Here is a 57,671-nt window from a genome sequence, read left to right on the forward strand (position 1 = left end):
TTCTGCGGTTATACTTCCGGTCGTAAGTTGCTCTGCTCCTACGCTCCCAACTGAAAGCTGCTCCGTTCCTACACTTCCAAGGGCAAGCTTCTCTCGCGTTACGCTGCCAACAGCGAGCTGCTCCGTTCCTACACTTTCCTTCACAAGCTTCTCACGCGTGACACTTTCAGACGTGAGTTGCTCCGCTCCTACACTCCCAACTGAAAGCTGCTCTATCCCTATACTTCCAAAGGCGAGCTTCTCTTTCGTTACACTGCCTGCTGAGAGCTGCTCTGTTCCTACACTTTCAAGTGCCAGCTTTTCTGAGGTTACACTGCCTGCTGTGAGTTGCTCCGTTCCTACACTTCCAAGGGCGAGCTTCTCTTTCGTTACACTGCTTGCTGAGAGCTGCTCTGTTCCTACACTTTCAAGTGCCAGCTTTTCTGAGGTTACACTTCCGGTCGTGAGTTGATACGCTCCTACACTCCCAACTGAAAGCTGCTCCGTTCCTACGCTTCCAAGTGCAAGCTTCTCTCTCGTTACACTGCTTGCTGAAAGCTGATCTGTTCCTACACTTTCCTTCGCAAGCTTCACTCGCGTTACACTTTCAGCTGTGAGTTGCTCCGCTCCTACACTCCCAACTGAAAGTTGCTCCGTTCCTACACTTCCAAGTGCAAGCTTCTCTCTCGTTACACTGCCTGCTGATAGCTGCTCTGTTCCTACACTTTCGAGCACAAGCTTCTCTGTCGTTACGCTGCCGGCTGAGAGTTCTTCGGTTCCCACACTTCCCTGCGCAAGCTTTTCCGAAGTTACACTTCCAGCCGTAAGCTGCTCTGTTCCTACACTTCCTACCGCAAGCTTTTCTAAAGTTACACTGCTTGCTGCGAGTTGCTCTGTTCCTACGCTTTCCTGCGCAAGCTTCTCTCTTGTTACGCTGCCAGCAGAGAGTTCCTCTGCTCCCACACTTCCCAGAGCAAGCTTATCTGAGGTTACACTTCCAGCAGTGAGCTGATTCGTTCCTACACTTCCCACAGCTAGCTTCTCTATCGTTACACTCCCATCAGAGAGTTGCTCCGCTCCAATACTTCCTAGTGCCAGCTTCTCTGACGTTACACTGCTGTCCAACAGATGCTCCGCTCCAACGCTTCCTGGCGCCAGCTTCTCTGATGTTACACTTCCAGCAGCGAGCTGCTCTGTCCCTACACTTTCTAGCGCAAGCTTATCAGTCGTTACACTTCCTAATGAGAGCTGCTCCGTACTAATGGCTCCAGCTTGAATTTGTTCTCCGCCAACTGCTCCCGGAGACAGCTTATCTCGCGTAACAGCGCCATCACACAATTGCTCACTGCCAACACTGTCACTTGAAAGCTGTTTAATGCCAATCGTTCCTTGCTTTAGCTTGCTGCCTGGAATACTATCCTCTGCTAGCTTATTGAATGCAAGCACATCATCGGCAAGGTGAGCCAACGTAATTGTACTCTTTCGTATATGATAGCCTTGAATGGAATCCGATTTCAGATGCTTGCCGGCAAGCGACTCAAGCTGTACATGTTCACTAGACACCGAATCTTGCGCAAGCTTCGCTCGTGTAACAGCTCCATCCTGCAAGGCTTGCTCACCGATACATTCATCCATTAAATGCTCCGCAAAAATCGAATTCGGTTGCAGCTGCTTCGTGCTAATTGCCAGATCGGCTATTTTATCAGACGTAATAGCTCCCTCGGCTACATGAGCTGTTTTAACTGCCGATATTTGAATCGTGTCTGAATGAACAGAACCGGCTTGCAGCTGCTTCGCCCCAATAACTCCAGCAGTCAGCTTTTCCTCAGTAATAGAGTCATTCACCAAATGAATACCATGAATGCTCCCTTCGCTCAAATGGATGCCGAGCACTGATTCATTAGCCAAATGACGACTCTGCACCGCTTCATGTGCGATGTGTTTAGATTGCACTGAGCCGGCTGACAGCTTAATCGCAGTAATAGCGTTGTCTTGAATAATGTCTGGTCCTATAATTTGAACACCTAAATGATTAATGCCAATGGCTCCAGCTCCAATATGGTCAGAACGGATAGAATCATTCTGAATATGACTGGCATTTATCGCTTGCTTCGCGATGTTACCAGAAATTATTGCATGCGGTGCTATCTTTGAGCTTGTGACGCTTGAGTCCGCAAGCTTCACGCTTGTTATACTTAAATCAGTCAGCTTATCCGTCGTAACGGACTCAGGCGAGAGCTTAAGTGAATTTACAACATGATCCGCTAAGTGATGAGAGAAAACAGCTCCTGGCCCGATGTATCGCTCTGTCACAGCTCCGAACGCCAGTTTATCGCTTGTGACCGCTCCGCTTTGAAGCTTCTCCGTATTCACCGCGTCAAGAGATAAATGTCGGCTTTCGATGATGTCTGACTTCAAATGCTCTCCATTCACAGCACCCGAAGAAATCGACGCTTCCGTCACAGACCCAGCTGAGAAATGATACGCTCGGATAGCTTCCGACGCTAGTTTTTGGAAAGTAATGCTCTCATCCTGCAAATGAATGGTTCCTACGGACTCACCTGCCAAAACCGAGCTGTCCACCGCGCCTTCAGTGAGCTTGCACCTCGAAATGGATTCATCAGCAATTTGTGCCATCCCTACTGCTTGTAAGCCGATATGTTCCTCACGAACAGCCTGGGGAGCCAGCTTTTCTTCGTTAATGATACCGTCCTGTAAGTGATCGCTGATAATAACTTTTCTCGAAATATGCTTTGTTGTAACAGAAGCTGCTGTAAGATGTCTTCCAGTGATTTGCGCCTCAGCGATATGATCAGAACCTACGCTATCCCTTCCGAGATGGCGGCTATGCACAGAATTATTGGTCAGCTTCTGAGCATTTACGCTTTGGTCTGAAAGCTTGGATAACGTTACGGAATGGTCAACGATTTTGATTGTGGATACAGATTGATCAGCCAGCTTGGTGGAGTTTACTGATTGGTCTGTAAGATGTCCGCTGTTAATTTGCTCTGTTCCGATGTGTACGCTCTGAATCGCTGCTCTTTGCAAATGAGACGAAGACACCGAGCTGTCCGCCAATTGTTCGGATGCGATTACCTTTTTTTGCAGCTCTCTTGCTCCGACCGCCCCTTCCGCTAGATGCTCGGATGCGATTTCTCCGGTGGCCAAATGCTTTCCCCCGATAATTCCCACAGCCACATGTTCAGCTAGTAAAATGCCCGGCTTTAGATGACTTGATTGAATAGCCTCGGGAGCTATTTTTTCACTGATAATGGCCTCGTCGCGAAGCTTGGATGAGGTTATCGCTCCGTCAGACAGCTTGGAGTTGTCGATGATTTGGTTAGCCAAATTTTCAGACTGTATCGCACCGCTTTTGATTTTTTCAGATGAGATAGCTTGCTCCGCTATGAGCTCCTCCGTAATAAGAAATGATTTCAAATGCCTTGAATCAATTGAGCCATCCGCAATTTTGTAAGCATCAATTACCCGATCAGCAAATTTATCTGAAGTAATGCTTCCGCTTTGCAGTTTGCTCCCTGAAATGGAATGATCTAATATCTTATCTCCGTTTATTGCATTATTCGTTAAATGAATAGAGGATATGGAATCCACTGCGATTTTAGATGAATTAATGGCCCCATCCGCAATGTGGATGTTTGATACAGCATAATCAGCAATGGCATCCCCATGGATGCTGCCGCTGGCAATTTTGCTGCTATCAATCGCAGCTGGAGCAATTTTTGCAGCCGTTATCGATTTATCGACTACATCATCCGTATAGATAAAGGGGATAGGAGCATTCGGATTTTGTTTTTCCTCAACCAATTCCCTTTTCTCTTCAAAACTAAAACTTCTTATTTGCTCTGTAAGCTGTTCAATGTCGTCAATGTCTTCCAAGTCTTCAATATCCTCAATGTCGTCAATGTCCTCAATGTCTTTAAACTCTTCCTGCTGCTGAACTGGCTCTATTCCTGTCATTTCAATTCCTGCTTGCTCAATTGGTATCTCATTGAGCGACAAAACTGCATTTACATTAACCTTTTTTTCCGCTTCATCCGCTGCTTGTTTGGACGTTTTGTCTGCTGCAGCCTTCGCAGCTGCTTTTTTCTTATTCAATTCATCCAGCCACTTTAACTCGGAAGTATTCGGATTATCGACATAAAAAAGCGGCTTCCGCCCCTTCGGGCTTTTTCCTTTTCTGCTTTTTGCCATTGTCCTCTCCTTCTCCCACCTGAAATGTCATAGGCAATATATGCATTGACCCATAGGCTGGATACTGGAAGCGAAGACAAAAATCTTTTCTTAAGGAGGAACATACGAAAAAAACCGCACCAGCAAAGGCTGTGCGCGGCTTCTATTAACAACAATTTACTTTGAACGGGATAATAAGAATAGAAAATAAGGGGCTCCGATAACAGCAACTACGATTCCAACAGGAATTTCGGATGGTTGAAAAGCCCACCGTGCAAGGGTGTCTGATACGATAACTAACAAAGCACCCACTAGTGCCGACGTTGGTAATAACGCTCCATGCTTTGGTCCAACAAGCCGTCTTGCCAGGTGAGGTGAAATCAGTCCTACAAAACCAATCCCGCCACCGACAGCAACGCATGAGCCTGCTAAGCCAACCGATGCTGCAAGCAGCCAAGCCCTCTCCTTATTCACTTGCGCTCCTAATCCTGTCGCCAATTGGTCGCCAAGATTCAACGCATTAAGCACCTTGGATTTATAGAGTACGAATGGAAAAATAATAATAAGCCACGGCAGTAACGCAAGCACATACTTCCAATTCGTTCCCCAGATACTGCCTGCCATCCATACAGCATAAAAATTATATTGATTGGGATCAAGCCGCAGGGTTAGTATTTGTGTGGCTGCGGCTATCCCAGCTGCTACAGCGATACCAACTAAAATCATTCGTGTGGGCAATAAGCCTTTATGCTTCTTGTAAGAAAGAACATAAATGAGCAGCGCAGTAGAGGCTGCCCCGATCAAAGCGAGTATCGGCATCAAAAAAATGGAACCGCGCTCTGAAGTTGGGTAGTATGTAATAAATAAAATAACGGCTAGTCCTGCACCTGCGTTTATACCAAGAAGCCCAGGGTCCGCAAGCGGATTACGTGATAAACCTTGAATAATGCATCCTGATACCGCAAAACCTGCACCGATCAAAATGGAAATAACGATCCTCGGCAAGCGAAAATCAAATAATATAAGCTCTTGGTTAACCGTACCAGCACCAAATAATGTTTTGACAACCTCTAATGGCGTTAATCGAATAAGACCCGTATTCATACTAATAATAAATGCAGCAATAATCATTACACCAAGCGTGATCATGACTATCGTTGAACGTCTTCTTCTACGCTGTTCGGTTTCCGTAATAAATAATGAATTCATCGCTATTCCCCCTTCATTTTAGAGATGAGATACAAGAAGAAGGGAACACCGATTACAGCGATAATAACACCGACCGGCGTTTCATGCAGCGGATTAACCATACGAGAGCCTATATCTGCGAGCAGCATCAATAGACTTCCAAGCACAGCCGAACAAGGAATAATCCAGCGATAGTCTACACCAACTAGAGCTCTCGCAATGTGTGGGATTATAAGACCAACAAGGCCAATGGAACCTACTGATGATACAGATATGCCGGCCAAAAGTAATACGACAAGCACACCCGCTGCTTTGACCAAGCCTGTCCGCTGTCCGAGTCCCTTAGAAACTTCCTCACCTAAGCTTAGAAGTGTAATGGAACGTGAAAGAGCAACAGCAGCTAGCAATCCACCTAATAACCATGGAGCAGCAACTTGAATTTGAGTCCATTTTGTTCCGGCAAGTCCTCCAGCATACCAAAAGGCCAAATCCTGACCGATGCGGAAATAGATTGCTATTCCTTCTGTCAAAGCAAGCAAAAGTGCGCCTACCGCTGCTCCAGCCAAAGTTAAACGAACCGGTGTTAATCCTCCTTTAGCCATAGAACTAATCCCATAGACGAGCCCAAGTCCTACAGCCGCTCCTGCAAAACAGATGACCATAAGTCCTGTATACGACACAGACGGAAAAAAGGCAAAACAAACAGCCAGCATAAAAGCAGCACCGGCATTTACCCCAAGCAAACTGGAATCGGCAAGGGGGTTCCGTGTCATTCCTTGCATGACTGCGCCGGAAACAGCAAATGCAGCACCTACTAATGCACCCGCCAGCGCACGCGGCATACGCAGCTCTTTAATAATTTGATGATGTGTCAGGTTCGGATTAAAATGGAAAACAGATTCCCAAACCGTAGATAAACTAATGTTCGCAGCCCCTACAGAAATAGATAGGGCTAAGGAAAATAGTAATGCAGCACATCCGCCAATCAAAATAATAGTAGCCGTAATCGGCCGCGTGCGCAGTTTTGCGCCCTTCAATTCTTTCGCACTAGAACTAGAAGCCATCCTCTAACTACCTTTCCTTATGTAAACTTGGGTTTATAAGTATAATCCTATAAACATATTTTCCGTAGTAATTAAATTGCTATTCCGTACTTATGTAAAAAAATAAATCCACTTCATTGATAACGATTATCGTTTTCAATATAGCAGATTTTTTTATTTTTTTCAATGCTATTATGAATACATTCATCCACCAGCCGAAAAACGATTAGGTGCAAATGCAGAAATTTTATTCTGATTCGCTTTCCCTTCCAACAAATCAGCAACAATAGAAGCCGTAATTGGACTTAATAAAATGCCATTGCGATAATGCCCAGCCGCCATTATAACCGACGGATTAGCGTTCAGCATGCCTAGAAGCGGAAGGCCATCTCTCGTAGCAGGACGTAAGCCCGCCCAGCGATGCACTGTCTCTTTCTTTTCTAAATAGGGAAACAAACGGTTACTGCTTCGAATTAAACGTCCTATGCCGCGGTCAGTTACCCTTGTATCAAAGCCGGCTACATCCTCAGATGCTCCGCAAACAAGCCTGTTATTTCCCTTGCCCACCCAATAGGCTTGGCTTGAGAAGATCATATGATGTACTTCATTCTTTTCACGCTGAAAAGCGCATATCTGTCCTCTAATAGGATGAATCGGAATAGAGAGACCAAACCAATTCTCATAGGAGCTGGTCCAAGCACCTGCGCTCACAACGAGCCTATCCGCATGGACGATATTCTCCACAGCACGGGCACGGACAGATACACCGCCGCTGGAATGAACAACTGCCTCCTCGATTTCCCCTGCCTGATCCAGTAATTTCACGCCCAGCCTTCGACATGCTGCTTCCAGCGCCTCAACGAGCTTAGGTGCATATACATGACTTTCATGCGGCATAAATACACCGGAAAAAGCAGATTTCGCAAGCATTGGCTCCAGCTTGCGGAGTTGATTCCCATCAATCAACTCCCCGTCCGCTCCCCATTCATTTTGCCATTGCAAACGCGATAGAATAGGCAACTCATCCGCCTCATGCATGAATACATTGATGCTGCCGCTTTTCATCCACTCTGTAGATACTCCGGATAGCTCTTCTACTCTCTCTATCCATCCCGGGTAGCTTCTTAGGCTGCTGAGACAAAGTTGGAAAAAATCATCCGGCTGCTCTGTATTTTCGGAGAAAGGAGCAAGCATACCTGCTGCTGCTCCAGATGCTTGCCCGCCTAGCTTGCCAGGCTCGATTAGCGTAACTTCCATACCTCTACACGCTGCTTCAAAGGCACTCGATAGTCCAATAATGCCTCCGCCCAGCACGATAACCGATTGCGGCATTACGATTCCTCTCCTTTAAAGCTGACTGATGCTGTTTCATAGAGGGAGCCTGCCCAATCACTGCTTGCCGAAGCGTAGCGCTTCTTAGGAATACGACCTGCAAGTCTCGCTAAACGTCCCGCTTCAATCGCTAAACGGAACGCGCGCGCCATTCGCACGGGGTCCTGTGCTTTCGCGATCGGCGTATTTGCTAGAATACCAGCCGCTCCAAGCTCCATCGCCTCCGCTGCATCCTTTGGTGAGCCAATGCCGGCATCAATGATCACAGGCACCTTTGATTGCTCTGCAATAAGTCCCAAATTATACGGATTTAACAAGCCTAATCCAGTTCCGATGGGCGATCCGCCCGGCATTACGGCTGCTGCTCCCGCTTCCTCCAGCTTACGGCATAGCATCGGATCGTCTGAGGTATATGGCAATACAATAAATCCTTCTTTGGCAAGCTGTTCCGTTGCGCGCAGCGTCTCAATGGGATCAGGAAGCAGCGTACGCGGATCACCGCTAATTTCAACCTTGATCCACTCGCCTAGACCAGCCGCACGAGCGAGTCTCGCAATTCGAACGGCTTCCTCTGCCGTTCTTGCGCCTGATGTATTGGGTAAATATATAATCGATTTTCCTTCAATATGCTGCAGCACGGAATCATCCTCAACACTCTCCAGATTAACACGCCGTACCGCGAACGTAATGACCTCGGAGCCAGATGCCTCGAGAGCTTGCTGCAGGACAGCCGGACTAGGAAATCGTCCCGTTCCAAATAAGAAGCGAGATGAAAGTGTATGACCTCCTATTACGAAAGGATCCTCGTTCCAACTTGTAACCATCCTCTTCAGCCCCCTCCTACAAAATGTATAAGCTCTACAACAGAGCCGCTATGAAGCTTTGTATCCGCCCATAATGCGCGTTGCACAATTACGCCGTCCAGCTCGATAATGAGCTTTTTATTATGTTGTCCTAGAGCTATAACCAGCTCCTCGACGGTCTTCGCAGCCGTTTGCTCTTCGATTCCGTTCACCATCAATCGCCTCTGCTCTCGTCCATGCACGGCCCCAGCGAAGTGGATGCTTTCCAGTAATGAACGACAGACGCCTGCTGGATCTGAGCTGCCCACAATTGCAGATACAGCGCATATTCGCGTCGCTCCAGCAGCAAGTACCTCATTCACATTCTCTTCCGTAATGCCGCCTATCGCCACAAACGGTATGGATACTGCCCTTGCTGCCTCTGTAACATAGCTTGTGGTAACAGCAGCTCGCCCCGGCTTCGTATCCGTTGGAAAAACAGGTCCTACACCGATATAATCAGCACCGTTTTGTTCTGCATCCAAAGCTTGCTTCACATGATGTGTTGAGATGCCAATAATTCGATCAGGTCCTAACATCCGCCTTGCCTCTGCAATGGACATATCATCTTGCCCTAAATGAACGCCATCTGCACCCGACTCCAGAACGATATCCGGATAATCGTTAATGATGAAGGGTACGTTGTATTTTCTAGTTAAAACCCGCAATGCTTTAGCTTGTTCCAGCACCTCTGCTCTTGTACCTGTTTTATTTCGAAGCTGTAAAATTTGCGCCCCTCCGACCAGCGCCTGCTCCATTACTTCAATCATGGGTCTCCCCGGATGATTGGCCTCAGCGGTTATGACGTACAATTGAAAGTCCAGCCAATTTTTTTTGCTCATTCGTTCTCATCCCCTCTTTCTAAAATCGATTTCAGTCTTATTACTCCAACAAACCAAGTAAGTAATGTCTACAAATCGCAACCGCCTCATCTGAATCAGTCGTACCTTGTACGAGCACTCGTCCATCCCCAAAAATAACAAGCCGCAAATCATTGGGAAGCATGGCACGCACGAGATAACGATTTACGGTTAATGAAATATTCATCTCTTTTAGATACGCTTCAACACTCACTAGGCTAAGTTTTCCGCCAAGACTCACCTGTACGGTATCCCTGCCGCAAAGCACCGCTGAACTTATTTCTTCGTCTTGTGAATCAAAATAAGGGCCGGTCTCTGTTCCTGTCTCTACCCATCCGTCATTGGCCCCTTCATCGTTCAGCTTGCCGCAGACGGGACAATCCTCCCTACCCGGCGGCAGCTTTGATTCCCTCAGCTTGAATGACCATAGATCAACACTTAGCCAAGTTTGACGCATTGCTGCTTCATTTCCGGTAAGCAGCTTGATCGCTTCTGCCGCTTGCAAGGAAGCTATAAAGGAAACTGCTGGAGCAAGTACACCAACCGTATCGCATGTATCAACTTCGCCCTCTGACTCCTTCACACCGATCAAGCAACGCAAACAAGCCGTTTGACCAGGTATGAGTGTTGCATTCATACCTTGAGCACCTGCAACACCGCCATAAATAAATGGAATTCTATGCTCAAAGCAACTGTCACTCATGACAAATCTTGTCGCTGCGTTATCAGTCCCATCAAGGACAACATGTACGCCAGCGGAAAGATCTTCCGCATTTCCTTTATTCACATCCACTACATATGGAGTAATATGAACTTCCCTATTTATTTTTTGAAGCTTATTAGCTGCTGCTACAGCCTTTGGAAGGATGGCTAACGCATCGGCTTCATCGAACAATGTTTGCCTTTGCAAATTACTAGGCTCCACGTAATCACGATCTACCAGCCTAACCTCTCCTACACCAGCTCGAACCATATGCTCCGCAAGAGCTGTGCCAAGCGCACCAACGCCGACAATAAGCACGCAAGAGTCAGCAAGCTTTAGTTGTCCCCTCTGGCCTATCTTAGAGAATCTAACTTGTCTCGAATAACGATCCGACCATATCGAATCTCCCTCATCATGCATGAATCATACTCCTTGCTGCTCTCAAGCAAAAGCTACACCTTTGTGAAAGCCGATTATTTCTGATTCCCAAAACAAAAAAACCTCCCAAACGGAATAATAAGAATTCCTCCTAGAGGTCTATACAAGCACTAAGAAAGTTTGAAGCACCGCTGTCATGCATACCTGTAACAGACTGCATGAACGGTTATCGCCGGGCGAAGATCGGTTTCACCAATCATCTCTGACAAGATGAAATGTGTCCTATCCAACAAAAAAAAACCGCTCCGGCGAAGGAGCGGTTGAAATGTGTCGTCAGTTACGAGTTCCCTTCCGAAAGTAGAAATACCGGAGGAAGGGCTGCTCTGTCATTCGTCCTATTCAAGCTGATACTTCAGCTCTCAGACAGAGTCGCACTCGCGCTTTGCATGAACGCACAATCCCACTTTCCTACGCTGGCATAACCCAGATCAGGTTCAAAGGGACCAAAGCATTCGCTTTATCTCAGCCGTAACGGCGCCCCTAGTGGATATCCTTGTTTGACTATACAGTCAAAGAAAGATTGCTGTCAACCCTGTATTTCCCATAACCACTACAAATCATGTTTACTTTATTCCGCTTTCCTTCATCAGTTTTTTCCAACGATTTGCCGTATGACGCCATGTAAATGTCTGATTCACTCGCTCACGGCTGCGGCGGCCTTGCTTCTGCCGCAGCTTCTTATCACTCAATAGCAGCTGTAATTTCTCCTTCAACCCCGCTTCAACAGCAGTCGGACTAACCAGATAACCCGTTACGCCATTTCGTATAATTTCTTTCATGCCTCCTGCACGAGTAGCAACAACAGGGACTCCACATGACATTGCCTCTACATTGACAAGACCAAATGCTTCTCGTTGACCTGACGGGACGACGGCGATATCGGCAACGAGCATCCAGCTGGGCACCTCAGAATGGGGTACGTAAGGAACAAAACGAACATGACCCGCGCTCTTTTTTCCTAACCGCTCCAACTTGCGCGCATATGCAGTTTTGCGATGCGACCCATAGAATGGACTCCCTACAATGACGACTAAAAGATCGGGATGTTTTCTTGCTAGCTCTGGAACGATGTTAAGCAAATGGTGCACGCCTTTGAGCGGAATAAGTCTTCCCATGAACAGCACAACTTTTTTGCCGGTCATTCCTCTTTTCTTTCGGAGTCTATTCCTTTCAGCTGCACCCTTAGGTGAGTATTGTGAAGGAAAGCGCACCGTATCGACACCAGGATAAATGACATGCAGCTTTGCAGCGATCTTAGGCACTTTGGATATGACGAGTTGCTTCAAAAATTGGCTGTTTACGATGATTTTATCAGCCGCGCTCAAACAAGCACGCAGTTTAGCAGGAGAAATATGCGCCGGGCTAATAAACGTAGAGGAATGCAAATAAAGCCAGACAGGTTTGCCTGGGTTTATTCCTTTGATAATGGGAACAAATTGCGGACGATTCTCGACATCTATGACATTTGGTACAAAACGTCGGACTGCATGTGAGACCGCATGAATATACTTCTGCTTGTTGGCCGCAGAGAACCTTTCACAAACAATACCTTTAAACTTACCTCTACGAGGCAGCCGATTGCTTAATCTTCCGAAAATTCGAGGTTCCGCATATGGCTTTAACAGTGGAGCGAATTTCTCTACAACCCTCTCAACAGAGCTGCTTCCTGGTGATGGAATAGGAAAGGAACCCGGGGTAACAATCGCAACTTTAATAGATGCCATTTATACGAAAGCCTCCTATATGATCTGCTATTTGCAGTATCATACGCTCCGTCCAAATGGTTTGACACGGCAATACGTTCGTTCTTAAAGCTTGATTTTCAATTGGAATAATCCTGCCTTGCGAGCAGCCATATAGATAATCACAACTAACGGTCCGATAAAAACACCAACCACTCCGACAAGCTTGAAGCCAACATACAAGCTTATGAGCGCTGACAATGAACCGATGCCTACGGCATCTCCAAGAATTTTTGGTTCCACGATACGCCGAAATACTGTAATGATAAGAAATAGCACGATTAGTCCTAAACCGGTGAAGACATCCCCGGTAAGCATGAGATAGGTGCCCCAAGGCACAAGCACAGACCCCGTTCCAAGGATCGGCATAATATCGACGATAATAATGAGTAAAGCGATGGCAAGTGGGTATTTTACATCCAAAATAAGCAAACCGACTAATGAAAGAATATATGTAAGGGCACTTAATATGAATTGTGATCGCAAGAAACCGAATATTGATTTTCTCAAGTTGACCAGCACTTCGCTAACCTGCGGCTGCGATTTCTCGTCAAACAGGGATAATACCGTCGTCTTCATCGTATTCAGGCTGTAACTCATCATATATACTGCAACTAAAAAAACGATAAAAAAAATAAACATGCCAGGGATGCTGGACGCGAATGCAAGCACCGAGTTGGATAAATTCCCTACTAAATTAGTAATGGCCCTCGTCAGCTCCATCAGCCAGGTTTCTATTGTTTCTGCGGTATCGGGAGGGAAATTTTGATAGAGGGATTGTGCTTGATTAATAAGATCATCAATCATGCTATTCGCATTCTCAAAATAGTTGGGCACTCTTTTGAAAAAAGCGATAAGCTCCGCAATGACCTTGACACCAAGCAAAGCAATCAAGCCAATTAATATGATCGAAAAAAGTGTACTAGAGATGGTGGCAGCCAGCAGTCTATTCATTCGAAACCTGTTCATTAACAAACCGTTAAGCGGCTCCAAAAATATAGCTATGACCAAAGCAAGCAAGAAGGGAGCTCCTACAGTAAATAGTAGGTATATCAGCAATAATCCAAGAGCAATAAATACAAGCGTCTTAATGGACAGAAAGCTTTCCCCCCTTCTATTATGCTATATGCAAGAAGTGGTGTTCATAAACCTTACAATTTGGTCTTTTCAAATACAGCCTTCCATCTACTCATACTCTAATCTAATATCGCGCTGCGTTGATGGAAATCAACAGATTTGTAATACATATCCTTCACAAGAAGGTTCGGACCACAGCATGACGCTGCTGGACAGTGGCAATTGACACTTTGTGCTAGCGTATGGTCAAGCCAGGTCTCAAAGATATCATCCAGCTTGGAGGAAGCAATATTGCCAAAAGAAGACACATCAGAGAAATCCGTTACGAAGACGTCGCCGGTAAATAAATTAACATTGAGACGATTTCGTCCGTCTGGATCATTTCGCATTGTTACATTCGGTTCGTTTGCCAATCTCGTCAGCAGCTTCCGTTCATTTTCCTGCTCGCTGCAATGATAGAAGGGCAGAGTACCAAAGAGCATCCAAACTGATTTGTCTCTCGTTAAAAGCAGACGATCAATTGCCTCTACCATTTGTTCCCTTGAGATCACTGGCAGATCCTTAGCGAAGGAACTCGGGTACATTGGATGCACTTCATGGCGCTGACAGCCCATCTCAACGATAAGTCTATGAATTTCGTCCATTTTATTGTGTGTTCGGTAGTTGATCATGGACTCCGCAGAAACGAGAACCCCGGTTTCACTTAAAAGCCGTGCATTTTCTATCATTCTGTCATAAAGCTTCGTCGCCGCCTGCAATGAAACACTATGTCCCGCCTTAGCGAAACCAATCTCATGGAAATCCTCCGGTGACGTGTAATTGAATGAAATATGCATAACATCTAGATAGGGAGCCAATTGCTCGTATCTGCTATATGGAAGAGTTATATTGGAATTGATTTGTGAACGAATGCCACGACTGCGGGCATATTGGAGTAAAGGCACCATATAGTCCTTTACCGTTCGATCGGAGAAGGAAGGCTCCCCGCCTGTAATGCTGATCGTCTCAAGATGCTCGACTTCCTCAAGTCTGTCCAGCATCTGTTTTAGAGGCATCTTTGCGGGTTCGTTTATAACGAGTGTATCGCCAACGGCACAATGCTCGCACCGCATATTGCATAAATTTGAAACGGTCATTTCGACACTGGTTAAACGATGTCTGCCATGCTGCTTCAACGAAGAAATCGGATCCCACGGATCATTCGTTGGGGATAGCGCAGTAAGTGTCTTGTAGGCATGTTGTGAGTCTATTGTATTCATTTATTCAGCACCTGACTTCATTTTCTGGAATGAAACATTCTCTTTTTATTGTAATCCTCGCTTCGGTAGGAAGCAAATAAATCAACAAAAAAAGAAAAAAGAAGCCTATTTGGCTCCTTTACGCATAGTGGATCAAACACTTGCAGCATGCACTTCTTCCGCAGTATCGTCATTCACTTTTACAATCATCATATTCAAATGCTTCGATAAATCCAACTCGTAAGGGGAATGAAGCTCTTCACCTGCTTCATTATACAAGACTCGGATAATCGGTCTATGCGGATAAGAGTGATTCAAATCTGCAACGACGCCCGTGTCTCCCGTTTGCAGCTTGACCGAAATACCGATTGGATAGATGGCTACCTTATCACGGAATAGCTGCAGCATTCGCTGCTCGTACAACGTACCAGAGCCTGCATATAAACGTTCCACAGCATCATGAGGCAGCATTGGCGTACTGTATACACGATTTGTTGTCATGGCATCGTAAGAATCTACTAAGCCGATCCATTTTGCATATTCATGTATATCATTTCCTTTTATACCACGCGGATAACCGCTCCCATCAATTCGTTCATGATGCTGCAGAGCGCAATGCGCAACAATGAGAGGAAGATTAGGCTCATCCTTTAACATCTGAAATCCGATCATAGCATGCTGCTGCATCTCTTCGAATTCTTCTTTCGTAAGGGAGCCCGGTTTTCTCAGCATATCGATTGAAATTCGGGTCTTTCCAATATCATGAAGAAGCGCACCCATACCAATCGTTGTGAGCTCATCTCGCGAATATCCATTCGCCATGCCAAGGAGAGTTGTATATACACACACATTTAAGGAATGTTGAAACAAATAATGATCGATGGAGTTCATATCCATCAGCATGATCATTGCATCCTCATGCGCCGATAAATCATCGATAATCATATTCATCATATCCTTGAGCGGTCGAGCTATATAAGGGTATGTCGCACCCTTCTTCAACTTTGGACGATCCATCATCTCACGAAAGCTTGTACGTACCTCTCGGAGTGCGATCTGCATCGTATCCTCACTGATTAAAGAAGGCATGATAATATCATCTGTCTTCGGATCAGCTATGTTCACATATTGTATTCCGCATTTTTCTAAACGGGAAATAAGACTATTGGTAAGCTCTATGTTTTCAGCTAAGAGGACTACGCCCTCTTGGGAAAATATTTTTTTCGCCAGCTTCATTCCTGGCTTACAATTCGCAATTGGCAGCAACCGCATTTTCTCGATCCTTCCCGTAAATGATATGCTAACTATTACATCGGAAAAAGCCGATCGTAATGTTAATGTAAGGGAAAATAGCGGAATCTGCAACCATTTTATTCTATTTATTCGACATATTTTGTCGACTTAAGATTAATTTTTCCTTATTTTGGTTCATTAAACCAATGAAATTGCTGACATTCCTGAAGCATTGTCGAATTCTGCAGTTGTTCCGCTATGACATCTCGTATAAATTCCGGCAAGTAAAAATGGTTTTCTTCCGCATCTGCGAGTGATTCATAACCTGCTCTAAAGCTGAACATATCGATCGTACCCAGCGAATAAATTCGTTCATCATCCAGCGGCTTTTCATTTATGCTTACGGATACAAGCTTGTTTCCGTCATCTCTTGATGAGTCATATACGATGGTCATGCCATCTACAGCCAGTGTGCCCAGCACAACGCCGCGAAAGCCGTAGCCCTTGAGCGGCTTATTAATGAACGCTGGGAGCAGTGCTTGCTCCAGCGCTTCCCAAATGTGCTTGCCGGCGATCTTCATTCGGCAAGGATTGATCGGAGACGGACAGAGGGCATGCAATTCGCCCGCTGTCACGTCTCCTTGCGCGAGGCCGCCGAGCAGCTGCCCCGTGTTGACGATGCCTATCTCGGCATCGGTCCAGCGGCGCAAGCCAGCGGCCAGCAAATTACCGAGCGGTGATTCTCGCTCGGCATCGGCGGGGAGCGGCGCATCCAGCCGAGCAATCACTCGGCTCAGGCGTTGCTGCGCCGCTTCGCGAAAGCCGCTGATAATTGCGGCGGCGTCCTCATGCTCTGTCAGAGCGGCAGTCGGCACACATGTCGCATGAAAGACGGGACGACCTGAAACGGGATCCATCCCGATTTCAACCCGTCCAATGTATTCGCCGAATTTGCCTGCTGCGCAAATAGTCGTATTGCCGATAATAATCGGCTCCTCTAATAAATGATGGGTATGAGCACCCAGAATAAGATCTACAGAAGGAATCGTCTCCGCCATCAAACGATCCGCTGTAATGCCTAGATGTGACATGACAACCAGAACATCGACTTTGCTTCTCAGCTGTTCAGCCTGCAGCTTAATTGCTTCGAAAGGATCTGATACATCCCAACCAAGCAGAGAATAGAAGTCAGCGAATGCTGCCGTAACTCCTACGATTCCAATACGAATGCCATTTTTATCAATGATTGTGTTAGGCAGCATCCAGTCGGGACGTTCACCTGTTCGGCTCAGCACCATATTGGCACATATCACTGAAAATCTCGCTCGATTAGCATACGCTTGCTCTAATTTCTCATACGAGTATGTTAATCCTTCATTATTGCCTAGTGTAATGGCTTCATATCCCGCATCATTTAGAAGCGCAACATTTACAATGCCGTCACTGCCTTCCGTTTCCACACGCATCCGATCCATATGATCGCCGCAATCGACAGCGAGTACGCAATCACCGCCATACATGCGCCTCTCCTCCGCAATAAAGGAAGCGGCTTTAGCGGCATGCTCTAGACGACTGTGTATATCGTTTGTGTGAATAAGAACCACTTGGGTACGTATGCTGTCTCTCAAATTCATGCACGCCTCCTAATGTCTCCATATCCGCCTTACTACTTATTTTATTTGTTTATACGCAAATCATCCTTTGAAAATGTATGTTTAAAGCCGTAGGTTGCCACTTGATCTTCATTCTTCTGAAAATCACCCAGCATCAGCTTAACAATTCTTTTCACATTTAAGCATTTGCTGCTTCCATTAGGCACATAAAGCCTAATGGGTCCTGTTCCCTCCAACGGTTCCCCGCCAAGCGAGAACAAGACGACGGCTCCGTCCAGCTGATCCCAAGGGATCGATGCTTGAAAGCTGTCTGCTGCTTCCACTACAAGCTGCTGGGGCTTCACAATCGCCGTATCTGCCCCAACAGATTGAAGCCAAGCATCATACCACTCCTGCAATTGAAAGGCTTCTCCAGCCGCGTCAGGCACGCTCTCAGAGAGATGGAAGCTGCGTCCCGCCAGCTCAGCCATTTCCAAAGCCGTCGTCACAAATGATCCCAGCCCCGCGTGCTCAATTTTTATATTCTCCAACTTGATCTCTAACCCCCAATTTGCGACATCCGACGCTCTGTAGGCACATGAGTAAGCGTGCTGTCTGCCAGCTTGGCTGCCATTTCATGATTCTCAGGCTTGATATCCATCGCTTTGAGCAGAATTTTCTGCATCTCATCCGGATGACCGAAGGCATCCTTCACATTTAATTCATCTACCCAATACAAGCAGGGCTTGATTGAGCCATCAGATGTCAGACGCAATCGGTTGCAGTTGCTGCAAAAATGATCGCTAATAGGGTGGATGAGTCCAATGGAGCCTCGTCCGCCTGCCATTTGATAATCCTCGGAGGGTCCATTGCCATGAACATTGGGACCGCGGCTGAAATCATATCCGGATTGCTCGGCTACCTCCAGTACTCTTGAAAGAGGTAAATAATGCTTTCTCCAATTTTCGTCAGCATGCCCAATTGGCATATATTCAATAAACCGCACATGCATCGGCTGTTCATACGCCAGCTTTAGAAAAGCAGCAATTTCATCTTCATTGACTTCTTTAAGGAGTACGCAATTTAGCTTGATAGGATTGAATCCCGCGGCCGCAGCAGCTTCAATTCCTTCCATTACTCGCTTTAAGTCTCCACTGCGTGCTATAAATCGAAATCTAGCTGCATCCAGCGTATCCAAACTTATATTGACACGGTTTAAACCTGCTTTGCGAAGCGCTTCTGCCTGCTTGGCAAGAAAAATACCGTTCGTCGTTAATGCGATATCACGAATGCCCGGAATGGCTGACAAGCGACTAATCAAACCATCTAGTCCTGGGCGAATGAGCGGCTCACCGCCTGTAATGCGAAGCTTAGATATGCCAAGTGCTGCACCAGCTTCAACTACCTCAACGATTTGATCATAAGATAGTAAATTCGCGGACTCGGCAAACTCCATTCCTTCTTCAGGCATGCAATATAAGCATCGCAAATTACAACGATCCGTTACTGAAATACGCAAGTAATCGTGTACGCGTCCAAAACGATCCGTCAAGGTCGGCATGAGTCTCACTTCCTTTCATCATACCTCTCAGCATAACATTTTTTTGTGAATTATGATATTCTATAAACAGCTTTCAGCCTAAACAATGAGAGGTTTTATACCATGACATATAATTGGACTATTAAACTATTTGCAGGGCTTCCCGAACGTTTGGGATTACCCCAATTGAACATAAAATCAGAATATGAACAGCTAACCGTCACCCAATTGAAGGAGATCATTTCCGAGCATTATCCGAAGCACAAAGGACTCATTCATATTTCATTTGTAGCCCGCAATCATGCTTATGCTGGTGAAGAAACGCTTCTGCGTAACAATGATGAGCTTGCTTTGCTGCCTCCTGTATCAGGGGGGGAAGAAACAATCAGCAGCGTTACGAAGCAGGATGAGCTTTATGTCATCACCAATGAAAAAATATGCTCAGATGATGTGCTCGCGAAAGTAATCATTCCTGAACATGGCGCTGCAATTGCGTTCGTAGGAACAACTAGAGAATGGACGCATGGTCAACGGACAGTGAGGCTGGAGTATGAAGCCTACTCTCCAATGGCTGTCGCTACCATGAAGCAAATTGGCGATGAAATAGCTGAACGTTGGCAAGGCGCCAAATGCGCCATATCCCATCGTATCGGCGTGGTCGGTCTAGCTGAGACCAGCGTCGTTATTGCCGTCTCTTCTCCCCACAGGGAAAGCTGCTACGAAGCTAGCCGCTATGCGATTGAACGGTTAAAACAGATTGTGCCTATATGGAAAAAAGAGATTTGGGAGGATGGCTCTGAATGGAAAGGCCATCAGCTTGGACCTTGGAACCCAACGACACCTTTAACTGACTATTAAACCTATCTATATAAATAGAGAAATAACCTCGTAAACCTAGGAAGGAGAATGAATGGATGACAAAAACACAACAAGAGCTTGTCTCCTCCGAGAAAACAGCATCCGCAGCGCGTTATGACCGCCAAATACGATTCACTCCAGTTGGTGAACATGGGCAGCAAGCCCTTTCCAGCAGCCGTGCAGCCATCGTAGGCATGGGAGCGCTTGGATCCGTTATTGCTCAGCACCTTGTCCGATCAGGTGTAGGTTATGTGCGAATTATTGATCGCGATCTCATTGAGTGGAGCAACCTGCAGCGGCAAATGCTATATACAGAAAAAGATGTCCTTGCCCTGCTGCCAAAAGCACAAGCAGCAGCCGAGCATTTACGCGCAATGAACAGCGATGTCATCATTGAGCCTATTATCGCTGATCTCACAGCGCTAAATGCTCAAGAGCTGCTTTCAGATGTACACCTTATTATAGATGGCAGTGATAATTTTTCAGTCAGATATCTCATTAACGACTATAGCATTAAGAATAATGTTCCTTGGATATACGGTGGAGCAGTTGGTGCGTCGGGCATGACCATGACCATATTGCCTCATGAAACACCTTGTTATCGCTGTTTGTTCAACGAGCCACCAGCTCCCGGTACTACCGATTCCTGTGAAACTGCAGGTGTGATATCACCCATCGTTGACATTATTGCATCCGTGCAAGCTGCGGAGGCAATAAAGCTGCTCTCCGGAAATATTTCAGCGCTGCATCGCACATTATTTCAGGTTGATCTTTGGAATCACGCTTGGCTGCCAGTTTCCATTGCAGACGCTAAGAGAAGCAATTGTCCCTGCTGCGGAAATGGACAATATAAATTTTTAGATCATACATTGTTGGAGCCGTCTGCCGCTTCCTTATGCGGTCGCCACTCTGTTCAAATATCACCAAGTCAGCCTCTCAAGCTTCATTTAGAGGAGCTTGCTGAAAGATTTAAACCTATCGGACCCATCACTTCGAATCGATTTTTGCTTCGTGTTGAATTAACCAAGAATTTAACTTTTGTCCTATTCAGTGATGGACGAGCAATCGTCCAAGGGACCGATGAAATCAAAAAAGCAAGGTCGATTTATGCCGAATTATTAGGTATTTAGTCACTTATTTTATCCTCATATTGCCAATTCAAATATTCATTGTTACTATTGTAGGTATATATGCTACTATAATTAGCCGGGGTGTCTCGATGAGGGTTCATGTTACAGATTTAATGACTGGTGACCAGTTAAGCCGTGATACATTTAACAACTACGGCCTCCATGTTCTCTCCAAAGGGACGACGATAACGAATCAAGAAATATCAAGATTACTACAGCACCAAATTGATTACGTTGAGATATTAGAAAGACTGATTAATGAACCACTCGCTCGCACGATTGAATCAGGTGTTAATCCGAAGTGGCTTCCCAAAGTTGCGCCTATTTATGAATCCGTTATCAAAGGCACAGAAAACTTATTTGAGAAGGCTTTGGAGGCAGGAAGTATTGATGATGCTGAAGTAACATCTATGCTCCAGCCCCTGTTGAACAATCTCCAAATGGAACGAGATGTCGTATCCATGCTGCTTTTACTTAATACAACAGATGATTATACGTACCAGCATTCTGTGCAGGTTGGCATGCTGTCGTATTATTTAGCCACTTGGGTTGGTTATTCTGATGAAGAAGCCAAACAGATCAGTAAAGCTGGATATCTTCATGATATCGGAAAATGTCGAATTGACGAAGAAATTCTTAATAAACCAGGCAAGCTGACAACCGAAGAATATGAAGAAGTAAAACGACACACGATTTACGGACATGAAATAATCTCAAGATCAATAAATGATCCCATACTTGCCTACGGTGCACTCCAGCATCACGAACGAAATGACGGCTCTGGTTATCCGCATGGTTTGATTGGCGAAGATATTCATCCTGTCTCCAAAATAATAGCAGTCGTCGATGTCTACAGTGCCATGATCTCACAGCGTGTCTATCAGCAGCAGCGTGACTTATTATTTGTACTCAAGGAAATATATCGTTTAAGCTTTAATGAGCTTGATGCTCATACCGCTCATGTCTTTATTAAGCATATGATACCTAACTTTATCGGCAAAAGAGTAGAGCTTGTCACAGGTGAGGTTGGCGTAATCATTATGACGCATCCTACTGAGTTCTTCCAGCCGCTCATCAAGATCGACAGTCAGTTCATTGATTTGACCATCGAACGCAACTTTGAAATCAAACATATTTATTTATAAAATAGGATAAAAAACCCGTATCGTCGAATGCAATTATCGTCGTTACGGGTTTTTTATCCTATGACTTATAATTCCAAGCCCGTATTCCGATAAATAAAGTGTTAGATAACCATTCAAAGAGGAGGAGAATTATGGATATCGCAGCTCTTTCAATGTCCTTAGCTCAGAGTAATTTATCCCAATCTGTTGGTATAAGTGTTCTTAAGATGGCTAATGAGCAATCCAATAGTCAAGCAGATCAAATCGTTCAAATGATGGCACGTAGTGTTCAACCAAACTTAGGCGGAAATCTTGATATAAAGGCCTAGTACTTTCTCAATAACACATAAAAAAGAACCCGTATAGAAGATATACGGGTTCTTTTTTTCTGCGTTTTTATTAACCGATGGAGCCTTCCATTTCGACTATCACAAAATGAAGGTACTACGTTTTGGTGCACTTATAATAGAAGAAACACATTTTATGAGGGATAATTTTCGTTAAAAAACATGCCTTTCGTGATTAACGGTATCATGGATGGTATCATAGCTAGTTTATCTACTTTAAGATAAGGAGTTCAAAAAGAAGGCTGCCAAAGAAATAAAGTTAGCAGCCTTCTTTTTAAATAATTGAACTATCGTTACCCGTTAGCTTAAGTCTAAATTCCAAAATGTTTCTCGAATTTTTGCCGAACCAAACATTCCTTGTCGACTGGTTTAAGATGCTTAAAATATCCATCATCATAAAGATTAGAAATGATCTTCATGACATTTTCATTACTTACTTCTGTAACCAATACTAAATTGGGTTCAGAAGAATAATACCCATAATCCTCAACTTCGCTTTCAAAATCCTGCTTTAATCTAATAACGTCATATATACTCTAAGGTTGTAATAATCATCTTGAATCTTCACAAAAACATCATTCCGATATCCTCTACTTACTGCTTCATATTCGGATAACTCGGAATTGTCAGTAAAAACAACTTGATAATTCGCCATGTTCTTCACTCCTCAATTAACCGGTGCAACTGCTCAATGCTTCATTCAGCTATCGTTTCCCGTTAATTTAATTCCGCAGGTTGATTTTATGAAATCATTAGTAGTTAATATATAGTGACAATTAGCGATTTACTGGGCTGCCTTCAACGTCTCTTATTTAATCTCCAATATTTCCTTCATATACTTTTTAAATGCAACATTTTTCCAGAATCCCAACCGGATCCCGTCAATCCCTCTAGTCATCAGAATATAGTAAATGTTCAACACAAATAGGGTAAACTCTTGCGCATTTTCTGGGCTTTCATCGTCTTTGGAGAACTTGCCGTTTACATTATGAAAATTCTCTGGATTGCCAAATAACCGGCCATTTACGTCGACTTGAAGATCATTGCCGATTAAAACACCGACTTTATTCAAATCGATTCCCTGAACTGCAAAGACGGAGCCAATCTGATCCTCAGCATCGACATCCTCTGAATAAATCCAATTTTCTTGAGTTGAATTCCATCTTCGTTTGATATTTCCTTCATGCCAATGAGTGATTGACGGATCTTTGCCATCAGCCTGCTTCCAAGGTTCAACTAATCCACCTAGCACGCGGTTTATATGTTCAGGATTGAAATTTCTATCTTCTTCTACCCAATCAATCAAATTCTTTAGAGGTTCTGTTTCAAAATATCCAAAATAAGCATCCGCATCACTATCATGGAATACTGCTCTGTCAAATTCGGGGTCAAAATTCGTTTGTTCTAATAGACCAGTATCCTTATACAAAAGATATTTTATGCCATTTACGAAGTCTTCTGATGAATAATTCTTTCCTGCTGGAGCTTGGATTCTAAATTGCGTTGTTAAGTATCTATTTACAAAGTCTTTAGTTGCTTCATTAAATTGGGCACGTGTTATATTGGCAGGGCGAATAGCTTGCAATACGTCATACATTAACACAATTTGACGACCTAATTTTTTAAAAGCCTCCAAGTGGTTCTCATCCTGAGCAAATCTTCCTTTATACACACTGTTAAAGGATGCCATTTGCTTGGAAAATTTTCTGGAAAGCTTATGAGATTCGTCAACAATTACAACATCATAATTTTCATCAGCATTAATCAGCTGTGTCGAGGTTGCAATCTTCAGGTTACTGTTGTTCATTCCATATACTCTAAAGATATCATTTGCCGTTTGAATCCAATTAGGTTGCAAAACGACTGCTATTCGCTGATTAGGTTTATCACTCAACAACTTAGCGACCAAATGAGTCAGCAACACGGTTTTACCAGTTCCTGCATCACCATTAATCACAAAGCTTTTATCAGGATTTGATTCAATCTCCTTAAGATAGTCCATTTGCTGTTTTGTTATTTCTTTGATTGGGCTATATTTGACCAATGCTTTGTTGCGCAACTTCTCTAATGTAGGTGTGCTTACCCATTCATTAGGGAATAGCTTTTTTTCCCAAAAAGGCAAAATGACTTCTGTAGCAACCTTTTCTCGTTCTCGGTAGTCATTAACACCGTTGCCATTGGTCCGATTAATAATCTCATCATTATCATATTGAACCAGCTGCTTTCTAGATTTTGAATTGTCGGCCATAAAGTAAGTTATCAGCTGGCTTTCGACATCATCTAGTGCTGAACCGTTGAAATAGGATGAAATAAGAATCAGTACTTGGTCGAAATCTGCTATATTAAATTTTTCCTCTTGACCATTGTAGTGTTGCTTATTTCGCACAGTAAATTGTTTCGTTTGTCCAATGTAAATCTTTTTCGACTTCGATCCTTTATAGATATAAATGACATTGCCATTTCTAAGAATATTTTGTTCAGGCTGGCGAAGTTTATCGAAACCTTCTAATTCTCCATTTTTCACTTTTAATGTTATACAGTTGTACTTAGCCATTGCTTAATCTACCTCATTCAAATCATTATATTTTTTTTTAGCAAAGCTTTTTGGAACTGGATATTTCTCGGCATTTTTAATCAATTTTTCAGCGATGATCTCATCAATATCAAATCCTAGATTATCGGCCATCATATAAGAGTAAATCAGCACATCTGCCAGTTCTTCTTTAAGTCGCTCAGGATTTTCCTTGGATTCCTCTGCTGTTTTCCATTGAAATAATTCCAATAATTCATTTGCTTCTAAAGAGATGGAAATAGCCAGATCTTTTTCATTATGAAATTGCCGCCAGTTTCGCTCATCTCTAAATTGATTAATCCGCTGCATTGATTTACTCATATTAATTTCCTTTCATTCCTTCCAGAAAATGTTTCCCTGTCTCTTAATTATTGACCAGGTATAGGTTTCTTTTCTAGCAATACTTTCATATTTATATACATATTTAGTTTATATTGCGAACCTTACTTCTTCAACTATTCTGCCCATTAGTTTAATAAAAAGAACAGGCTGCTTTAGCGCCTGTTCAACAATTGATAAAAAAGAAGCCTTGCTGCGCAAGGTTTCTTTCGCCTCTAATTCGATTAAGCGGGTGAATGGACTCGAATCCACGCTATTAGCTTGGAAGGCTGAGGATTACCCTATTCCTGAAATATCTCTTCCTATTAATATAGCGTTTTTACTACAATATCATCCATACTGTATGTCAGTAACGTTCAGCGAATGTCATTTAAAAGTATTCTGTTGCCCCAAATTTGCCCCAAACTATTGTAAATGATTAAACAAGATCGAAACAATTATATTGTGCTTTCCACTTTCATGATATCGAGAAACGGAATCTTTGTAACCTCACCATGATTCGATACATGTATTGTCTTAGTACGGGAATCCATTGCAACAATTTTCCCTTGAGCTTTCTCTTCCCAATTCCAAACTGTGATTATAAGTTCTGCTTCCTCCTGCTGTGCTTCAACCAATCTCTCTCCAAGCTCCTCTAATTGATACTCATCTCGAGTTGGTCTCTTTGGTCCCTTCGCCACATCATTCTCCTCCAATGCCTTGTTGTATTGATTTATTGCCACTACATGTTCAGGTAACATCATCCTGCTACTCGACCACATTTTATTGCTGTTCGGATCTAATCTATTGATTTTTATCATGTACTCCAACCTCGCCATTTAACAGGTTTGGCAGCTTCTCGATTATATAGAACTCGAAATGTATTTGATTCTTTATCCCAAAGTACATAATCCTCCTTGACTAGATTGTTAATAGCTTCCTTAATTTGCGACTCACTTCGTTGAGTCTTTTTACTTAGGTCAGCTATATCGATTTTAGAAGGATCGTTGCGGTATACGTTCCACATGACAGTCAATACCTTTCTTGCAGCATCATCCAACATGTTCTTTTATCAACTCCACATCAATGATGTTCTCAATATTAAAAATGCGTGGTGCATTCGCTGTTAGGCAAAATGCTTTCACTTTACCACCCTTTACAGCGCGGACCTGGATAGTACGAAAGGATATTTTTCGATTTCTGTCATGATAGATAATCTGAACTGTCCGGCCAATGTATTTGTCATTCATGACCATCACTCCAATACGAATGTTTGTTCTTATTATATACCAAACATACGTTCTAGAATCAAGCAGTATTAAATTAATATGATTAAATTTTTATATACCACATATATCCATTTGAAGGTATTATATAAATATCAATATGAGGGGTTGATACTTTGAAATTCGGAATGAGGATGCCTAGTCTTAAGAAAAGAATATCCGCAAGGACTAGCGTTAAGAGACAGGTCGTGCATCGGTTAGGTGTGAAGATGCCACGAGGATGGGGATGGGCAAGGAGTCCGAAGAAATACGTTTATAACAAAGTATACACTCGCACGACATTTGATATTTTTGCATTGATTAAAAAAATATTTAAATAACCAAATTCCCAAGCGCTTGGGGTTTTTAACACTGAAATTACCAAAAAAATATTTTAATGTGTGAACTGATTCTGAATTCATTTATAAGATTATGGAGGTTTATTAAATGGGAGCAAAAAATAAGGTTATTGCAGGAGACTATCTAGGAAAACCGGTTACTCAAGCATTTGGCAAAGCAATGTTATCAACTGCAATGTTTAGTCCGATTCCGTTGGACAAAACAACTATTGAAGATTACGAAGTTATGAATGAGTCTCACCAAAAAAGTGCAGTAAGCGCTGTTGGAAGAGGTCTTGTTGGGGGCTTTCTACTAGGTCCTGTTGGTCTTCTAGCTGGGCTATCTGCTAAAAGTAAAGGAACGCATGTTGTAGCAGTTCAATTTAAAGACGGAAAGAAAAGTCTTATCGAAATGGATGACAAAATTTATAAAGCTATGATGGCTAAATGCTTCTAATAAAATAACAGCCCACAGACCTGTAGGTCAGTGGGCTTGTTTTTATTTGCGCGAAATCGCAATCGTATTAAACCAAGTAAGCTCAGATATGGTTATTTTCTTCTGCTTTACTTTGTCTAGCCATGATTTGTCGGAAATAATCTTTTCTACAATTAATCGTTGAACTGCTGCAGCCAGTACATCCCATTCCGCATCCGTAAGTTTCAGCATATTCTCGTCCTCCTCGATCTCATCATATTTCGTTAAATCATTTGCTTTAATCAGGGTCAGTAACTTACTGGCATAAGATGAATCCGTAGCATATCCGCATGCGTATAACATTGCAGCCTGTGCTTCTGGCGTTTTAGCTGTCCTGACGCGATCATATCTAGGTAACAAAAACAATAAATCCTGATCTTTATAAAAATCATATAGCTGATCGTAAACACGGAAACTTGCCGTTATATTTACCGTCTGACCGCCGTATTCTTCCCAAGTTCCTTTATTAATGCTGCGCCCTTTCCAATACCCATTTGGCTTACCTCCACCAACTTTGATGCCGCCAAGGTTGTTCCAAGGATGAATTTTGCACCCTGTCTCCAAAATGTTTTGAGCAAGGCGAACTGACGGAAACATTGGAGAACCTTCTCCTCGAACTTGCTTAACGATTGGTGCGAGCTTGGTGATAAAATCCACTCTACTTAGTTGCGTCATCGCTCTCAGCCCTCTCTTTTGCCTGTTTAACTAATTGATGCCCAAACACCGAAAATGCACCTGCCAATATACCCTGAATGACTGCCTCTGGTCCCCAGCCAATCAACCACACTGCAAGACATAAAGAAGCAGCTGTAACAATATAAACAATGCTCCAGTTGGGAACCTTCGGTGTTTGCTTAAGCACATATCCGAGCACCCAACATACAGCAACGACAATCATTAATTTAGGATCAATAAATTGAAAAATAGGATTCCATTCCATAATCAATACACTCCTTAGTTTGTAATGTTGAATCCGCCTTTAAGAGCAAATCCAATAAGAGCTAAAATAATTGCTCCGATAACTGTAGTAGCTAACCAGTTTGTTAAACGGTCGATTTTATCCAACCTATGGTGGGCTGCTTTGCTGCTATCGAGGGCTTTTTTTGCTATGTCCTCTATCTCTCCTACTCGAAAAGAAACATCACGCATACCGTCCATTTTCGTTGACAGTTCCCTTAGCTCTAATCGAACGGTTACCATCGTGTCGTTCAGTTGTTTTGTTTCACTATCCACCGCTCTCGCCCCCCTCATGCAGCTTTATATATAAAACTTAATTCGAACACAAATGGCAGCGCATCTGCGGATTATACTAATGCAATCCAAGAAAAATCTAATGCGTAATCATACCGCGTTACGTTTGTATAATTTGGTATTACAGTCGATCCCGATATCCCATAAATTACGTTCCATCGATACAACGATCCAAATCCTTTTACAGTAAACTTGCCGTTTACCTTATCGACATTAACCACTTCTAGTTGAGTTGTGACTGGAGCATAGTTTAGAACTCGAAGACTCGCTCCTGGAGTCTGTTTAAGCTCTTGAGCGAAAAAAGAATCTCGCTTTAGAGCTAAAATCACTTTGAAATCCTTGCCCTTGAAATCCGAAGGCAAAGTTATAGTGATATTTGGAATACTATCGCCGTTTGCCGTTCCTTCCGCATTAACGAAGTAAGCATTGTTTGCTCCGGTCGAATCACTTCCAGCAGCCACCAAATAGTTATAGGGTTTATCTCCTGATGCTGTTTTTCTGATTAGCCCATCTGGCGTTAGCGCAGTAGTGGAACCGTCTTTATGAAAAGCGATAGTACCGAACTGCCCAGGAGCAAATTCGCCCATACGCATCACTTCACCATCTGGGCCATCTATATGGAAGCCATTTTCATCCGTATAGACACTTTTATATTTAACGCCTTTAAGCACGCTAGCTTTCTTAGCAGCTTCTTCAGCTGCATTAGCTTTCGTAGTTGCATCTGTCTTCGCCTTGCTCAGATTCTCGGTTGCTTGATTTATGCGAGCTTGTTCTTCTGCCGTCACAATTCCATCTGCATATGCTTCAACTTGCTCTTTTACAAGTTTCGCTTGCGCTAAAGCCTCTGCTTCTGCAGCGGCTTGTGCTGCATCTGCCTTAGCTTTAGCATCTGCCTCAGCTGCTGTGATTGCTGCTAATTTTGCAGCATTAGATTTCTCTGTTGCATCTCGTTGGGCAGCTTCAAGCGTCTCTTTTGCCTGATTCATTCGGGCTTGTTCCTCTGCGGTAACAATACCGTCCGCATAAGCTTCTGCTTCTGACTGAGCAAGCTGCGATTTTGCTAATGCTACTGCTTCCGCGGCGGCTTGTGCAGCATCAGCTTTGGCTTGTGCAGATTCAGGCGTTTCTTTCGTAGTTGGATCATAGCCAGGCTCAAACGTTGTTGAGGAGTTAATTCGTATCAAACTCGCATTAAGAATTCCGGCATTAATAACATCAGCGGTAAACCCTGTACCCTTGCCAAACGTTCGCCAGTTCCAATTGCCGCCAACCTTTTCAGCAGCAATAGCAAAGATACCAGGCCCCAAATACAATGCGCCATAATCAGGACTATTACTGTCGGTATTTTCGAGCAAGAACCCTTCATTCGGACGCACTTCTGCGGAAGCATATGCCCCCGATGCTACAAGCTGATTTTTCAACGTGTTTATCTTACCGTCTATCCAGTTTGTATTTACGCGACCACCACCTGTTGTTATCCGTTCAATCGTGTTTGTGGCGTTTTGCATCTTATTTAGGGTATCCATCAAGTCGGGTAGAAAGTTAGCAAGAACCACGCGCGAGCGTTCCGGTGCATTGGGGTACTCCTCGTATTCAACGATGCGCGCCGTTACCTCGATTTTTAAATCTTCATCATCGACATGAACTGTATCTCCAATGGCAAAAGACTCGCTTTCCCCGTAACCTTTAACACCTTTTAGCTCAGTCACATCCGCGACATAAGATAGCAAATGCGTGTCTACAGTGGCTAAATATGCTTCACCTTTCTTTCGCAACTCCTGCAAATCCTCAACCTCATCAAACGTCACCTCGCCACATTTCGGTCGCGGATAAAGTCCAATATTTGGGCTATCTATTGGTTGTGTCAGCGTAATACCATCTTTACCAAAAACAAAAAGCCGAGTAATAACACCTCGGCTTTCTTTGGTTCTCGTTATGCTCCTTAGATTCTTGCGATAACTAATCCTAACGCCATTGTCAGCACCGATCTGCGGTTTGAACGTGATATTGAAATTGTCACGCTGCATCTCTGCTTTGGACAAGGCAATTAAATGATTCAGTCCCCATACCACACTGTTCCGCTCTACTGTGCAATCATGAGAGGTCGGGACCGCGAGCGCATTTCCTGTAAACCGAGTGCCAGCAAGTATGCCATCCAAAATTGCAGCGGCTGACGCATTCGTGTACTGGAGTAGCGGTATATATTCGGTGAGCAGTTCTGTGCAAATATGCTCAGCGAAAACAGTAGCTAGTAATTTACCGCCCGTGTCTCGACTCTCTTTTACAGTCCTAATAATAAACAGTTGACCTGATACCTTAACGATATTTTCCTCCGCTAGATACGGAACGGCTTCATCCGTGTAAGGCACAGAAAAATCAACGGTATAATCAGCATTTCTTCGCTGAAAGATTCGCGGCCCTAGATCAATAGTTTTTCGAATGACAGCAAGACCAAAATGTGAAAAGTCAGTCTCAAGCTTGTCATAAATCACGATGATGTTATCTGTCACTCATCCTCGCCTGCCTCATCAATATCCGTATATCCATCCTTCCGCATCTGTCCCTGATACGGTTCTGGAACCTTAGAGAGCGGCAACATGCCGTTATCTACTCTAAATTTATAAAAGGTCAACATGCTAAACCCCTCCTCCCTCCAAAATGAATATTCTCTCTTCAAGCACGGCAATTTGCATCATCAGTTCAACAAGAACAACGCCTATCATATCGTCGTTCTGTAAAGACAGCGTAAGCGCCTCCCCGATGTCACGAATAACAGGAGGCTCGTCTACTTCATCCAGTTCAGTTGCGGGAATCCCTTTTGATATCAACCATTCACGCATCGCTTCCAAATCCATGGCCTAGCCCCCTAACGCTCTTACTTTTTTATAAAGCTCTGCGATTGCACGCACATTAATTGCACCCTGTGTCTCTAATTCGGCTAAGTCTTGCACTAACTGATCTTGTACCATTTTCGGATTGCTCTTAAAACGTACTGCAGCATCGATTACATTTGATGTATACGAGTATTTATCTAGCGTTTGATAAGAAACAGTATATTCGGCAGTTGGATCGTAATTCGCTTTCTCAATCCTCACTGCAGCACCGTTTTGAAGATTGGAATTAATGTATGGATACCAAAACTTATCTTCAATACCGTTCCTATAAACTATTAATATCTTTTCTACTTTATATTTTAAAGGGTTATCAACTATTGAGCTGACTACACCTTTTTCATTGATGTAGTATCTATCGTTTGCCGTCGTATCTAAAGATGGAATCACTGCTTCTCGAACAACCACACCTTCCACAAGCTCTAATTGATTACCACCAGTTTGTAGAGCAATTGCTCCTATGTCACCTGAAAACGATTCTTCAAAGATTTGCGCCAACACATAATTCACTGTTGCCCACCCTACCCAGCCAGGTGCTTTATTTGCTGCACAATAGGCTTCTGTATTTGTTATTGGTGCAATTCCTGTCAGAATGGATACCCAACTGCTATAAACGCCACCACTATTGGCACTCGCCTTCCATCCGTTCATAAGGGCTTTGATTGCATTTGAGTTCGGGTTTAACGTTTCGGACCAGCCGCTCTCCACATCGCCAATTCCTATATAAAAAAGATTAGCATTATCTAAGACTTGGTTATCAGGAGCAAAAGTTGATGATGCTCCAATATTTTGTGAAATGATACTTCCATTGAACTTTTGTGTTAAGGCGCTTCTATAAGATGCTAATGCCGTCGGCAGTGTTGCTTTCACAACCTTATTCCCTGTGTTGTCAGAGTGAAAAAGCCATGTCAACGATCCGTCTAAAACTACGCCTGTTTTCCAACGTCTTAATGTTCGACCTGTAGCTGTATCGAAACTGTCCGCAATCGTTCGATCTACATTGCTGGCAAGTAGAGGAAAGTTTGCGTAATCATCGTTACGTTCCATAAATTGACTAACTACTGAGCCTAGTTCTAGTAATGGGTTTATAAATGAGAATAAGCCTGTAGTAGTAGCATTAGAAAAACGAACTCGAATATAAGCAGCATTAGGTTCTGTCGTTTTAGTAAATGAATCAACAGGAGAAAAACCCAACGATGATAATTGAGTTTTGTTCGCACTCAATGTAGCCATACCAATTTGCCCAGAGCCAATTCTTGTAACCGAGAGGGTATATGTTGTATTAGGAGAAACAGGTATATCTATATCAGTCGCTTGCCATGATGCAGTTGCTTCTAATTGTAATTTATATGGTTCAACCACTTTTGCATTTGCATGTACTGTCCACTCTGTAAACGGAGGTAACATATTTTTCCCGATCTTCCGAACCGACGCTCCTTGCAAATGCTGTACTCCATCTACATAAGGAATAAATGAATCTATTGCATCGTCAGTCAAGTAAGTTGTACCTATCGCTATATTATCGGCTTCAGACAACTCATACAGACGGACACTGTCAAAGTAGGCTGTAAATGTTGGGGATGAAACTCCCCCTATAACCAACCTAAATCCATTTCCTTCTATTTTATTCGCTATTGGAATTTTGACATATATGTGTTGCCAACTACCAATGATTGAAATGTTAGCAGTGGCAACGCTTCTAGGGGTTAGCGTACTACCAAAATCATATAATCGTATTGTCGGATAGCCGGATTGATTAGACTCAATGTATACCCATCCTGATAGAATATATTGTTTAGTAACATCCAATGGAACAGAATAATCTTTATATACGTAATTTGAAGCTCCATCGCATACTACCTTTATTGAATTAGATCCATTTTTAAATTGAGCTGCTGACAGCGTGTTTGTCCCGAGAACATTTATGAAAGGGGCTAAACTCTCACATCCGCCATCTTTACCTAAAAGATTTACAAGCGTCCTGCCCTGCACTTTAATCTCAGCTGGTGAGGCTTGAGAAGTATTAATTACATTAATCCCACGTTTGACCGTTGCAGATTGATCATTCTGCGCGAGTTGCTTGCTGTGGATCTCTCGGATCATCGTCCCGATCGTTGTTCTTGCCGTTCCATCTGCACCCAAACGACCATCAATGACCTCAGCTGCGCTCGATGCAGGTCCACCAATAATGTTATTAATCTGAGCTTGTTGAGCATCAACCTTCTGCTTCACGCTCTGCCCTTCAACAAATCGGATCTGCTCAGCTGTATGAGCTACCGTTGCATTCGCATGAGCACTATCTGCTGTAATACGCTCTTGCTGTTCAGTGCTAATCTGCTTTTGCTGCGAAGCATCAACCGTTTCAAGTGACACAATCTTCGCATTAATCGCATCTTTACCAGCTCTCAGCGTCGATCCCACCGGTATTAAATCAGCCATCGTATCACCTCACGTATATTTCGCTGCAAATACAAACGACACAGAGCAATTGAGCCCCGTGCCGCCTATCTTCACGCTATTACGTCCAGGAGCAAGCTTTATCCAGCGCCCAGACACTTTATTGTTTTTATTGGTTGAGCTGAGCCTTGCTTGCATGCGCTCGTTATCAATCGTGACCGATCCGGCAGAAACTGCCTCGCCGTATACGATAGTTCGATCACCGACATCAATCGAAATCGAAGTAAAGCTTCCAACAATCTGAATAGTTGGCCATATCTCCAGTGCGCCAAAGTTTACAACTTCTACAGTCTGAGGTCCTTTAATCGCAAATTCAAAACCATCATCGAAGGTAATCAAATTATTGTCCAAGAGAACCTCACCATCCCACGATAACCTATTCGATAGATCCGTCTGATAACTAAAAGGATCATACGCAACAAGCGGCAATGTGAACTGACCGAAGCCAACAACACGCCCAATATCAAGTGAGCCCGAATAATAAACTAGATATTTTTTACCAGGCTTAATATCAAAAACTAATTCGAGCTCACGAGGAGAACCAGTTGCATCGAGCAGAAACTCAGCTAAGCGATCAACTGCAGCCTGTAATGATAAGGGATCATTCATGAACATGGCACAATCTAAACCAAATTCTAGAGGAGCAAGCTTGGCTCCGAAATAAAACGCACCATATCTCCCAGCAATGGATGATGTACTGCCAACAGTGCCAGCTAACACAGGTCGCTTAGATTGCCTCGTCATATGCATACCTAGCTGCAGAGCCGTTCGTACATCAAGGGGATCATCTACAGGTCGAAGTGAAAACCCTCCATTATAAACTGCCAAGCGCTCTCCCCCTCGTCCTTATGCCTTCATTTTGATGTTGGCTAACACTGGATGATATCTCTCGGCTATCTAAGTGAATGTGATTGTGTATTACCGTTACACCTCCACCGCTACTAAGAATGTCCTGTGTTTCGTTAGCGTTATATACTTGGCTGCCTCGCGGCATGTTTACTAGCTCAGGACCCTTTTCTCCTACAAGTGTTAAGCCTCCTGGTGCAAACGTCGTGCCATCGACATGCGCCGGTATTGTTATGGTTGCAGTTGATCCCGAAGCTTTGACACCCGCCTGTATACCATCACTGCCACTCTTAAAGATACCTGATATAGCATCTTTAACTTTTGACGCAATGCCAACCACTTTGTCAACGATCCCACCTACGAACTCATCAATCTTCGCAGGAATGCTTTTGATAAAATCAACAATTCCGTTTATGATGTTCTTTCCAACTTCTCCTGCAGCTGAATAAGCATTTTTAGCAAAAGAAATAATGGAAGCAACAACAGACGTTAACCAATTCAAAACCATTTGAGGCAACTGGCTTATAAAACTAATCACAGCGTCAATAATGGATTTACCCGCATCGCTCGCTTCCTTGGCAGCATTCTCATGCCACTGGACAATACGATTGAAGGTATTTACTAGCCACGTCCAAACCTTATCAGGCAACTGAGCGAAAAAGCTTAATAGGCTTGATACAAACTGCGTACCCGCCTGTATAGCACTAGCAACCAAGTCACTACGCCATTGATTCACATCGGTAATTAACTTAAGCAGCCATGTCCACACTTTTTCCGGCAGCTCTTTAAAATACTGAATTACCTTCGGAATACCCTCTGAAATCGCGCCTATCATGTAGCCAATGACATAACCAACAGCATAAGGGATTTTGACTATAAACAAATCGTTTAGAAAACCAATGATCTTGCTAGGCAATTCAGCAAAGAAATTTACGAATTGATTAAAGGCTGCTGGTACATCATTTGTAAAAAAGCTTAAAATAGCATTCCATACGCCCATCGTAAATGCTTTGACTTCGTCCCAGTATTTAATGATCAAACCAACGGCTATTCCAATTGGACCTGTTAAGGCCATAAGCATGAACGGTCCCCACTCAACAAAGAAATTACCAATAGCCCCAAAGATCTCAGCAGCCTTAACCTTAAGCCATTCCCATGAAGTAGCTAGCCCCTCGCCTATCTGACTCCAATTTTTAAAAAGGAAGATAATGCCCTCTATTACTGCAACGGCAGGCGACAAAATAGCAAAAAACAGCTTCATCTTCGTAGACAGCTTGTCCCAATTCATCCATAGCGCGACACCAATTGCAATTAAAGCTCCAATAGCTGCAGCTATAAGTCCAATCGGATTCGCCAGCATAGCAGCATTAAGCAGCCATTGTGCCGTTGTCATAGTGGCTGCTGCAAGCTTCCAAGCATTATAGATATTAACAATCATACCTATAGCCATTTGAGCAGCAATAGCTGAAGCTACTCCAGCTAACACTGGCAATAAGATATTGAAATGATCAATGACCCATTGGATGGCATTCGCGAAGTTTTCAAATCCTTCTATTATGGCATCTGCTACAGCTAAAGTGATTCTTTCAATTTCAGGCATTTTACTTGTAAACCACTCGGCAAATTCGGACAGCTTCGGGAGTATTCGTTCACCAATGGGAATCATAACGCCTGTTTCGAACATCCGGCCAATTCCTTTTATGGCTTCACTGAACGAATCATACTTAATTTTGTTGATGTCCTCTAGTGTGCTTGCTGTTGAGTCGGTATAGCTTTTCACATTGCCTAAAGCTAAGATCCCCGCCGCTTCTAAGTCCTCAAATTTAGATCCGAACAGAGCTATACCAATTTGATTCCGAACTATTGGATCTTCCAAATCTGTCAAACTCGTCATCACTTGCTGGAAAGCAATCTGTGCTTGCTCTCCCCCTCCAGCAAATGCATCTGCCATACCTTGGGCATCCAGCCCTAATGAGTTAAATGCTTCACTGGTGCTATCAGAAGCATCTTTGCTCAATATCGTAAACTCTTTAATCGCATCCCCGACGAGCGCGACTTGGAATGATCCGTCTTTTGCGCCCTGAATCAGAATGTCGGTAAACTGCTCAGCGCTGAATCCTAGTGCCGCAAAGTGAGGAGCAAATTCCAACAATACCTCTGTTAAATCTCCATTAGCATTGGCGCCTTGCTGTGCACCTTGAGCAATAAGGGTATAGGCTTGATCAGCCGTTATTCCAAACTTCTGCATAAGCGCGTTTACTGCCTGTACAGATCCCTCGACTTCGAATTCGAACGTATCCCTCAGCATTAATGCATTCGCTGTTAAATCTTCAAGCTCTTCTCCAGATTGACCCGTTAATTGCTTAACCTTTGCCATCGACTTGGCAATGTCCTCAAAATTCTCACCGAGATTCCGATTATAGATCCGTTTGGTTATTTCCTCGTACTCTTTCATTTCGTCAGCTGTGAGCCCTGTTTCAGCTGCCAGACCATTCATAGCCTTACGAAATTCATCAGCTACCTGTACCGACTTAACCCCTAATGCAAGAACAGCAGCAGCGCCTATTGCTGCTAAACCTAGCACAAGCGCTCCTGCTGCTTTTCCGACTTCACCTAAACGTTCCTGAGCTCGCTGGCCCCTTGTATCTACGTCATCCAGTGCCTCGTCTGCATTGTTTTGTACGAGGATCGTACCAAACAAACGAAATATTTCCATCGCTCAATCACCCGCCTTTTCGAAAAGCTGCAAGGATCGCCTCAGCATCATCTAATATCTCTTGCTTTGTTTTCTTTGATGGAGGAGGCGTTACAGTTCGTTTGGGCTTATAGAAATCATCGAATGAGACATAATCCGATTGCGTCATGTTCGGGAACTTTGCAAGATACATTTCCCAACTGCGTTGCTCGGTTTCCTTCTCGTAAACCTTATTGATTTGCTCTATACCCGCTTCAACATCCATGTTCAGTACATAATCGATCTGTCCATATCGCTTAAGCAACAAGTCAATGACTTCAACTTCATCTATTGACTTGCTTGCTTCAAAAAACTTGGCAGACCTGGTAACCTTTTAAATTGGTCAAAGACACTGGCGAGCTGCTCAATATCAAGCTCTGCAAATTTCTCAGGTTCCATACCTGCCAAACTCGCAAGAAAGTCCGTCACTTCCTTCTCTGCAAGGTGAATATTCTCAAGCACCACTGCAAGCATTTCCATACCCGCCTGCATTTGTTTGGCTTCGGTTGACCGCTCGCTTGCTTCGTCCTTCTTATCGAGAGCTGCAGCTGCTTGCTTCATGATTTCTTTGATTCCAATTTTCTTGATGATGCGAGACATAGGGAAAATATCTTTCAATTGTAGTTTTCTAAGTTTGATTGTTTCCATTAATTAGCCCTCCATTAAATGACGAAAGAGGGCATCGCTGCCCTCTCCGTATAGTTTTTAAGCTGTTCTAAATTTGCTAGCTTTCTGTGCGAGAGAGTTTCCGTTAAGGTCCTTAATATTGGATGATGCAATAGCAATATAATCCGTGGCCGCTGTCATATTGGTCGTTGGTTTAAGAGTGACTACCGTTTTAGCAGCATTAATCGTCAATGCGCCTGGTACGTTGGTTCCATCAGCTTTAAGTAATAGGAAGTTTGCTGGATTAACGAGTGTTGGATTAATAGGCTCGTTGAATGTCCATACCACACTTGCGCCCACCGCAATAGCAGTTGCCGCGTCAGCTGGGACAACCGTTACTGTTGGTGGTGTTGTGTCCATCATCAACTTTGGATAGTAGATTTTGAATGGCACTGTATCAAGATCGATTGCATCATAATGGGCAGCAAAAGCAACAGGCAGCACGCTCTCACCCTTATCCTCCGTTTTTAACGTGACACCATCAGTATTAAGAGCGTTAAAGATTTGAATGATAACAGGGTTATTACTGCCGCTTAAACGCCCTACCCATGTAATGTTGTCAAGGTAATTGGCTAATGCGATAGTATTGCTAGCCGTGATAATGTCATACAGCGGGTTACTTGCACTATCTACTGAGCCAGTTGCAAGTGCTGCAGCAAGGAGCTGCGGTGTGATTTCAAGCATGTTTGCAACAATTGAAACGTCCCATGAATCAATTGCATTAAGCCCCTTAGCTCGCCCCTTTACTCCATCAATTTCAATGGATCTTACAGATGGTACTGCTTTAAACTCTCCGCCACCTCGCGTTGCTCCCAAAAGCGTGCCGCTTCCGGTTGTTAAATCATAGTTCTTGTAAAACGCACCCGCATCTAAAACTAAATGATCAGCGGTTTGATTGGTAAATCCTGAGTATTGCGGCATCTAATTCCCTCCAAATGTTCGTACTTGATATATAATTCTTCTACCTCGCAAACGCTTATCGGGATCGGTAAGCGGCAGGCGTGTGTCACGGTGAAAAGAAAAAGCCATCCCATTGACGCGGATGACTTGTTTATTTAAAGCGGCATTTAATTTTTCAGCAAGCAACTCAAGTGGCATCGTGTCGCCTTCTGCCGGCGCATCCCAAACATCTACATGCAGCACAAAAATTTCAGTTGATTCATCACTTCCGAATGTGTTAGGAAGATCATAAACAACGATAGGATACGGAATGTCCGCTGGTGCAATCTCATAGTAGATTTTCGGGTGCTCTGACTTAAGTAAAGTAACAATCGATTTTCTAAGCTCGACAATCTTACTCATTCATCCCCCACCCAACTCCCATCATCACGAATCAATCCTTCCGCCTTATTGAGATCTTCAATAGCTTCAATATATACGCCCATTACTCGACGTATATCGTCAACATTATTTAAAACGGCATCCATGAATATGGCTTTCTTACGTTGTCCACGTGTTCCAAGCTCCTGCTCAGCTCCATACCAGGTATTATGCTTAATACCTACGACCAAATCCCGCTCCCGCTTTCGAGCCCAGTACTGGAAAGAACGCATAATACGCTTAGAACGTTTCATACCTACTTGCTTTTTGGCTTGCTGCATAACCAGTTTTCGAATGATCTTGCCCACTTCACGCATTCCCGCCATTTCAAGTTGCTTGAGTGTGTACTGCGTTCGGTCGATATTGGAAATCCATTCGACACCATTTCGGGTGACACGTACAGTTCGCGGCATTGCCATGTTAGACCACCTCGTTGACAAGACCAGAGCAAATAAGCTCTGTCCTCTCATCCTTCCGCTTAAACGTTCTACTTATGGCATAGGTCGTGCCTTCAAATTCCAACTGCAGCTCATTATTGTACTCTGCGGTCCATACAATGAAAGTCAGTTCTAGTTTCAACCCAGTTGCTGCAGCTTGATAGTGTTCCGATTGTCGTACGCTGTTTTCTTCTGCAAACGTTTCTCTTCGAGTAATCGTTTTAATGGGGTCGCCTATCTCATTTTCTGTTGTTAATGTATGGATTAAGTAAACCACTTTATCAAAACGTTGCGTCATAGCCTCACCTCACAGCCAGTTGCGTCAGTAGAGTGTGGAAGACAGGGGAAAACTTTGTCTCCCCACCTTGCACATTCCAAAGATCCCCTACCCCCATAACAACGACACCGACAGCAAGATCACTTTCAAATGTCTCCTCCGACACACCTGCTCCTTGCATATAACCTTTGACAGCTAGCAACTTTTGATTAAGGATGCCATCAAATGCGGTGCTAGCAAGTGGAATGTTCAGACCAATTTTGCATTGTTCCAATAGCTTCTCTGCGCTCATTGCGTTCACATTAACCCTTTTTTACGCGAATGAAGCCTTTGTACATCGCCACGTTACCGCCGACCCATACCGACCCACGATAAGCGACTTGACCAGAGCGGAATTTGAAGTCTCTTGATTCTTCGACAGTAATTCCAGAGAATAACGGCAATTCATAACCCATCATCATGCCATAAGCCATGCTATAAGAGTCAGCAACAGTACTGGCAGCCGATAGAGCAGGGATAGCACTATTAATGATAAACGGCACTTCGAATGAATCGTCAGAACTAATCGTCCCTACATTTCCCGATGTTTTGATTTTGTATAACTTATTACCGTTTGACCCACGAATAGCAGCAAAGGCAGCCAAGTCAAGTTTATTGAGAAGCAAGTAACCTGTGCCCTCTACTTCTTCGTCGCCTCCATATCCTAATACGATCTTGTCGAGTGTATCAGCATCAATTACATCAATAACCAAATCTGACGCTGCTGGAATAACATTGTTTGGTGCATTGAAGATGCCGGTAATCGCATTACTACCACCAGCTCCGACCAAGATCTGTTTTGAAATCTTTTTACGTAGTGACTTCACGATACTTGCGCGAACGCGACTTTGATAATCTACGTTAGGTAGCTTCATCGACTCGTCCGACATTTCGGAATAAGCGGTAATCTTTGCCTTTCCGATAGATACATAATCGAAGACTGGATCTGATTCCACATAGTTCCCTGTCTCCGTTGTATAATCTCCCTCGCCACCTGGCTTTTCAAAGCCAGCCTCATATGCTTCACCGCCTGTAAGAGGAATGGCATTGACCACATCAACCACGCGAGACACTTCATTAAATGTTGGATTAATCGTTTGCTTATACTTCGTTTCAACCACAAGTGAACTGCCGCCAATCGTCGTTGCTCGAAGTTCTGGCATCTCATCCATCTCAAAGGTGACTGGCTTCTTTGCCTTCAGGTCTGCGCCGCGCTGCTCATATTTCTTATTAAGATCTTTTTCACGTTTCTCAGATTCATTACCAGCCCCACCTGTGCCTAGACCATAGGAACCTAAAATTTGCGAACGGCCGACTGGGGAAGAACTGCGTTGTTCAGGTTGCTCAACCTCCTGTTCTTGATCGTTTTCCTCATCGTCAGAAAGGTTCGACATAAAACTGCGAAGCTCAGCTAACTCCCCGTTCAGTTCATCAAGCTCTGTATTAATGCTCCGCAGCTCCTTCACATCTTCCGATGCGTTCGCTTTAATACCTAGTTCAGCCTTCCGAGCCTCTTTCTTTGCAATCATAGCTAGTAATTTCTTTTTGTTCATGTTCTTCACCTTAACCCTTCATAAGTATTTGAGTTTTGTATTTCAGTACTTCCATTTCAAGCTCGCCTTCCGAGTTATCCAACTGGGATCGGGCATTTTCCAATGCCATACGAGCGTTATCCAACGCTGTCTGATCACGAGCATTTGCATTTATGTCAGTTCCCGAATAGGCCGGGAAATTGACCGCACTAACTTCCATGACACGTTTGATTTTCTGAATGCGACGGGTTGGTGTATCGGTATCGAGGTCTTCCCACTTCTCTTCTGCCACATAAAAAATAAAAGACATCCCGTCGATGTCTTTACGTTTTACTGAACTATATAAAGATCTGGCATCCGCATTGTTCTCTACATCCAAATTAGCGCGAATGTAAAGTCCTCGATCATCAACACGAAGTTGCATCGTGGAGCTTTCATTATTACGACGACTCCGTGCGAGAGGAATTTTCATCAAATCGTGATTTGTACAAAACAAAACATCATCAAAGTTACAACCATCAAATGCCCCGCGCTCTATGATTTCATAAAACCAACCACCGATGCTTGTTCGTTGATCGTAAACGGCTGGATGACCTTCGATAAAGCTGCCTTCGTCATCCGCCCGTATGTCCATCAATCCAAAGCTGCGTTTAATCGGATCATCTCTGGATGGCAGATTTTTATTCATTTGGATCTCCTCCTTGTGTTTTAGACTTATTCGACATTTGATATTGGTTCACCAAATTAACATCAATGTAATTCAGCGACATCGTGCGACGATACCCGCTTCCGTCTTCAAGTGGAGGATATCCAAGTATGGCAAGCTTTTGATCATCAGTAAGCAGCCCTTGCTCGCCTGCCGTTTTAATCATATTCAGCTTGGCAGCTGTGGATAGATACATCATGTTGCGATGATAAAACACAATTTCATTCCCTACATCAATTTCTCTTTCACTGAATAGACATACAGAAAAAGCTTGTCCTAATGATATGACAATGGGCTCCAGCGTCTTTTCGAAGAAAGCCTGGTATTGCTCATCCGTATAATCACCGGATAGGATGGGTAAAGATACTCCAAACCATCGACGAACCTTGCTATCCAAAAACTCCATCGTATCCTTGTCGATCATTTTAGGATCGATTTGAATAGGGGTGAACTCTCCCTTAAGGTCCATAGGGAGAATGCCTGATTTACCGGATTCAAGCTTTTCTTCAAACCGTTTTCGTTCTGCTTGCTGCGTTGCATCGTCCATTAAGGTTGCGATTTTCATAATACCCCTGATAGACATACTCGTTTTTATACCTTTGTCCAACCCTTGAATAACTGTATCGTTAATATTCAAGATGTTCAGCAACGCATCGTTGTCCGGCTGCCCGCTGATTCCCCCACCCATAATTTCATTCACTGAAAACTTTTTGCGTAAGTGAATTATATCCGAATAGAGAACCGTGATATGATCACCAGAAGCAAAATATAATTTGACGAATAAACGACCAGCCTCGTCTTGAAGGAAATCGACCTGAGAAGGGTTCAGTGGATAAAATCCTCTGTATACCTTAGACTCTTTACCAGAATTGTCACGAATAATATCGTATACAGGGTAAATAAATGCGTTGTAATTCATGAATAATGTCCAAACAATTTTTTCTAAGAAATCGCGTGTAGTCATTAATTCATTTGGACGGAACTTAAACAGCCTGTTAATGCTTCCACGAGGAGAGGTCTGCTTCCCGTCCTGATCTGTTCGAATATGCTTCGGCTGGAGTTTGCTAATCTCAGTAGCAATGATATCTATCGCAGTCTGAACAATATCGGATGAATATATATTGTCACCAAACTGGCTAAATGTCGGAATATATCCGCCAGTTGTTCTTGCATAAACATACTGCTTGCCTTTATTAATCAATCCCTTAACCGTGTTCCATAGTGCCACTCTATCACCCCACTCTCTTGGCAAGCTCAAGGAATTCGGATCGATTGTCGATGTATACGCGATAACAAAATATGATTGTAACCGCACCATCGATTTTCTTATCCTCTTTGCCTTGTACTTTTATTGGCATGATCTCCAGCTTGTTGTTAATCGTTAACGCGGTATTCTCCAAGCACCACCGATCTAGTGAGTCATCATTGTAATTAATCAGTTTGCTTCGCAAATCTGCCTCGACCAGTTTCATCGGCTCACTGATTGGAGCCCAGTCCTGTGTCACACGAACCATATCAAAACCAGTCTCCTCCATCTCCTTCACCCAGTAGACTGCAGACCACTTGTCATAACCAATCTTATAAAACTTGATGCCAAATTCCTTGACCATCTTAATGAACCAGGCGGTCACCAAACGGAAGTCATTCTCGTTCCCATCTGATACGGTTATCTTGCCTTCACGAATCCATTCCGTAAATTTGGGCAGGTCCTCACTCGTCAACAAAGCGAGCTTCGATTCGGGAATGAAATACTGCGCACGGGTATACTTCTTGCCTTTTCGAATGAACATCATCCTGGCACACGCAAGGTCACCCGATTTCGACAAGTCAACACCACCAATGGCAAAGGAACCACGGAACTCCTCCAAATCAAAGGTTGAATCGTTGGCAAGCTCTTCTGCCATCAGCCACGCTGCAGCGTTGTTTTGCTTGATATTAAAATCTTTAGCCAGCATAAAAATCCGTTCAGCCTTTTTGTGTTGGGCTGTACGGATCTGATCCTTAATATATTTGGGCTTTTTAATCGTTCCGAGACTTGGGTTTGATTTCATCCAGGATTTTTCGTCTTGCCAAACCTCAGCCTCACTGTCCTGCGTGTATAACCAAACGAGAATCGTTTCGTCCTCAATCTCTTTGGCAAGCACTGACCGTCCGTACTTCAGTTCTTCGTCCAAATAACCATCGTTGACAAAGCCTTCCGTTGTTATATTAATGAACCAAGGCTCGTCCTTTGTTGATTGTGACTGGTCAATTGATTTCGCTATGACGTTATCCTTCATTTCATTCGTTTCGTCCAGGATCGCTCCGTCAATGTTCCGGCCTTCCTTGTTTTTCGTGCGGTCAGATATCTTAAAGACTTTACTTTTGTTTTTAAGATTGAAAATACCCTTCATGTTCTTGTGCGTCCGCTTGTCCTTTGGATCAAACTGTTCACGCATATTATTAATCTCTTCAAAGATAATGTTCGCCTGCGCATCATCATTCGATGAACAAACAATGTCATTGCCCCCTGTACCACAAACCATTTCTGTTAGCCCTAATGCTGCACATAATGTTGACTTCCCATTCTTACGAGCGATGAGGAGAATCAATTTCTTGAATCGGCGTAGCAGCTTCTTCGGTGGTTTCTCACCATAGTAGTTTTGGTAACCCTCAACACTCCACTTGAACGAATAGAACGCCTCAATAAGAGCTTTTTCCCATAGTTCTAGCAAAAAGGGCTTCCCGTAAAACGGACTTTTCGTATGTTTGCAAAACCTTTCGATGAAGTTGATCCGGAAATGAGCATCCTTAGTGTCATAGACGAATGCAGGATTGTCCAAATCCTTGATCAAGTTGTCGAGCTGTTGGATCAGCTCCATACCAGCGATGATTTCACCGCTCTTTATCGCCTCGTAATATTCGAGAAGGTAACTATGCGTCCCCGTGGGCATCCTGAAGGAATTTATCAAATTCATCATCACCCTCAAGCGCATTTTTACTCAGTACACCGTTTAGCGTTTTAATGATGACAGCGTACGAGTTTATGTTCTTTAAATATTGCTTCCCTGTCTCCACAGGCTTCTGCAGATCTGGGTTAGTCGGATGAACCTTGACCATACCCGTTTTAGCAATTTGCTCTTTCAATACATGATTTTCCGCCAATAAAAAGGCTGCATCCTCAATCAAACCGGTAACAAGCTTCTTCTGCGCAGGGTCAACATTATCGAAAAGCTCGTTCAATTTCTCCAATTCTGCATCATATACTTCACTTTTTTTCAAAGTTCATTTTCTCTCCCTCCATTTTCAAAATTTTCGGTTTATGTGAAATTTGTGTCCCCCCTACGGTCCCTTGAGATTTAATTTTAAAATTTTTGGTGGGGGGACTTCGAAATGAATCTGTTTTCATTTGTTTTTAATATCTTTACAAAAGAAAGACCACCTAACAAATAAGTGGTCAAATCTAAACTATCATTTTCTGATAGTTGAATGTTGTATTTAAAATAGTTTCGCATGTTCATGACCATTCATTTCATTCTGCATAATTTATTAGTTAAACAAGAGGTGCTTGAATCAATGTTGCGAATTTAAATTGGTGAACATGACCATCATTTAATGTCGTTTGGCCTGTTACAAAATGTACGTGTTTGCCATTTCCGACCGGAATAGCTGGTCCAGTTACAATCTTTTTCAGTTTATGAAAATGGTTTAAGAAATCTGTTTTCGTAAGATCAATTTCATGGACATGGCTTTTTCCGACTCGAATCGCTTGCCCGGTAACTCCTGCAAAGCGATGATTATGTCGATCATTGCCCTCTTCAGCCAGTTTAGTACTTCCTTCGAATTCATGTACGTGCCGCTGAACCTTTTTACAAGATCTAGCTTTCTTTACTATCCTAGCTTTTTTCATCCTCATTCTTTGAATACCTCCTAATGTTTACGTGACCCATAACTGATTATGTGACTCACAACATCCTATTAAGGTAAACAAATGAATGTGCTGGGCAATTATCAACGATTCTAATAATAATATCTGTGACAATGATTTCATTAATTTACTCTGCCTGAAGCTTTATAAAAAAATAGATATCAAAGCTTATCATTGCAAAAAACTGTTTTTCAAATTACCAAGCGCTTGAGGTTATGGTACATAACTGTCAAACCATTTATTAATGTACTCAGCCCATTCAGTTGTTCGATAACGCCTGTCCTCATCAACTTCCAACCGGCGAATACATTCCTCTTTGCTCACATCGCAGAACACCAACTCTGCTCCCAAGTCATGTGCCACTCTCTCTCGCTTAAATCGATCTGCATAACCACCGATAACCCATGCGCTGCTCCACTTACCTAGCCTCGTCTTGATGTTGTCGATCAACAGGTTATGAATGCCGATCACATTGCTAAACAGATTGTTCGGCTTATCATAGTCGGGTAGCAAAGACACCGCCGAGTATAATTGATCCATATCAACAACCAAATCACCACGGCTCATACGATCACGAACATAAGTTGTCTTTCCAGCCATTGGTGGACCATACACAATAAAAACGCCATTAGTCATTTGATGACCAAAGCGTCCATGAATCTTGTTATGACATTCATGATGCACAACCATGATGTTATCCGGATTAAGCGAGATATTGACATCATGTACATTCTCAGGTGTGAGCTCCTTAATATGATGCAAAGTCAATTCACTGGACTTTGTAACAAATATCTTGCAATACTCACAGCGCAAGCCACGTTCGTTGATGGTAACCATACGGAAGTTTTGCCAAATCTGACTACCATAGAAGTTATGAAGGATAGTGTACTTCGCCATGTCACCACGCCTTTTCATTCATTGCTTTTACTTCTGCCTTAAGCTTCTCAATTCTTAGTTGCTGCTCTTCTTCCGTTAAAGCTTTAGCAGCTATTTTATACTTGAGATCTAAGAACTTCCCTTTTTTGTCTTGGACCCGAGTTAAAGCATCCTCTATTGCCAGCACTCGATCCAACTTCTGCGGTGTCTTAATGGTTCGTTCTACCTCTTTGAGTGACTCCTCATATACAGGTACCATCTTCATGGTTCCATCGTCATCAAAGCCAGGTTGCTCACCTATTTCCTTCCTAAACAACTCACTCTTACTCGAAATATTTTCATGATCCCATCCTCCCAATACTTTCTCTCGAAGTTGAAGCATGCGCCGCTCACGAATATCAAGCAGCCTTATTTCATTTTCGATTTGGGCAACTGGATCTGTCTCTACTTCAAACAGGAGAAGCTTTTCTTTCTCATCTAAAGCATCGAGCCATATTGATGCATACTCGCCTGTCTTGAATGCTTTCTGATTACGTAATGGCCCACCTGGTCCGCCGCGATTACCAACAGCATTTTTATTCCCAATAGGAGCTCCGCGACTTCTCGGAGATGGGTCAGATTGTTGATCCCATTTATCTATGCTCTTCCATTTACGAATCATAGACGCATTTAAATCCATCTCAGAGGCGATCTCAGAGGGTTTCATTTTTCTGCCACTGTTACACCAAATATTAAATGCACGGTCTCTATCCGGACTTCTACCCCTCGACATTACATCACCTCACCTACTCTCATATCGGAATTGAGTTGGTTTTCCTATTTAATTACATTTGTTTCCAATTTGGCATTTCGGCTGCTAAGCTTATTCTTACTCACAAGCAATTTTTGCTCCGAAATTGCCATTTGAGTTCCCCTCAGTGTATAGGGAAGGGAATTCATCAACTTCTAAAAAACTTTGATGATATATAGATTATTTCTTGTTCGTTTAAAATGAGTTCCACAGTACCCTTATTAAGAAGAATTCTACAACTCAAAATCGTCCATAGCCTCGTCCAGGCTGTCCTGTTTGATCCCGATGTAACGCAAAGTTATGGTCTGTTCACTATGATTGAAGAGTTCCATTAGTAACGCTATGTCCTTTGTTTTGAGGTAAAAATGATAACCAAACGTTTTCCTCATGGAATGCGTCCCTATCTCTTCAACTCCATTAGCGCGAGCTGCTTTACTTAATACCTTGTATGCTGTGCTGCTATCAATTGGTTCACCTGCAATGCCTGTATGTTTCTTGCTGCGACCTGTAAATAAATAATCGTAATCCTGTTTGCCCTTAATAAAATCGTCTAAAGCCTTCCTAAGCGCTTTTCGAATCTTTATTTTCTTGAGCTTTTTAGTCTTACCTTCTATGATTTCGATGTGTGTACCCTTAACGTCCTTAATGGATAACCATCGAATGTCTGAAATCCGAAACCCAGTATTAATGCCAACCATAAATAAGAGATAGTCTCTTTCATTCTGAACTTTTAAATACTGCTTTATCGCCTCAACCTTACGAATATCGCGGATCGGCTGGACGTACTTCATATCACCACCTCACTGTTAGTATTTTGTGCAAAAATTAATTGCACACAATTTGTCAAGATACGATTTTTTTAAAAATTCGATCTAGTTATGTCCTGACAATAAAATATATTATTAAAACATAAGATGTCGGCCGGCATACTTCCTATTGAAAGGGGTGTAGTGGTATTGAAAAAAAAGAGTAAATGGTCTTTATCTGTACATGTATTTGCTATGGTAAAAATCAATCTGCTAATAGAAATCAATTAATACTCAAAATTTAAAAATCTACATATTGTAAAATGATATATTTCACAGTAAAATAGTTATTAATCCGAAAGCATCGGTCAAAGAGTCGCGGGAAAGCATCCTAGCGGCTCTTTTTGTATTCAAATAACCAAATACTTAAGAAGTCTGTTTATTTCGAATTTCCTTTGGGCATTTAACTCTACTGCACACCTGAACCGTATCCTGCCATCTGCCCCAAATGCATCCCCGACATTTAAGCGGCTGGACAATCGGCGGCGGTTTCTTCTTAGCTCCCATTCAATCACACACCTTTTAGAAAATAAAAAAAGCTGCCCAAATGGACAGCAGATAATCTTATCCGTTCTTCAACTGGCCGGATTATTCCGACAAACTGAACAAGGGACAAGTCAACCTTGTTAAGGGCATTTAACCCCGCCTCATCACCACACGCTTGACGATTAACGTCTAAGGTCGCAATAGACCCACCGCATGGCCGAGTCCTACAAGTGATAAGGGTACAGTAGGATTCACCCGAGCATTGCTGCTCTATGAATTCCACTGTAACCCTATTGTAAGTAATTCGTAGCGGCATCATAACGGCATACCACTGACTGTTTGCCGTCATTTTACCGTCATAATTTTAAGTGATTCTGCAACCGACTCTATTCCTTTACATAACTTACGTTCAACCGTTCGATCATCCATTCCCTGAGCAAAGTGATTAATAGTTACAACATGCTTGTTACCAGCAATGTATCGATATTCTATGATTTCTCGAACTTCTACATCGATAATGAGATTAATCGCACTTTGAAGATTTAATACCCTATTCTTTAGTAGTTTATATAAATCATATTGCTGCATAGATAACGTGTCTAACCCACGACGCTCAAATTCCACAATCATTGCTTGATATTTCAATAATAAATTTAAGTGTTTTTTAGCTTCTGTTATATCGGCTACCGTTGCCCTTTGAAACAATTCCATTTGATGATCGAAGTCATTTGCCATTGCCAACATTCCCCTCATCCTCTCTGTTATAATAGAAGATGAGATTTGTATAAATCCTTCGGAGTCCGTTCCCCAACAGCTACCGAAGGATATTATTCATTTTATAGCTGCTCGATTTGATACCCAATTGAATCCAATTCCTCCTCCAGCAAGTGGGCTCTCTATTAGATACAAATAACCCTTCTTCACATAATCTCCTGATACTACTAACAACAATCCGTAAATTGAATTCATAACTGCTTCCTGCGCGATCGGAGACGTAGGTCAAAAGATCAATCCATTTCCGCGACTTTTTTATTGGCGTAAGTGCATTATTTATCATTTGTAATTGATAGCGATGAGTCGACAAAATTTGTTAATTCATTCATTATCATTAGTATATAGATTAAGTTATCAACTCAGGGAGCTGACCAGGAGAATGGATGTAAAGATATTATCAGATAGCAACTTAATTGCTTCATATGGAAATATAATCAAGGAGTTAAAAGATAGAAAGATTATCAGATCAAAGAATGTTGTTGGCGATCTAGGAGAGTATTTAGCAATCGAACACTATAATAAAACCCCTGGTCTACCTAGACTTCAATTTGCTCCTCCTGGGACAAAAAACATTGACGCTATAAGTATTAATGGAGAGCGTTATAGTATCAAAGCATCTACAAGCAACACTACTAGCGTATTTTACGGATTAAATGATCCTGGATCCAATGAAATAGACCAACAAAAGTTTGAATATATAATTCTTGTCATATTCGATGCAGATATGAATTTAAAAAGAATAAATGAAATATCATGGGATCAATTTTTGATATATAAACGATGGCATAGTCGAATGTCTGCTTGGAATCTATCAATTAATAAAAAATTACTCGAACACACCAGAACGATTTATAAACAACTTTAATTTACATCTTCATTCAATGTTTTGATTCAATCGTATTTTTTAATTCCATGATTCAGTAAAAATTGTTATACTTTAAATGCTCCTATCGATTCTTGATACATGGCGAACTTATTTCGTAGCTGTCAAACTACTTAATGCAAATTATTTATCCTATTTTCAGGATAAATAATAGCCGCATGTACCAAGAGGAGGAGAATGCGAATATGACTATCGAAATTAAATTTTCTAAATTTAATTTGGTAATCAAAGTTCCACAGCCGGTTATGTTGGCTTTTGTTACAGCAATAGTAACCGGTATCATCAAGCCTCTCTAGTTAGAGGAAATGAGTGTCGAGAAGGTCCACGGACTTTCCGACACTTCTTTTTTTAACCTGTGATGAAATGCTCATGCTACTTTTTATTCAGCAATATTCGTTGCTTCGATTTGCATTATTGCTGCAAAAATAGGATATATCTGCTGCGGAACTACTGCATTTCCGAGTGATTTAATTCTGTCCACTTGTCCGGGAAACCCATTATGAGTTCTAGAAAGTTTGGGTTCATATATTGCGGATCGCTCGGCCCATTCCTCAATGCTTCCATAGTGAAACTCCCTTTGTATTTCTTGCTCCCACGGTATCTCTGCGTTGCTGCTCCATTGGACATACTTCTCGTTGGCGTGGGCAACAATGAATACCCTCTCTCGTCTGTGATCTGCTCCGACACCGCAAGCTGGAATAACAAACGATTGCGTGGTGTAGTTGATGCTTGCCAAGTCAGATAACACTTCGTCGAGCCCCAATGTGATGTGTCCAGCAACATTTTCGCCAACAAACCAACTGGGTCTGATCGTTTCAAGTAGGCGCTTAACTTCCGGCCAGAGGTGGCGGTCGTCTTCCTTGCCTTTTCGCTCCCCGGCAACACTAAAAGGTTGACAAGGATATCCTCCGTGTATAAGTCCAATTGTCCTTGTGTCGATTCCATCCTCTTCTAACCTCTCTTTCGTGAGTGTACATACATCTTCGTAAATCGGAATAGCAGGCCAATGCTTTTTAAGAACCTTCTTCGGAAATGGTTCTCTCTCGCAGAATGCGACTGTCTTTATCCCAGCCCACTCGGCTGCTAAATCCAATCCACCTATTCCACTGAACAGACTAAGAGCCTTCATAGGTGAAAACCTCCAACTGCTTCGTCAATAATGTCCTGGTTAATACCGATATAGCGCATTGTGATGCTCCTCGAAAAAATTAGTCGATACACTCAAACTTCTTTGGCTTGTTATACACCCTAACGCCCCACCAATTGCCTAACATATCAGCTAGATCGGATTCAGGTAAAATACCTATAAGTGCAATAAGTATTTCTTGCCGTGGTCTGCGAAAGAATTTTGATATTTGATGAATAGAGTATTTTTCGCTATGAAGCCTTATCATTTCTTCAATTTGTTCACTTTGCCATGACAGGTTAAGCTCATCACAAACTATTACTCTACGTTCTACTTTGGGTCTTCCCACATGATCACACCTTTCTAACTGTTCGGATAAATTCTAAATAATCATTTTCGGTAGCTGGTGGAAGGCCATCTGTTTTCCTTGCTAAATCGCATAATTCTCGAAGGCTTTCATCGGTTACGTCTTCTTTCGAACGTTCAACTGCGACTATCTCAATCAGCGGCTTACCTGATCGGCTTTGCGTTTTCACTGGCTTCTTAACGATGTTCCAAGGCTCGTCTACACCGTCAGTCCTGTAACGCTCTAAAATACCTTTGACATAAGTTAAGTTTCGCTTCCCTGCAACAACTGCTGCTTTCATAGCTTCACATGTCCATCGAGCGCCGTAGTCGTCTATATACATGTTTAATTTATCAGCTAATACCATACTTATTGTTCCAAAGCCCTCAGCTTCAAAAAGTCGAAATGGATTATTAGCTGGATCAATGTCACCAGCACCAGTCGTTTTTGCCACGGGCATTTGTTTGGTATTGGTATGGTTCTGTTGGGTCTGGTTAGGTAAGGTCTGGTTAGGTAAGGTCTGGTTAGGTACTGTAGCCCCGTGACCGCCCATTTCGTCACTAAAAGTCACATCCTCGTCACGCGTGACATTAGCGTGACTATCTTTGCCTTTCTTGGCATTTTCTCGTGACTTCCTTTTTCGTTCCTTATTCTTTTCCCGATTGTCCACCAGCCGTCCCGCATAATCGAACCAATCATGGATTGTGACACACCGTTCCACTTTGTCAACAAACTCAGCATCCACAAGGGCTTGCAAGAGTTTGTCTGCATTTTCTATGGGCCATTCTATTGCTTCCGCTATGTCTTCGGGATCATAGTCAGATATATTGCCATCTTGAGCATAATCCACTGCCCACCACCACAGCATATGAAGATGACCAATAGCGGCTGGTACGCTTACACCTAGTTTCCGCGATAATCTCCTTGTTTTCGGATGCCTTGCAAGTTCTTGATGACTCTCTATCCATGCCAAAAGTGCCCACTCCTTCCCTTATCAAATCGATTACTTTTTAATACTTCTTTAACATCAGAAACTTGTAATGGAAAGGATGCACCATCAGAGTCGCGTTTAAAGGTCATAAACGGTCTAGCTCGTCCCCATAACTCAATGACGATCCCCGTTTCACCCGAAGATAAACGAACCGTATCGTCTTTTAACACGTTCATCTATACACCTTCCCCCAATGTTAGATGCCTACTTGCTCTGCATCGTCGGAAGCCCCCAGCTGACGCTCAGGACACCCGACGATAAAGGCAATCGCCCATATCGTTCTACTCTTCCAATCTCTTAGACCGTCTCTCTTGGATGTGCTATAATGGACACAACGAGTTCCTTGAACCGGTTCCGTAACGATGTCCGTCCTTGCCGACGGGCATTTTTCTTTTCATAAGCTTCAAATCGAATTAACATTTGCAGATATGCTTCCATATCCGGCATTTTACTTTGGTCAACTTTATGCGGATTACTCCTTATAAACCTCAGATTGTGCTTAGCTGCTTGTCCAGCTGCACAAGCTTCCTTCACCAATTGTTCTCTCGACATAAATAAACCTCCCTTTTAAGCTGCTCCTGAAATTTGCATTATGGTTTGTAAAATCGAAGCTGGATCAACTCCGTACAAAAATGCGATACCCACCTCAACATGATTTGTTATCTTGGTCCAGTCCCTAAAGGTAGCAACATCAATTGCTTTTTTATCCTTCTCTAACTTGCTGATATCTGATTGATTTCTATGTAAAATCCCTGCAAGCTTCTCTTGACTGAGCCCAGCGTGTTCACGACAAAGCTTTAATAGAGTTCCTGCTGTCATTTATAATTCACCCCCTTTATTCCAAATTGGAATGGTAAGGGCGGGCGTAGCTGCCTTACAATACAGTTATATCGATCAACTGTGCTGATCACTTGCCATTGCCAACGTTCCCCTCACCTTGCCCGACATCAATGCTCTCGATGTCGGGTATTTTTCAAACAGCAAAAAGCTGTCTAATGAAATTAGATGATTTGCTTTGTGAGTTGGTCCGATTGCTGGATGTATGGATATTTTTCGTGAAAAAAAGAAATAGGAATTTTTCCGCGCTCAATCCAATATCCTTTTGCTTTTAGCTCTTCATTCATGACTTGAATTCGAAGTTGGGCTGATCTGAGGGTTCCTAAACTAAGGATTTGCATTACTTCCTTTGAAGAATAGAAATGCTTCGACATAATACTTCTCTCCTTTGCTAATGATTTGTTTGCTCTATTGGTTAATGCATCAATCGCCTTTGTTTCATTTCTAATTCACTAAATCATTTCAGGCAATGTTTCATTGCCTTTGTTGTCAAAAAAAAGAGTCCAATCAAATCCAAGCTGTTCAGCAATTTTTTTCGCAACCTCAACACTCGGATTACTTTTTCCATTTTCAATCATTCCATAGTATTGACGTTTAATGCCTGATTTCAAGGCAACTTCGAAATGTGTAAGTTTTAGTTGTTTTCTAATTTTCAAAAGCCATATTCTATGCATTGTCCCACCTCCGTACGCAATGTTTCATTGCCTATATTAATATAATAAGGCAATACATCATTGCCGTCAATAGTATTAGGCAATTTTTTATTGCCTATGTAGGCAGGCAACTGTTTATTGCTTATAATATATGTATTATGATTATGGAGGCTTCAACTATGTTACCTGATCGCCTTCGGACTCTGCGTGTAGGCGCAAAAAAGACTCAAAAAGAATTAGCAACTTTTCTTGGGATTACTCGTCAAGGTTATGGTAATTATGAAAGTGGTAATACAGAACCTGATCAGAAGACAATAAATGCTTTAGCTGATTTTTTTAAAGTTTCAATAGATTTTCTCTACGGTAGGACGGATACTCCACAACCTGATCTTACTCCTCAATTAAATAGTTCGACTGTTAATCAAAATGAAAAAGATATCGGACGGGCATTTCTTGGTGGCGCGGATAAATACACCGAGGAAGAATTAGATCTCGCACGAGCTGCAGCTAAAGCAGCTGTGGATGCTTATAGAAAAGCTCAACGAAAAAGAGATGAGATCAATAATAAATAAACTGCATACGGAATCTATAGCCTTTTAAGGCTATATTTTTTACCTTAAAATACGAACATATGTTCCATGACAGAGGAGTCACACATGCGTACATTGGACTTTCATCTTTATAAACCTACAAATATAGAAATATGGATAACCAATCTCTACAGATGCTACGGTATCTTTTCACCCTCCGATTTAACAATTAAATCTGTTTCTGAGATATTTAATGTTCTGGTTAATTTTTATAGCGGTCCATGCTTTGCTGAATGGGAAGAAGGCGGCTATTCACTGATTTTTATCAATAATAAAATGTCTGATGAAGAACAACGAATGGAGTTTTTTCACGAGCTTTGCCATCCTCTTAGACATGTTGGCATACAAGGTAACATGCCGAGATTATTCCAAGAGTTACAAGAAGCTCAAGCAGGACAATTTCAATTAGTTGCCTCAATGCCTATCTATTTACTATCTGAGATACAACCCGAATTACGCTGGCAAGATTATATTCATTCCATAGCAGAAGCCTTCCACTACCCAATTGACTTTGTTGAGAGTAGATTACAACAAGTGACTGCTAAAATTGAGCAAGAGAGACGAGACCGTAGTATTACTACCAGCTGTGCAAATAATCCGAAAATCTATAACTATTCAGATGCAACAATGAAACTTTTAGATCAATTAAATAGTCAGGTAGCCGAAAGGAGAGATGAATATAGTGCTTAGCGTCAAGGTGGTTTATGAAGATTCAGGAGAAGACAGTCTCATGATACCTATATGGATGATCATTGATAGCCCGTATTATGATTGGGGTATGACATTATTCATTAATATTAAAGCGCCGTTCGAAAGAATAACCTTCGATGAGATTGATTTAGACTGTGCAACAGTCACAATACCGAGTACTGCATATTCCAGGCATATCGATAATGATCTTTTACTCGGAATATCACTACCAATAGCATGGGACTCTGCCCTCAAATCCTTTAAAGAAAAACCATCATTTCATGATCCAAGCAGTATTCAACGTTTACTACTTCGTATTAGTGACATCGAAGAAACACTTCAATACTCTATACTTGAAAACTAATAACTAAGAAGGTGATATCAATAATGCCAGTCTACAAAGACACTGAACGTAAAACGTGGTACTTCAAAGTACGTTATAAAGATCTATACGGAAGATATAAACAGGCAATGAGAAGAGGTTTTGCAAAGCGGAGTGAAGCGATTACTGCTGAAGCTGATTTTCTAGCAAGCATTAAAGAAGTATACTCTGTAGATATGACCTTTGATGAAATATTTGAACATAACATTAAACATACAAACCTTAAAGATAAAACGATACGCAGGCGTCGAAACGAGTATAAATTACATATTAAACCACGATTTGGCCATATGAAAGTGAAAGAGGCTAATACGCAACATGCCATGGATTTTAAGACTAGTTTGGAAAGTAGCTTTGTATCTCTAAATAGTGCGAGGACTGTATACAGCAATTATAAAATATTGATAAATCACGCTATCAAATTTTTCGGCCTAAAGATAGATCCGACATTAGCTGCTGGTGCAATTCAAAGAGTAAGACCAAAAATAAATTTCATCAAGCGAGATGAATTTGAACAACGGGTTACAAGTATCACTTCAAATAAATATCAGGAGCTAACCAGATTGTTATTCTACACCGGTCTGCGAATCGGAGAAGCTTTTGCTCTCACCTGGAACGATATAGATTTAGATAAGCAGCAGTTGCTTGTCAATAAAACGCTAGATCCGAAAACTCGAACCCCAACAAGTCCGAAAACGGCTGGCAGCATGGGATATGTACCATTCCCCTCTTTTATTGCTAGCATGCTCGAAGGCATAAAAAAAGAATCCGCCGAAAAGATATACGCATTCAATGATTCAATGTATGTGTTTGGAGGACTATCACCTTATCACTATTCGCATTACCACAAGCGATATAAAAAAGTGTTTCCTGAGCTGCGTATTCATGACCTGCGTCACAGCTATGCTTCATACCTCATTAACAAAGGTGTAGACATCTACCTTGTTAAAGAA

Annotated in this window: 62 protein-coding genes, 1 pseudogene and 1 riboswitch (1 of these 64 running past the window's edge); of the genes and pseudogenes, 11 read left to right on the forward strand and 52 right to left on the reverse strand. The window is 42.7% G+C overall.

Translation table 11 applies throughout. The features are described 5' to 3' along the window. From AC0YOD_RS26230 to moaA, 14 genes and pseudogenes are all read right to left on the reverse strand, one after another. Positions 1-4,191 (reverse strand): annotated as a pseudogene (locus AC0YOD_RS26230) (hypothetical protein); the annotation flags it as partial. Positions 4,192-4,347: 156 nt separating this feature from the next. After that, complete coding sequence (locus AC0YOD_RS26235) at positions 4,348-5,379, reverse strand: FecCD family ABC transporter permease (protein WP_475802301.1); 1,032 nt, start codon at positions 5,377-5,379, stop codon at positions 4,348-4,350. A 2-nt stretch (positions 5,380-5,381) separates the two neighbouring features. Beyond that, entirely contained in the window at positions 5,382-6,422 is a 1,041-nt protein-coding gene (locus AC0YOD_RS26240; protein ID WP_475802302.1) for a FecCD family ABC transporter permease, read from the reverse strand. A 183-nt stretch (positions 6,423-6,605) separates the two neighbouring features. Further along, positions 6,606-7,733 (reverse strand): glycine oxidase ThiO, encoded by a 1,128-nt coding sequence (thiO, locus tag AC0YOD_RS26245; RefSeq protein WP_475802303.1) that lies wholly within the window; start codon positions 7,731-7,733, stop codon positions 6,606-6,608. Further along, positions 7,733-8,557, reverse strand: a complete 825-nt coding sequence (locus tag AC0YOD_RS26250; RefSeq protein WP_475802304.1) for a thiazole synthase — start codon at positions 8,555-8,557, stop codon at positions 7,733-7,735. Before AC0YOD_RS26250 ends, thiO begins: the two co-directional genes overlap by 1 nt. A 5-nt stretch (positions 8,558-8,562) precedes the next feature. Then, positions 8,563-9,417, reverse strand: coding sequence for a thiamine phosphate synthase (gene thiE / locus AC0YOD_RS26255; RefSeq protein ID WP_475802305.1), 855 nt, complete (start codon positions 9,415-9,417; stop codon positions 8,563-8,565). A 40-nt stretch (positions 9,418-9,457) separates the two neighbouring features. Next, positions 9,458-10,558, reverse strand: coding sequence for a ThiF family adenylyltransferase (locus tag AC0YOD_RS26260; protein WP_475802306.1), 1,101 nt, complete (start codon positions 10,556-10,558; stop codon positions 9,458-9,460). 406 nt (positions 10,559-10,964) lie between these two features. After that, positions 10,965-11,068, reverse strand: a riboswitch (TPP riboswitch). Between the two features lie 71 nt (positions 11,069-11,139). After that, positions 11,140-12,300 carry a glycosyltransferase family 4 protein gene (locus AC0YOD_RS26265; RefSeq protein WP_475802307.1) on the reverse strand — a complete coding sequence of 387 codons (1,161 nt, stop codon included), beginning with the start codon at positions 12,298-12,300 and terminating at the stop codon, positions 11,140-11,142. An 84-nt stretch (positions 12,301-12,384) separates the two neighbouring features. Next, the gene (gene ytvI / locus AC0YOD_RS26270; protein ID WP_475802399.1) at positions 12,385-13,416 is read right to left on the reverse strand and encodes a sporulation integral membrane protein YtvI; all 1,032 of its coding nucleotides are present in this window, start codon (positions 13,414-13,416) and stop codon (positions 12,385-12,387) included. 98 nt (positions 13,417-13,514) lie between these two features. Continuing rightward, the gene (yfkAB, locus tag AC0YOD_RS26275; protein WP_475802308.1) at positions 13,515-14,654 is read right to left on the reverse strand and encodes a radical SAM/CxCxxxxC motif protein YfkAB; all 1,140 of its coding nucleotides are present in this window, start codon (positions 14,652-14,654) and stop codon (positions 13,515-13,517) included. Positions 14,655-14,786: 132 nt separating this feature from the next. Further along, entirely contained in the window at positions 14,787-15,905 is a 1,119-nt protein-coding gene (locus AC0YOD_RS26280; RefSeq protein WP_475802309.1) for an HD-GYP domain-containing protein, read from the reverse strand. A gap of 146 nt (positions 15,906-16,051) precedes the next feature. Further along, positions 16,052-17,500, reverse strand: coding sequence for a bifunctional metallophosphatase/5'-nucleotidase (locus AC0YOD_RS26285; protein ID WP_475802310.1), 1,449 nt, complete (start codon positions 17,498-17,500; stop codon positions 16,052-16,054). Positions 17,501-17,541: 41 nt separating this feature from the next. Next, on the reverse strand, positions 17,542-18,009 hold the full coding sequence (locus AC0YOD_RS26290) for a hypothetical protein (protein WP_475802311.1): 468 nt from the start codon (positions 18,007-18,009) through the stop codon (positions 17,542-17,544). 8 nt (positions 18,010-18,017) lie between these two features. Further along, positions 18,018-19,019: a GTP 3',8-cyclase MoaA gene (gene moaA / locus AC0YOD_RS26295; protein ID WP_475802312.1), complete on the reverse strand. Its 1,002-nt coding sequence runs from the start codon at positions 19,017-19,019 to the stop codon at positions 18,018-18,020. A 102-nt stretch (positions 19,020-19,121) separates the two neighbouring features. On the opposite strand from moaA, the gene AC0YOD_RS26300 reads away from it, so the two are divergent. The 4 genes from AC0YOD_RS26300 to AC0YOD_RS26315 all read left to right on the forward strand — a co-directional run bounded on the left by AC0YOD_RS26300 (position 19,122) and on the right by AC0YOD_RS26315 (position 22,439). Next, the gene (locus AC0YOD_RS26300; protein ID WP_475802313.1) at positions 19,122-19,856 is read left to right on the forward strand and encodes a molybdenum cofactor biosynthesis protein; all 735 of its coding nucleotides are present in this window, start codon (positions 19,122-19,124) and stop codon (positions 19,854-19,856) included. A 56-nt stretch (positions 19,857-19,912) separates the two neighbouring features. Next, positions 19,913-20,986: a ThiF family adenylyltransferase gene (locus AC0YOD_RS26305; protein ID WP_475802314.1), complete on the forward strand. Its 1,074-nt coding sequence runs from the start codon at positions 19,913-19,915 to the stop codon at positions 20,984-20,986. An 89-nt stretch (positions 20,987-21,075) separates the two neighbouring features. Continuing rightward, positions 21,076-22,131, forward strand: coding sequence for an HD-GYP domain-containing protein (locus AC0YOD_RS26310; RefSeq protein ID WP_475802315.1), 1,056 nt, complete (start codon positions 21,076-21,078; stop codon positions 22,129-22,131). 131 nt (positions 22,132-22,262) lie between these two features. Then, on the forward strand, positions 22,263-22,439 hold the full coding sequence (locus AC0YOD_RS26315; protein ID WP_475802316.1) for a YjfB family protein: 177 nt from the start codon (positions 22,263-22,265) through the stop codon (positions 22,437-22,439). A gap of 826 nt (positions 22,440-23,265) precedes the next feature. Here the strand turns inward: AC0YOD_RS26315 and AC0YOD_RS26320 are convergent. The 3 genes from AC0YOD_RS26320 to AC0YOD_RS26330 form a co-directional block, all read right to left on the reverse strand. Further along, positions 23,266-25,011, reverse strand: coding sequence for a DNA/RNA helicase domain-containing protein (locus tag AC0YOD_RS26320; protein ID WP_475802317.1), 1,746 nt, complete (start codon positions 25,009-25,011; stop codon positions 23,266-23,268). Between the two features lie 3 nt (positions 25,012-25,014). After that, the gene (locus tag AC0YOD_RS26325) at positions 25,015-25,350 is read right to left on the reverse strand and encodes a nucleotide pyrophosphohydrolase (RefSeq protein ID WP_475802318.1); all 336 of its coding nucleotides are present in this window, start codon (positions 25,348-25,350) and stop codon (positions 25,015-25,017) included. Positions 25,351-25,805: 455 nt separating this feature from the next. After that, positions 25,806-26,108 (reverse strand): YolD-like family protein, encoded by a 303-nt coding sequence (locus AC0YOD_RS26330; RefSeq protein ID WP_475802400.1) that lies wholly within the window; start codon positions 26,106-26,108, stop codon positions 25,806-25,808. A gap of 641 nt (positions 26,109-26,749) precedes the next feature. Between AC0YOD_RS26330 and AC0YOD_RS26335 the strand changes: the two genes are divergently transcribed. Then, positions 26,750-26,953 carry a hypothetical protein gene (locus AC0YOD_RS26335; RefSeq protein WP_475802319.1) on the forward strand — a complete coding sequence of 68 codons (204 nt, stop codon included), beginning with the start codon at positions 26,750-26,752 and terminating at the stop codon, positions 26,951-26,953. A 106-nt stretch (positions 26,954-27,059) separates the two neighbouring features. After that, positions 27,060-27,407, forward strand: coding sequence for a hypothetical protein (locus tag AC0YOD_RS26340; protein ID WP_475802320.1), 348 nt, complete (start codon positions 27,060-27,062; stop codon positions 27,405-27,407). A 42-nt stretch (positions 27,408-27,449) separates the two neighbouring features. On the opposite strand, the gene AC0YOD_RS26345 is transcribed toward AC0YOD_RS26340, so the two are convergent. The 27 genes from AC0YOD_RS26345 to AC0YOD_RS26475 form a co-directional block, all read right to left on the reverse strand. Then, on the reverse strand, positions 27,450-28,100 hold the full coding sequence (locus AC0YOD_RS26345) for a glycoside hydrolase family 73 protein (RefSeq protein WP_475802321.1): 651 nt from the start codon (positions 28,098-28,100) through the stop codon (positions 27,450-27,452). Then, positions 28,084-28,365: a phage holin family protein gene (locus AC0YOD_RS26350; RefSeq protein ID WP_475802322.1), complete on the reverse strand. Its 282-nt coding sequence runs from the start codon at positions 28,363-28,365 to the stop codon at positions 28,084-28,086. Before AC0YOD_RS26350 ends, AC0YOD_RS26345 begins: the two co-directional genes overlap by 17 nt. 14 nt (positions 28,366-28,379) lie before the next feature. Continuing rightward, a complete protein-coding gene (locus tag AC0YOD_RS26355) occupies positions 28,380-28,658 on the reverse strand; it encodes a hemolysin XhlA family protein (protein WP_475802323.1) in 279 nt (92 codons plus the stop codon). Between the two features lie 71 nt (positions 28,659-28,729). Continuing rightward, positions 28,730-31,186, reverse strand: a complete 2,457-nt coding sequence (locus tag AC0YOD_RS26360; protein ID WP_475802324.1) for a phage tail spike protein — start codon at positions 31,184-31,186, stop codon at positions 28,730-28,732. After that, positions 31,183-31,311 carry a hypothetical protein gene (locus AC0YOD_RS26365; protein WP_475802325.1) on the reverse strand — a complete coding sequence of 43 codons (129 nt, stop codon included), beginning with the start codon at positions 31,309-31,311 and terminating at the stop codon, positions 31,183-31,185. The genes AC0YOD_RS26360 and AC0YOD_RS26365 overlap by 4 nt, the downstream gene beginning before the upstream one ends. Position 31,312: 1 nt before the next feature. Further along, positions 31,313-31,531, reverse strand: coding sequence for a hypothetical protein (locus tag AC0YOD_RS26370; protein ID WP_475802326.1), 219 nt, complete (start codon positions 31,529-31,531; stop codon positions 31,313-31,315). 3 nt (positions 31,532-31,534) lie between these two features. Beyond that, entirely contained in the window at positions 31,535-34,006 is a 2,472-nt protein-coding gene (locus AC0YOD_RS26375; RefSeq protein ID WP_475802327.1) for a hypothetical protein, read from the reverse strand. A gap of 9 nt (positions 34,007-34,015) precedes the next feature. After that, positions 34,016-34,852 (reverse strand): phage tail domain-containing protein, encoded by an 837-nt coding sequence (locus AC0YOD_RS26380; RefSeq protein ID WP_475802328.1) that lies wholly within the window; start codon positions 34,850-34,852, stop codon positions 34,016-34,018. Further along, positions 34,839-37,586: a phage tail tape measure protein gene (locus AC0YOD_RS26385; protein ID WP_475802329.1), complete on the reverse strand. Its 2,748-nt coding sequence runs from the start codon at positions 37,584-37,586 to the stop codon at positions 34,839-34,841. Before AC0YOD_RS26385 ends, AC0YOD_RS26380 begins: the two co-directional genes overlap by 14 nt. A 7-nt stretch (positions 37,587-37,593) precedes the next feature. After that, on the reverse strand, positions 37,594-37,869 hold the full coding sequence (locus tag AC0YOD_RS26390) for a hypothetical protein (RefSeq protein ID WP_475802330.1): 276 nt from the start codon (positions 37,867-37,869) through the stop codon (positions 37,594-37,596). 23 nt (positions 37,870-37,892) lie between these two features. Further along, complete coding sequence (locus AC0YOD_RS26395) at positions 37,893-38,252, reverse strand: hypothetical protein (RefSeq protein ID WP_475802331.1); 360 nt, start codon at positions 38,250-38,252, stop codon at positions 37,893-37,895. 57 nt (positions 38,253-38,309) lie between these two features. Next, complete coding sequence (locus AC0YOD_RS26400) at positions 38,310-39,191, reverse strand: Ig-like domain-containing domain (RefSeq protein ID WP_475802332.1); 882 nt, start codon at positions 39,189-39,191, stop codon at positions 38,310-38,312. Beyond that, the gene (locus tag AC0YOD_RS26405) at positions 39,192-39,572 is read right to left on the reverse strand and encodes a hypothetical protein (protein ID WP_475802333.1); all 381 of its coding nucleotides are present in this window, start codon (positions 39,570-39,572) and stop codon (positions 39,192-39,194) included. Continuing rightward, positions 39,569-40,009: a hypothetical protein gene (locus AC0YOD_RS26410; RefSeq protein ID WP_475802334.1), complete on the reverse strand. Its 441-nt coding sequence runs from the start codon at positions 40,007-40,009 to the stop codon at positions 39,569-39,571. The genes AC0YOD_RS26405 and AC0YOD_RS26410 overlap by 4 nt, the downstream gene beginning before the upstream one ends. Before the next feature lies 1 nt (position 40,010). Continuing rightward, positions 40,011-40,325 carry a phage head closure protein gene (locus tag AC0YOD_RS26415; RefSeq protein WP_475802335.1) on the reverse strand — a complete coding sequence of 105 codons (315 nt, stop codon included), beginning with the start codon at positions 40,323-40,325 and terminating at the stop codon, positions 40,011-40,013. Between the two features lie 4 nt (positions 40,326-40,329). Beyond that, on the reverse strand, positions 40,330-40,578 hold the full coding sequence (locus AC0YOD_RS26420) for a hypothetical protein (RefSeq protein ID WP_475802336.1): 249 nt from the start codon (positions 40,576-40,578) through the stop codon (positions 40,330-40,332). A gap of 28 nt (positions 40,579-40,606) precedes the next feature. Further along, complete coding sequence (locus AC0YOD_RS26425; protein WP_475802337.1) at positions 40,607-41,872, reverse strand: phage major capsid protein; 1,266 nt, start codon at positions 41,870-41,872, stop codon at positions 40,607-40,609. A gap of 34 nt (positions 41,873-41,906) precedes the next feature. Beyond that, complete coding sequence (locus AC0YOD_RS26430) at positions 41,907-42,563, reverse strand: HK97 family phage prohead protease (RefSeq protein ID WP_475802338.1); 657 nt, start codon at positions 42,561-42,563, stop codon at positions 41,907-41,909. Then, complete coding sequence (locus tag AC0YOD_RS26435) at positions 42,556-43,809, reverse strand: phage portal protein (protein ID WP_475802339.1); 1,254 nt, start codon at positions 43,807-43,809, stop codon at positions 42,556-42,558. The genes AC0YOD_RS26430 and AC0YOD_RS26435 overlap by 8 nt, the downstream gene beginning before the upstream one ends. Positions 43,810-43,813: 4 nt before the next feature. Continuing rightward, complete coding sequence (locus AC0YOD_RS26440; RefSeq protein WP_475802340.1) at positions 43,814-45,514, reverse strand: terminase large subunit; 1,701 nt, start codon at positions 45,512-45,514, stop codon at positions 43,814-43,816. Then, positions 45,495-45,842: a hypothetical protein gene (locus AC0YOD_RS26445; RefSeq protein ID WP_475802341.1), complete on the reverse strand. Its 348-nt coding sequence runs from the start codon at positions 45,840-45,842 to the stop codon at positions 45,495-45,497. Before AC0YOD_RS26445 ends, AC0YOD_RS26440 begins: the two co-directional genes overlap by 20 nt. A 271-nt stretch (positions 45,843-46,113) precedes the next feature. After that, entirely contained in the window at positions 46,114-46,476 is a 363-nt protein-coding gene (locus AC0YOD_RS26450; protein ID WP_475802342.1) for a YmaF family protein, read from the reverse strand. Between the two features lie 225 nt (positions 46,477-46,701). After that, a complete protein-coding gene (locus tag AC0YOD_RS26455) occupies positions 46,702-47,385 on the reverse strand; it encodes an HNH endonuclease (protein ID WP_475802343.1) in 684 nt (227 codons plus the stop codon). 1 nt (position 47,386) lies between these two features. Beyond that, on the reverse strand, positions 47,387-48,136 hold the full coding sequence (terS, locus tag AC0YOD_RS26460) for a phage terminase small subunit (protein WP_475802344.1): 750 nt from the start codon (positions 48,134-48,136) through the stop codon (positions 47,387-47,389). A 251-nt stretch (positions 48,137-48,387) separates the two neighbouring features. Next, the gene (locus AC0YOD_RS26465) at positions 48,388-48,945 is read right to left on the reverse strand and encodes a tyrosine-type recombinase/integrase (protein ID WP_475802345.1); all 558 of its coding nucleotides are present in this window, start codon (positions 48,943-48,945) and stop codon (positions 48,388-48,390) included. 526 nt (positions 48,946-49,471) lie between these two features. Next, positions 49,472-49,795, reverse strand: a complete 324-nt coding sequence (locus tag AC0YOD_RS26470) for a hypothetical protein (protein ID WP_475802346.1) — start codon at positions 49,793-49,795, stop codon at positions 49,472-49,474. Beyond that, positions 49,792-50,190, reverse strand: coding sequence for a hypothetical protein (locus tag AC0YOD_RS26475; protein ID WP_475802347.1), 399 nt, complete (start codon positions 50,188-50,190; stop codon positions 49,792-49,794). Before AC0YOD_RS26475 ends, AC0YOD_RS26470 begins: the two co-directional genes overlap by 4 nt. 409 nt (positions 50,191-50,599) lie before the next feature. On the opposite strand from AC0YOD_RS26475, the gene AC0YOD_RS26480 reads away from it, so the two are divergent. Next, a complete protein-coding gene (locus tag AC0YOD_RS26480) occupies positions 50,600-51,085 on the forward strand; it encodes a DUF6998 domain-containing protein (protein WP_475802348.1) in 486 nt (161 codons plus the stop codon). 397 nt (positions 51,086-51,482) lie between these two features. On the opposite strand, the gene AC0YOD_RS26485 is transcribed toward AC0YOD_RS26480, so the two are convergent. The 8 genes from AC0YOD_RS26485 to AC0YOD_RS26520 form a co-directional block, all read right to left on the reverse strand. Next, positions 51,483-52,232, reverse strand: coding sequence for a DNA cytosine methyltransferase (locus tag AC0YOD_RS26485; protein ID WP_475802349.1), 750 nt, complete (start codon positions 52,230-52,232; stop codon positions 51,483-51,485). A gap of 79 nt (positions 52,233-52,311) precedes the next feature. After that, a complete protein-coding gene (locus AC0YOD_RS26490; RefSeq protein WP_475802350.1) occupies positions 52,312-52,578 on the reverse strand; it encodes a hypothetical protein in 267 nt (88 codons plus the stop codon). Positions 52,579-52,582: 4 nt separating this feature from the next. Then, positions 52,583-53,548 (reverse strand): DnaD domain protein, encoded by a 966-nt coding sequence (locus AC0YOD_RS26495; protein WP_475802351.1) that lies wholly within the window; start codon positions 53,546-53,548, stop codon positions 52,583-52,585. Next, entirely contained in the window at positions 53,536-53,742 is a 207-nt protein-coding gene (locus AC0YOD_RS26500; RefSeq protein ID WP_475802352.1) for a hypothetical protein, read from the reverse strand. Before AC0YOD_RS26500 ends, AC0YOD_RS26495 begins: the two co-directional genes overlap by 13 nt. A gap of 121 nt (positions 53,743-53,863) precedes the next feature. Next, a complete protein-coding gene (locus tag AC0YOD_RS26505) occupies positions 53,864-54,118 on the reverse strand; it encodes a hypothetical protein (RefSeq protein WP_475802353.1) in 255 nt (84 codons plus the stop codon). 15 nt (positions 54,119-54,133) lie between these two features. Next, a complete protein-coding gene (locus AC0YOD_RS26510; protein ID WP_475802354.1) occupies positions 54,134-54,385 on the reverse strand; it encodes a helix-turn-helix domain-containing protein in 252 nt (83 codons plus the stop codon). Positions 54,386-54,567: 182 nt separating this feature from the next. Next, entirely contained in the window at positions 54,568-54,777 is a 210-nt protein-coding gene (locus tag AC0YOD_RS26515) for a hypothetical protein (protein WP_475802355.1), read from the reverse strand. Between the two features lie 78 nt (positions 54,778-54,855). Further along, positions 54,856-55,077, reverse strand: coding sequence for a helix-turn-helix transcriptional regulator (locus AC0YOD_RS26520; protein ID WP_475802356.1), 222 nt, complete (start codon positions 55,075-55,077; stop codon positions 54,856-54,858). 158 nt (positions 55,078-55,235) lie between these two features. Here AC0YOD_RS26520 and AC0YOD_RS26525 point away from each other — a divergent pair, with 158 nt between their 5' ends. The 4 genes from AC0YOD_RS26525 to AC0YOD_RS26540 all read left to right on the forward strand — a co-directional run. Continuing rightward, complete coding sequence (locus tag AC0YOD_RS26525; protein WP_475802357.1) at positions 55,236-55,628, forward strand: helix-turn-helix domain-containing protein; 393 nt, start codon at positions 55,236-55,238, stop codon at positions 55,626-55,628. 84 nt (positions 55,629-55,712) lie between these two features. Further along, positions 55,713-56,336 carry an ImmA/IrrE family metallo-endopeptidase gene (locus AC0YOD_RS26530; protein WP_475802358.1) on the forward strand — a complete coding sequence of 208 codons (624 nt, stop codon included), beginning with the start codon at positions 55,713-55,715 and terminating at the stop codon, positions 56,334-56,336. After that, entirely contained in the window at positions 56,329-56,700 is a 372-nt protein-coding gene (locus AC0YOD_RS26535) for a hypothetical protein (RefSeq protein ID WP_475802359.1), read from the forward strand. The genes AC0YOD_RS26530 and AC0YOD_RS26535 overlap by 8 nt, the downstream gene beginning before the upstream one ends. Before the next feature lie 23 nt (positions 56,701-56,723). Then, positions 56,724-57,671: the 5' portion of a site-specific integrase gene (locus tag AC0YOD_RS26540; RefSeq protein WP_475802360.1), read on the forward strand. Its footprint extends 93 nt past the window's final position; only the first 948 of its 1,041 coding nucleotides appear in the window; its start codon is at positions 56,724-56,726; the stop codon falls past the right edge of the window.

It is taken from the genome of Paenibacillus sp. J31P13 (assembly GCF_056269295.1).

What these genes read in the sequence shown, in the direction of transcription:
- AC0YOD_RS26235 (WP_475802301.1), bottom strand. Translation starts at nt 5,379, where the DNA reads ATGAATTCATTATTTATTACGGAAACCGAACAGCGTAGAAGAAGACGT.
- AC0YOD_RS26240 (WP_475802302.1), bottom strand. Translation starts at nt 6,422, where the DNA reads ATGGCTTCTAGTTCTAGTGCGAAAGAATTGAAGGGCGCAAAACTGCGC.
- thiO (WP_475802303.1), bottom strand. Translation starts at nt 7,733, where the DNA reads ATGCCGCAATCGGTTATCGTGCTGGGCGGAGGCATTATTGGACTATCG.
- AC0YOD_RS26250 (WP_475802304.1), bottom strand. Translation starts at nt 8,557, where the DNA reads ATGGTTACAAGTTGGAACGAGGATCCTTTCGTAATAGGAGGTCATACA.
- thiE (WP_475802305.1), bottom strand. Translation starts at nt 9,417, where the DNA reads ATGAGCAAAAAAAATTGGCTGGACTTTCAATTGTACGTCATAACCGCT.
- AC0YOD_RS26260 (WP_475802306.1), bottom strand. Translation starts at nt 10,558, where the DNA reads ATGCATGATGAGGGAGATTCGATATGGTCGGATCGTTATTCGAGACAA.
- AC0YOD_RS26265 (WP_475802307.1), bottom strand. Translation starts at nt 12,300, where the DNA reads ATGGCATCTATTAAAGTTGCGATTGTTACCCCGGGTTCCTTTCCTATT.
- yfkAB (WP_475802308.1), bottom strand. Translation starts at nt 14,654, where the DNA reads ATGAATACAATAGACTCACAACATGCCTACAAGACACTTACTGCGCTA.
- AC0YOD_RS26280 (WP_475802309.1), bottom strand. Translation starts at nt 15,905, where the DNA reads ATGCGGTTGCTGCCAATTGCGAATTGTAAGCCAGGAATGAAGCTGGCG.
- AC0YOD_RS26285 (WP_475802310.1), bottom strand. Translation starts at nt 17,500, where the DNA reads ATGAATTTGAGAGACAGCATACGTACCCAAGTGGTTCTTATTCACACA.
- moaA (WP_475802312.1), bottom strand. Translation starts at nt 19,019, where the DNA reads ATGCCGACCTTGACGGATCGTTTTGGACGCGTACACGATTACTTGCGT.
- AC0YOD_RS26300 (WP_475802313.1), top strand. Translation starts at nt 19,122, where the DNA reads ATGACATATAATTGGACTATTAAACTATTTGCAGGGCTTCCCGAACGT.
- AC0YOD_RS26305 (WP_475802314.1), top strand. Translation starts at nt 19,913, where the DNA reads ATGACAAAAACACAACAAGAGCTTGTCTCCTCCGAGAAAACAGCATCC.
- AC0YOD_RS26310 (WP_475802315.1), top strand. Translation starts at nt 21,076, where the DNA reads ATGAGGGTTCATGTTACAGATTTAATGACTGGTGACCAGTTAAGCCGT.
- AC0YOD_RS26315 (WP_475802316.1), top strand. Translation starts at nt 22,263, where the DNA reads ATGGATATCGCAGCTCTTTCAATGTCCTTAGCTCAGAGTAATTTATCC.
- AC0YOD_RS26320 (WP_475802317.1), bottom strand. Translation starts at nt 25,011, where the DNA reads ATGGCTAAGTACAACTGTATAACATTAAAAGTGAAAAATGGAGAATTA.
- AC0YOD_RS26325 (WP_475802318.1), bottom strand. Translation starts at nt 25,350, where the DNA reads ATGAGTAAATCAATGCAGCGGATTAATCAATTTAGAGATGAGCGAAAC.
- AC0YOD_RS26330 (WP_475802400.1), bottom strand. Translation starts at nt 26,108, where the DNA reads ATGTTACCTGAACATGTAGTGGCAATAAATCAATACAACAAGGCATTG.
- AC0YOD_RS26340 (WP_475802320.1), top strand. Translation starts at nt 27,060, where the DNA reads ATGGGAGCAAAAAATAAGGTTATTGCAGGAGACTATCTAGGAAAACCG.
- AC0YOD_RS26345 (WP_475802321.1), bottom strand. Translation starts at nt 28,100, where the DNA reads ATGACGCAACTAAGTAGAGTGGATTTTATCACCAAGCTCGCACCAATC.
- AC0YOD_RS26350 (WP_475802322.1), bottom strand. Translation starts at nt 28,365, where the DNA reads ATGGAATGGAATCCTATTTTTCAATTTATTGATCCTAAATTAATGATT.
- AC0YOD_RS26365 (WP_475802325.1), bottom strand. Translation starts at nt 31,311, where the DNA reads ATGTTGACCTTTTATAAATTTAGAGTAGATAACGGCATGTTGCCGCTC.
- AC0YOD_RS26370 (WP_475802326.1), bottom strand. Translation starts at nt 31,531, where the DNA reads ATGGATTTGGAAGCGATGCGTGAATGGTTGATATCAAAAGGGATTCCC.
- AC0YOD_RS26375 (WP_475802327.1), bottom strand. Translation starts at nt 34,006, where the DNA reads ATGGCTGATTTAATACCGGTGGGATCGACGCTGAGAGCTGGTAAAGAT.
- AC0YOD_RS26385 (WP_475802329.1), bottom strand. Translation starts at nt 37,586, where the DNA reads ATGGAAATATTTCGTTTGTTTGGTACGATCCTCGTACAAAACAATGCA.
- AC0YOD_RS26395 (WP_475802331.1), bottom strand. Translation starts at nt 38,252, where the DNA reads ATGGAAACAATCAAACTTAGAAAACTACAATTGAAAGATATTTTCCCT.
- AC0YOD_RS26400 (WP_475802332.1), bottom strand. Translation starts at nt 39,191, where the DNA reads ATGCCGCAATACTCAGGATTTACCAATCAAACCGCTGATCATTTAGTT.
- AC0YOD_RS26405 (WP_475802333.1), bottom strand. Translation starts at nt 39,572, where the DNA reads ATGAGTAAGATTGTCGAGCTTAGAAAATCGATTGTTACTTTACTTAAG.
- AC0YOD_RS26410 (WP_475802334.1), bottom strand. Translation starts at nt 40,009, where the DNA reads ATGGCAATGCCGCGAACTGTACGTGTCACCCGAAATGGTGTCGAATGG.
- AC0YOD_RS26415 (WP_475802335.1), bottom strand. Translation starts at nt 40,325, where the DNA reads ATGACGCAACGTTTTGATAAAGTGGTTTACTTAATCCATACATTAACA.
- AC0YOD_RS26425 (WP_475802337.1), bottom strand. Translation starts at nt 41,872, where the DNA reads ATGATTGCAAAGAAAGAGGCTCGGAAGGCTGAACTAGGTATTAAAGCG.
- AC0YOD_RS26430 (WP_475802338.1), bottom strand. Translation starts at nt 42,563, where the DNA reads ATGAATAAAAATCTGCCATCCAGAGATGATCCGATTAAACGCAGCTTT.
- AC0YOD_RS26440 (WP_475802340.1), bottom strand. Translation starts at nt 45,514, where the DNA reads ATGCCCACGGGGACGCATAGTTACCTTCTCGAATATTACGAGGCGATA.
- AC0YOD_RS26450 (WP_475802342.1), bottom strand. Translation starts at nt 46,476, where the DNA reads ATGAGGATGAAAAAAGCTAGGATAGTAAAGAAAGCTAGATCTTGTAAA.
- AC0YOD_RS26455 (WP_475802343.1), bottom strand. Translation starts at nt 47,385, where the DNA reads ATGGCGAAGTACACTATCCTTCATAACTTCTATGGTAGTCAGATTTGG.
- terS (WP_475802344.1), bottom strand. Translation starts at nt 48,136, where the DNA reads ATGTCGAGGGGTAGAAGTCCGGATAGAGACCGTGCATTTAATATTTGG.
- AC0YOD_RS26465 (WP_475802345.1), bottom strand. Translation starts at nt 48,945, where the DNA reads ATGAAGTACGTCCAGCCGATCCGCGATATTCGTAAGGTTGAGGCGATA.
- AC0YOD_RS26470 (WP_475802346.1), bottom strand. Translation starts at nt 49,795, where the DNA reads ATGACGGCAAACAGTCAGTGGTATGCCGTTATGATGCCGCTACGAATT.
- AC0YOD_RS26475 (WP_475802347.1), bottom strand. Translation starts at nt 50,190, where the DNA reads ATGTTGGCAATGGCAAATGACTTCGATCATCAAATGGAATTGTTTCAA.
- AC0YOD_RS26480 (WP_475802348.1), top strand. Translation starts at nt 50,600, where the DNA reads ATGGATGTAAAGATATTATCAGATAGCAACTTAATTGCTTCATATGGA.
- AC0YOD_RS26485 (WP_475802349.1), bottom strand. Translation starts at nt 52,232, where the DNA reads ATGAAGGCTCTTAGTCTGTTCAGTGGAATAGGTGGATTGGATTTAGCA.
- AC0YOD_RS26500 (WP_475802352.1), bottom strand. Translation starts at nt 53,742, where the DNA reads ATGAACGTGTTAAAAGACGATACGGTTCGTTTATCTTCGGGTGAAACG.
- AC0YOD_RS26505 (WP_475802353.1), bottom strand. Translation starts at nt 54,118, where the DNA reads ATGTCGAGAGAACAATTGGTGAAGGAAGCTTGTGCAGCTGGACAAGCA.
- AC0YOD_RS26510 (WP_475802354.1), bottom strand. Translation starts at nt 54,385, where the DNA reads ATGACAGCAGGAACTCTATTAAAGCTTTGTCGTGAACACGCTGGGCTC.
- AC0YOD_RS26515 (WP_475802355.1), bottom strand. Translation starts at nt 54,777, where the DNA reads ATGTCGAAGCATTTCTATTCTTCAAAGGAAGTAATGCAAATCCTTAGT.
- AC0YOD_RS26520 (WP_475802356.1), bottom strand. Translation starts at nt 55,077, where the DNA reads ATGCATAGAATATGGCTTTTGAAAATTAGAAAACAACTAAAACTTACA.
- AC0YOD_RS26525 (WP_475802357.1), top strand. Translation starts at nt 55,236, where the DNA reads ATGTTACCTGATCGCCTTCGGACTCTGCGTGTAGGCGCAAAAAAGACT.
- AC0YOD_RS26530 (WP_475802358.1), top strand. Translation starts at nt 55,713, where the DNA reads ATGCGTACATTGGACTTTCATCTTTATAAACCTACAAATATAGAAATA.